The organism is Asticcacaulis sp. DW145 (assembly GCF_037101385.1).
Lineage (GTDB): Bacteria > Pseudomonadota > Alphaproteobacteria > Caulobacterales > Caulobacteraceae > Asticcacaulis > Asticcacaulis currens.
This window is the reverse complement of the sequence record NZ_AP029024.1, coordinates 875,209-932,879: the sequence shown is the minus strand read 5'-3', so window position 1 is coordinate 932,879 and position 57,671 is coordinate 875,209. Positions and strand designations below refer to the sequence as shown.

The 57,671-nt window shown below is 59.3% G+C and carries 47 protein-coding genes, 1 tRNA gene and 1 riboswitch (2 of these 49 only partly in view); of the genes, 22 read left to right on the top strand and 26 right to left on the bottom strand.

Annotated elements, in window-relative coordinates; genetic code table 11:
- Nucleotides 1–156, top strand: the 3' portion of a protein-coding gene (locus tag AACH73_RS04310; RefSeq protein ID WP_272740431.1) for an ROK family transcriptional regulator. 981 nt of this gene lie to the left of the window's left edge; only the last 156 of its 1,137 coding nucleotides appear in the window; its start codon lies off the left edge, out of view; the stop codon is at nucleotides 154–156.
- A 58-nt stretch (nucleotides 157–214) separates the two neighbouring features.
- Nucleotides 215–1,519, top strand: a complete 1,305-nt coding sequence (locus AACH73_RS04305; protein ID WP_303651360.1) for an MFS transporter — start codon at nucleotides 215–217, stop codon at nucleotides 1,517–1,519.
- A gap of 31 nt (nucleotides 1,520–1,550) precedes the next feature.
- Here AACH73_RS04305 and AACH73_RS04300 read toward each other — a convergent pair whose 3' ends face one another.
- Nucleotides 1,551–2,681 (bottom strand): ROK family transcriptional regulator, encoded by a 1,131-nt coding sequence (locus AACH73_RS04300; RefSeq protein WP_272740433.1) that lies wholly within the window; start codon nucleotides 2,679–2,681, stop codon nucleotides 1,551–1,553.
- A 156-nt stretch (nucleotides 2,682–2,837) separates the two neighbouring features.
- On the opposite strand from AACH73_RS04300, the gene AACH73_RS04295 reads away from it, so the two are divergent.
- Nucleotides 2,838–5,090, top strand: a complete 2,253-nt coding sequence (locus AACH73_RS04295) for a TonB-dependent receptor (RefSeq protein ID WP_338735531.1) — start codon at nucleotides 2,838–2,840, stop codon at nucleotides 5,088–5,090.
- Between the two features lie 2 nt (nucleotides 5,091–5,092).
- Nucleotides 5,093–5,899 carry a DUF1868 domain-containing protein gene (locus AACH73_RS04290; protein ID WP_272740435.1) on the top strand — a complete coding sequence of 269 codons (807 nt, stop codon included), beginning with the start codon at nucleotides 5,093–5,095 and terminating at the stop codon, nucleotides 5,897–5,899.
- A gap of 413 nt (nucleotides 5,900–6,312) precedes the next feature.
- On the opposite strand, the gene AACH73_RS04285 is transcribed toward AACH73_RS04290, so the two are convergent.
- From AACH73_RS04285 to AACH73_RS04275, 3 genes are all read right to left on the bottom strand, one after another.
- Nucleotides 6,313–7,263 (bottom strand): glycerophosphodiester phosphodiesterase family protein, encoded by a 951-nt coding sequence (locus AACH73_RS04285; protein WP_272740436.1) that lies wholly within the window; start codon nucleotides 7,261–7,263, stop codon nucleotides 6,313–6,315.
- Nucleotides 7,264–7,376: 113 nt separating this feature from the next.
- Nucleotides 7,377–10,112 (bottom strand): TonB-dependent receptor, encoded by a 2,736-nt coding sequence (locus tag AACH73_RS04280; protein WP_338735530.1) that lies wholly within the window; start codon nucleotides 10,110–10,112, stop codon nucleotides 7,377–7,379.
- 147 nt (nucleotides 10,113–10,259) lie between these two features.
- Nucleotides 10,260–11,390 (bottom strand): ROK family transcriptional regulator, encoded by a 1,131-nt coding sequence (locus AACH73_RS04275; protein WP_272740438.1) that lies wholly within the window; start codon nucleotides 11,388–11,390, stop codon nucleotides 10,260–10,262.
- 75 nt (nucleotides 11,391–11,465) lie between these two features.
- On the opposite strand from AACH73_RS04275, the gene AACH73_RS04270 reads away from it, so the two are divergent.
- Nucleotides 11,466–12,770 (top strand): MFS transporter, encoded by a 1,305-nt coding sequence (locus AACH73_RS04270; protein WP_338735529.1) that lies wholly within the window; start codon nucleotides 11,466–11,468, stop codon nucleotides 12,768–12,770.
- 1,032 nt (nucleotides 12,771–13,802) lie between these two features.
- Here AACH73_RS04270 and AACH73_RS04265 read toward each other — a convergent pair.
- The 4 genes from AACH73_RS04265 to AACH73_RS04250 all read right to left on the bottom strand — a co-directional run bounded on the left by AACH73_RS04265 (nucleotide 13,803) and on the right by AACH73_RS04250 (nucleotide 17,843).
- Nucleotides 13,803–14,114 carry a helix-turn-helix domain-containing protein gene (locus AACH73_RS04265; RefSeq protein WP_338735528.1) on the bottom strand — a complete coding sequence of 104 codons (312 nt, stop codon included), beginning with the start codon at nucleotides 14,112–14,114 and terminating at the stop codon, nucleotides 13,803–13,805.
- Nucleotide 14,115: 1 nt separating this feature from the next.
- Nucleotides 14,116–14,556, bottom strand: a complete 441-nt coding sequence (locus tag AACH73_RS04260) for a CopG family transcriptional regulator (protein WP_338735527.1) — start codon at nucleotides 14,554–14,556, stop codon at nucleotides 14,116–14,118.
- 525 nt (nucleotides 14,557–15,081) lie between these two features.
- Nucleotides 15,082–17,142, bottom strand: coding sequence for a DUF3363 domain-containing protein (locus AACH73_RS04255; RefSeq protein WP_338735526.1), 2,061 nt, complete (start codon nucleotides 17,140–17,142; stop codon nucleotides 15,082–15,084).
- Nucleotides 17,143–17,348: 206 nt separating this feature from the next.
- Complete coding sequence (locus tag AACH73_RS04250) at nucleotides 17,349–17,843, bottom strand: hypothetical protein (protein ID WP_338735525.1); 495 nt, start codon at nucleotides 17,841–17,843, stop codon at nucleotides 17,349–17,351.
- A 413-nt stretch (nucleotides 17,844–18,256) separates the two neighbouring features.
- Between AACH73_RS04250 and AACH73_RS04245 the strand changes: the two genes are divergently transcribed.
- From AACH73_RS04245 to AACH73_RS04235, 3 genes are read left to right on the top strand one after another with little or no spacing between them, the layout of a single operon-like run.
- The gene (locus tag AACH73_RS04245) at nucleotides 18,257–18,556 is read left to right on the top strand and encodes a helix-turn-helix domain-containing protein (RefSeq protein ID WP_338735524.1); all 300 of its coding nucleotides are present in this window, start codon (nucleotides 18,257–18,259) and stop codon (nucleotides 18,554–18,556) included.
- On the top strand, nucleotides 18,549–19,022 hold the full coding sequence (locus tag AACH73_RS04240; protein ID WP_338735522.1) for a hypothetical protein: 474 nt from the start codon (nucleotides 18,549–18,551) through the stop codon (nucleotides 19,020–19,022). The genes AACH73_RS04245 and AACH73_RS04240 overlap by 8 nt, the downstream gene beginning before the upstream one ends.
- A 49-nt stretch (nucleotides 19,023–19,071) precedes the next feature.
- Entirely contained in the window at nucleotides 19,072–20,322 is a 1,251-nt protein-coding gene (locus AACH73_RS04235; protein ID WP_338735521.1) for a DNA adenine methylase, read from the top strand.
- On the opposite strand, the gene AACH73_RS04230 is transcribed toward AACH73_RS04235, so the two are convergent.
- From AACH73_RS04230 to AACH73_RS04205, 6 genes are all read right to left on the bottom strand, one after another.
- Nucleotides 20,319–21,449, bottom strand: coding sequence for a hypothetical protein (locus AACH73_RS04230; protein ID WP_338735519.1), 1,131 nt, complete (start codon nucleotides 21,447–21,449; stop codon nucleotides 20,319–20,321). The genes AACH73_RS04235 and AACH73_RS04230 overlap by 4 nt on opposite strands.
- A gap of 278 nt (nucleotides 21,450–21,727) precedes the next feature.
- On the bottom strand, nucleotides 21,728–23,587 hold the full coding sequence (locus AACH73_RS04225; protein WP_338735518.1) for an ATP-dependent helicase: 1,860 nt from the start codon (nucleotides 23,585–23,587) through the stop codon (nucleotides 21,728–21,730).
- Complete coding sequence (locus AACH73_RS04220; protein WP_338735517.1) at nucleotides 23,584–25,455, bottom strand: AAA family ATPase; 1,872 nt, start codon at nucleotides 25,453–25,455, stop codon at nucleotides 23,584–23,586. Before AACH73_RS04220 ends, AACH73_RS04225 begins: the two co-directional genes overlap by 4 nt.
- 121 nt (nucleotides 25,456–25,576) lie before the next feature.
- Nucleotides 25,577–26,788: an integrase arm-type DNA-binding domain-containing protein gene (locus tag AACH73_RS04215; protein WP_338735516.1), complete on the bottom strand. Its 1,212-nt coding sequence runs from the start codon at nucleotides 26,786–26,788 to the stop codon at nucleotides 25,577–25,579.
- 163 nt (nucleotides 26,789–26,951) lie between these two features.
- Nucleotides 26,952–27,027, bottom strand: a tRNA-Lys gene (locus tag AACH73_RS04210).
- 148 nt (nucleotides 27,028–27,175) lie between these two features.
- Nucleotides 27,176–28,714: an ATP-binding protein gene (locus tag AACH73_RS04205; RefSeq protein ID WP_338735514.1), complete on the bottom strand. Its 1,539-nt coding sequence runs from the start codon at nucleotides 28,712–28,714 to the stop codon at nucleotides 27,176–27,178.
- A 230-nt stretch (nucleotides 28,715–28,944) separates the two neighbouring features.
- Here AACH73_RS04205 and AACH73_RS04200 point away from each other — a divergent pair, with 230 nt between their 5' ends.
- On the top strand, nucleotides 28,945–29,532 hold the full coding sequence (locus AACH73_RS04200; RefSeq protein WP_338735512.1) for a DUF4142 domain-containing protein: 588 nt from the start codon (nucleotides 28,945–28,947) through the stop codon (nucleotides 29,530–29,532).
- Nucleotides 29,533–29,733: 201 nt separating this feature from the next.
- On the opposite strand, the gene AACH73_RS04195 is transcribed toward AACH73_RS04200, so the two are convergent.
- From AACH73_RS04195 to AACH73_RS04175, 5 genes are all read right to left on the bottom strand, one after another.
- Nucleotides 29,734–30,189 carry a low affinity iron permease family protein gene (locus AACH73_RS04195; protein ID WP_272740472.1) on the bottom strand — a complete coding sequence of 152 codons (456 nt, stop codon included), beginning with the start codon at nucleotides 30,187–30,189 and terminating at the stop codon, nucleotides 29,734–29,736.
- A gap of 141 nt (nucleotides 30,190–30,330) precedes the next feature.
- Nucleotides 30,331–31,782, bottom strand: a complete 1,452-nt coding sequence (locus AACH73_RS04190; RefSeq protein ID WP_338735510.1) for a bifunctional 2-methylcitrate dehydratase/aconitate hydratase — start codon at nucleotides 31,780–31,782, stop codon at nucleotides 30,331–30,333.
- Between the two features lie 185 nt (nucleotides 31,783–31,967).
- Nucleotides 31,968–33,143, bottom strand: coding sequence for a 2-methylcitrate synthase (gene prpC, locus AACH73_RS04185; protein WP_338735509.1), 1,176 nt, complete (start codon nucleotides 33,141–33,143; stop codon nucleotides 31,968–31,970).
- An 18-nt stretch (nucleotides 33,144–33,161) separates the two neighbouring features.
- A complete protein-coding gene (gene prpB, locus AACH73_RS04180) occupies nucleotides 33,162–34,040 on the bottom strand; it encodes a methylisocitrate lyase (protein WP_338735508.1) in 879 nt (292 codons plus the stop codon).
- On the bottom strand, nucleotides 34,037–35,197 hold the full coding sequence (locus AACH73_RS04175) for a thiolase domain-containing protein (protein WP_272740476.1): 1,161 nt from the start codon (nucleotides 35,195–35,197) through the stop codon (nucleotides 34,037–34,039). The genes prpB and AACH73_RS04175 overlap by 4 nt, the downstream gene beginning before the upstream one ends.
- 176 nt (nucleotides 35,198–35,373) lie before the next feature.
- Between AACH73_RS04175 and AACH73_RS04170 the strand changes: the two genes are divergently transcribed.
- Nucleotides 35,374–36,141: a YafY family protein gene (locus tag AACH73_RS04170; protein ID WP_272740477.1), complete on the top strand. Its 768-nt coding sequence runs from the start codon at nucleotides 35,374–35,376 to the stop codon at nucleotides 36,139–36,141.
- 23 nt (nucleotides 36,142–36,164) lie between these two features.
- Here AACH73_RS04170 and AACH73_RS04165 read toward each other — a convergent pair whose 3' ends face one another.
- The 3 genes from AACH73_RS04165 to AACH73_RS04155 form a co-directional block, all read right to left on the bottom strand.
- Nucleotides 36,165–37,379: a glycoside hydrolase family 27 protein gene (locus tag AACH73_RS04165; RefSeq protein WP_338735506.1), complete on the bottom strand. Its 1,215-nt coding sequence runs from the start codon at nucleotides 37,377–37,379 to the stop codon at nucleotides 36,165–36,167.
- A 79-nt stretch (nucleotides 37,380–37,458) separates the two neighbouring features.
- On the bottom strand, nucleotides 37,459–38,220 hold the full coding sequence (locus AACH73_RS04160; RefSeq protein WP_272740479.1) for an RNA methyltransferase: 762 nt from the start codon (nucleotides 38,218–38,220) through the stop codon (nucleotides 37,459–37,461).
- The gene (locus AACH73_RS04155) at nucleotides 38,210–39,352 is read right to left on the bottom strand and encodes a mechanosensitive ion channel domain-containing protein (RefSeq protein ID WP_272740480.1); all 1,143 of its coding nucleotides are present in this window, start codon (nucleotides 39,350–39,352) and stop codon (nucleotides 38,210–38,212) included. Before AACH73_RS04155 ends, AACH73_RS04160 begins: the two co-directional genes overlap by 11 nt.
- Nucleotides 39,353–39,530: 178 nt before the next feature.
- Here AACH73_RS04155 and AACH73_RS04150 point away from each other — a divergent pair, with 178 nt between their 5' ends.
- The 3 genes from AACH73_RS04150 (at nucleotide 39,531) to AACH73_RS04140 (ending at nucleotide 43,414) form a co-directional block, all read left to right on the top strand.
- A complete protein-coding gene (locus AACH73_RS04150; protein WP_272740481.1) occupies nucleotides 39,531–40,931 on the top strand; it encodes a glutamine synthetase family protein in 1,401 nt (466 codons plus the stop codon).
- Nucleotides 40,931–42,214, top strand: a complete 1,284-nt coding sequence (locus AACH73_RS04145; protein WP_272740482.1) for an FAD-binding oxidoreductase — start codon at nucleotides 40,931–40,933, stop codon at nucleotides 42,212–42,214. The genes AACH73_RS04150 and AACH73_RS04145 overlap by 1 nt, the downstream gene beginning before the upstream one ends.
- Before the next feature lie 123 nt (nucleotides 42,215–42,337).
- Complete coding sequence (locus AACH73_RS04140; RefSeq protein ID WP_338735503.1) at nucleotides 42,338–43,414, top strand: methyl-accepting chemotaxis protein; 1,077 nt, start codon at nucleotides 42,338–42,340, stop codon at nucleotides 43,412–43,414.
- Nucleotides 43,415–43,421: 7 nt separating this feature from the next.
- On the opposite strand, the gene AACH73_RS04135 is transcribed toward AACH73_RS04140, so the two are convergent.
- Nucleotides 43,422–44,180, bottom strand: a complete 759-nt coding sequence (locus tag AACH73_RS04135) for a site-2 protease family protein (protein ID WP_338735502.1) — start codon at nucleotides 44,178–44,180, stop codon at nucleotides 43,422–43,424.
- A 132-nt stretch (nucleotides 44,181–44,312) separates the two neighbouring features.
- Between AACH73_RS04135 and AACH73_RS04130 the strand changes: the two genes are divergently transcribed.
- Nucleotides 44,313–45,119: a DUF3313 family protein gene (locus AACH73_RS04130; protein WP_338735501.1), complete on the top strand. Its 807-nt coding sequence runs from the start codon at nucleotides 44,313–44,315 to the stop codon at nucleotides 45,117–45,119.
- Between the two features lie 185 nt (nucleotides 45,120–45,304).
- Here AACH73_RS04130 and AACH73_RS04125 read toward each other — a convergent pair whose 3' ends face one another.
- Together AACH73_RS04125 and AACH73_RS04120 are read right to left on the bottom strand one after the other, a co-directional pair.
- Nucleotides 45,305–46,141 (bottom strand): TIGR00266 family protein, encoded by an 837-nt coding sequence (locus AACH73_RS04125; protein WP_272740486.1) that lies wholly within the window; start codon nucleotides 46,139–46,141, stop codon nucleotides 45,305–45,307.
- A gap of 116 nt (nucleotides 46,142–46,257) precedes the next feature.
- Nucleotides 46,258–46,746: a hypothetical protein gene (locus AACH73_RS04120; RefSeq protein ID WP_272740487.1), complete on the bottom strand. Its 489-nt coding sequence runs from the start codon at nucleotides 46,744–46,746 to the stop codon at nucleotides 46,258–46,260.
- Nucleotides 46,747–46,884: 138 nt separating this feature from the next.
- Nucleotides 46,885–46,997, top strand: a riboswitch (TPP riboswitch).
- Nucleotides 46,998–47,099: 102 nt separating this feature from the next.
- Between AACH73_RS04120 and thiC the strand changes: the two genes are divergently transcribed.
- From thiC to AACH73_RS04095, 5 genes are all read left to right on the top strand, one after another.
- A complete protein-coding gene (thiC, locus tag AACH73_RS04115; protein ID WP_272740488.1) occupies nucleotides 47,100–48,953 on the top strand; it encodes a phosphomethylpyrimidine synthase ThiC in 1,854 nt (617 codons plus the stop codon).
- 445 nt (nucleotides 48,954–49,398) lie between these two features.
- Entirely contained in the window at nucleotides 49,399–50,382 is a 984-nt protein-coding gene (locus AACH73_RS04110) for an SDR family oxidoreductase (RefSeq protein WP_272740489.1), read from the top strand.
- A gap of 31 nt (nucleotides 50,383–50,413) precedes the next feature.
- Nucleotides 50,414–50,938, top strand: a complete 525-nt coding sequence (locus AACH73_RS04105; protein ID WP_338735500.1) for a helix-turn-helix domain-containing protein — start codon at nucleotides 50,414–50,416, stop codon at nucleotides 50,936–50,938.
- 112 nt (nucleotides 50,939–51,050) lie between these two features.
- On the top strand, nucleotides 51,051–52,250 hold the full coding sequence (locus AACH73_RS04100; RefSeq protein ID WP_338735499.1) for an MFS transporter: 1,200 nt from the start codon (nucleotides 51,051–51,053) through the stop codon (nucleotides 52,248–52,250).
- Between the two features lie 95 nt (nucleotides 52,251–52,345).
- The gene (locus AACH73_RS04095; RefSeq protein ID WP_272740492.1) at nucleotides 52,346–53,362 is read left to right on the top strand and encodes a DUF4118 domain-containing protein; all 1,017 of its coding nucleotides are present in this window, start codon (nucleotides 52,346–52,348) and stop codon (nucleotides 53,360–53,362) included.
- Nucleotides 53,363–53,525: 163 nt separating this feature from the next.
- Here AACH73_RS04095 and AACH73_RS04090 read toward each other — a convergent pair whose 3' ends face one another.
- On the bottom strand, nucleotides 53,526–53,756 hold the full coding sequence (locus tag AACH73_RS04090; protein ID WP_272740493.1) for a CsbD family protein: 231 nt from the start codon (nucleotides 53,754–53,756) through the stop codon (nucleotides 53,526–53,528).
- Nucleotides 53,757–54,425: 669 nt separating this feature from the next.
- Here AACH73_RS04090 and AACH73_RS04085 point away from each other — a divergent pair.
- The 3 genes from AACH73_RS04085 to AACH73_RS04075 form a co-directional block, all read left to right on the top strand.
- A complete protein-coding gene (locus AACH73_RS04085) occupies nucleotides 54,426–54,929 on the top strand; it encodes a hypothetical protein (RefSeq protein ID WP_272740494.1) in 504 nt (167 codons plus the stop codon).
- 345 nt (nucleotides 54,930–55,274) lie between these two features.
- The gene (locus AACH73_RS04080) at nucleotides 55,275–57,086 is read left to right on the top strand and encodes a long-chain-acyl-CoA synthetase (protein ID WP_338735498.1); all 1,812 of its coding nucleotides are present in this window, start codon (nucleotides 55,275–55,277) and stop codon (nucleotides 57,084–57,086) included.
- A 154-nt stretch (nucleotides 57,087–57,240) separates the two neighbouring features.
- Nucleotides 57,241–57,671 carry the 5' end (the start) of a cellulase family glycosylhydrolase gene (locus AACH73_RS04075; RefSeq protein WP_338735497.1) on the top strand. 1,261 nt of this gene lie beyond the right edge of the window, so 431 of the gene's 1,692 nt are visible here — the first part of the coding sequence; the start codon lies at nucleotides 57,241–57,243; its stop codon lies off the right edge, out of view.

The following is a 57,671-nucleotide window of genomic DNA, read 5'->3' as shown; positions in this document are numbered from 1 at the left end:
ATGATCGAGCGCGTGGATTTGCGCCATGCGCCGCGGCGCGGTTTTGACCGGCCTCAGCCGCGCGTCGTTCCCTCAGAAGTCACCGGCGACGCCACCGCTTTAGGGGCCGCCGCCGTACCGCTCAAGCTGCGGGTGTTCAAAACCGAACTGTTTTAAGCCCTGTCATATCGGTGTGCGCAACGGCCTCTATGCTTAGCCTGTGAAACTTGCCAACATGCCCTCGCCGTCGCGTCTGAAGCTTGCCTATGGTCTGGCCAGCTTTGGCAAGGCCTTGTTGTGGAACGCCTCCAGCCTGTTGTTCATCTTTTTCCTGACCGAAGCCGTGGGCCTCGCTGCGGATGTCGCCGGTAGCATTATCGGCGCTTCACTTGTGCTCAATGCCATAGCGGACCTGGTGATCGGTCGTCTGATGACGCGCTTTGTCTCCCACGCCGCCGCAGCGGCGCGGGCTCAATTCTACGGCAGCCTGCTGGCCGGGCTGTGCTTCGTCCTCTTCACCTATGCTGGTCGCATGCCGCAGGAGGCGCGCCTTATCTACACCATCGCCGCCCTGATGGCGTTTCGCATCGCCTATGCCCTCTACGACGTGCCGCATAACACCTATTTCGCCCTAGCTTCGTCTTCGGACTCGGACCGTTTCGGTCTGGCCTCCATCCGCTATATCGCCAGCGGCGCGGCGACCCTGTTTCTGACCGGCGTCACAGCCTCGTGGGTGCGGCACACAGGCCTTCACCATATGGGGAAGATCAGCGTGGTGTCAGGCCCGGACTTCTTTCTGATCTCTCTGGCCCTCGTGACCCTGTCTTGCGGTTTTGCCTTCCTGCTGTCGCGGCACCACGCCGGCGAAGTCATGGTCTCACCACACACACCGGTCCCGCCCGCCCGCTTGGCTCTCACGGCAGGTGCAGGGCCCAGCCCGGCCTATCTTTATCTTATCGCGGCCATGGTGTGCGTTTCGGCCACCGGCCCTTTTTTCGACAAGCTGGAACCCTATTTCACCGCCTATGCAGCGCCGGACGCCGTGTCAGCGTTGGGCTTCATGACCTTTGTGGCGCTGGGCAAGCTGCTCAGTCAGCCGCTGTGGGCGTGGCTGACCCGTCGTCAGACACCGGAAACCCTATATACCCTTACCGCCCTGTTTCTGGCCGCCGCCTGCGTGGCCTTTTTTACCCTGAGCCGTCTGACCCCGCCCCTCACCCTGAGCATTGGCCTCCTCTATGGGGCCGCTGGCGGGGGTGTCTCCATGTACACCTGGGGGCTGTTCGCCAAGGCCGTGGCGTCCGACGCGGCTCAGGCCACCAAATGGTTTGGCCTGTTCACCTTTGGGGCCAAGCTGGCACAGGCCGCCGCCGTCTACGCGGTGGGGATGGGACTGGAACGCATTCCTTATCGCGCCGCTGGTCAGGGCGGCGACGCTATCGTCGCCCTGATGGTGCTGCCCTCGCTCGCCGGGGCTTTGGCCGTTGCGCTCATTTCCTTACGTCTGCGCAGGCTGTCGCTGCAAACCCCATCTACGTAGGGGCCCCGAGCAGGCTGCCGACACGCTGATTTCATTCCGCTCCAAAAAACAATCGCTTCAGCGGCAGAAGGCTGGCGCCGATAGCCGCGACCTCCCCGGAGGCTTCGGCCGGAACGATGCGCGCCACCGGTCGCGGCACGCTGCGGCGTTTCTGATCGAACAGCTCGATGTGCGGAATGACGCGATGCGCCAGCTCTGTAGGCATCTGCCCGCCCAGAACGATAGCGTCCACATCCAGTATGGCCGTGGCGTTCGAAGCGATAATGGACAGAGAATCCTTCACGCGCGCGATCCATTCTTCAATTGCGGGCCAGTCGGCGTTAAATCCCTGCACCATCGCATCGACCGTGTCGAAGGCCTCTCCCTCACGCACCACCAGTTGCCGCAACAGCTCCAGATTAGGAAATGGAAAGATGTGTGGCGGCAGGCCGCCGGCAAATTCACCGGCATTGCCGTGCCGCCCCCGCCACGGCTCGCCGTCAAGGATGACCCCGCCCCCGACGCCTGCTGAAATATACAGATAGGCAAAGCTGTCGGCCCAGCGCCCGACGCCAAACTGGCTTTCGGCCACGGCAGCGGCATTGCCGTCATTATCAGCAAGGGCGATCACACCAAAGCGGTCAGCGAACAGCCGCTCGACATCTATCCCGGCCCATTCCTCGAGATAGGTGGGCGTGTTGAACCCGCCGCCCGCGATGAAGGAGCCCGAAACGGCGATTCCTATACCGGTTAGCTGCGAACGCGCGTAGCCGACCGAACCGCAGAGTTCATCGAGCGCTTCATCCACCGCGTCCAGCGTGCGCGACACCCCCACCGGATTGAGCGACAGCCCTTTCTGGGCACGGGTCGCGCCTGAAAAATCACTAATGACCAAGGATACACGACCGGCCAGAACGGCAATACCGAGGCTGAAACCGTGTTCAGGCCGCAGCGACAATGCCGTGCTGGGATAGCCCCGACGGCCCTCGGCACTGACCCGCCCGCCCGTGCCCACCAACCCTGTCTCACCTAAGCGCGCCAGAATGCGCGAAACGGACTGCTGCGTCAGTTGGGTCTGTTCGACAAGCCCGGACTGGGTCAGGGCGCGATGGCGAAACAACAGGCCCAGAACGCGCCGATCATTGCGGCCAAGCTCGGGAATCAAAGGGATATCGATCTGCATGAGGGCCTCATACCCCATTTTATATAAAGACACACTTTATTTGTGCCTTGTCACATTAAATACACTTAAAGTGTGTTAATTGGCGCCTGACACGAAAATTTCCCGCTTCACTCTACACATTGTGTGTATTTTGAGCGTGGCTCCAAGGGGACCGTTATGACCAACCACCGCTCTCACTGGCGTAACCGCCTTTTCCTCAGCGCCGCCCTGGCCGGCCTCAGTGCCGCATCGGCCATGGCGCAAACCGCGCCGGATAAGACGGACCCGGCTGACGCTACCGAGGTGATCGTCACGGCGACGCGCCGGGCCGAGTCGATGCAAAAAGTACCTGTCGCGGTCTCGGTGCTGAAAGGCGACGATCTCGCTCGCGCCAATCTGAACGGGCTGCGCGAAATCTCGTCTCAGGTGCCGTCATTCAACTTCCGTCAGGCGGCTTCCTATAAGGATCAGGCGCTGTTTCTGCGCGGGCTGGGCACCTCTTCGACCTCGCCGGGCGTTGAACCCACCGTCTCCACCGTCATCGACGGCGTAGTGCTGGGCCGTCAGGGGCAGGCGTCGCTGGACCTGCTGGATGTCGAACGCATCGAAGTGCTGCGCGGCCCGCAAGGGACGCTGTTCGGTAAGAACGCCTCGGCTGGCGTTCTGAATATCGTCACGCGCACGCCGGGCGAAGCGTTCCGCGCCTACACAGATCTCGGCCTCTATGAAGGGAATGAATGGCGCGTGCGCGGCGGCGTTTCTGGCGCGATCATGCCCGGCAAGTGGGCGGCCAGCCTGAATGTCACGGCCTCACACTTCGATGGTAATGCGCGCAATGTGTTTAATGGCCAAAAGGTCAACGGCTACGATAATTACGGCGCGCGTACCAAATGGCTGTTCACCGTCTCAGACAGCCTGACCACCACCCTGACGGCGGATTTCTCGCACAACAAGACGACCGCCCCCAATGGTCTTGTCGCGCGCACCGTGAAGCTGGCTTATCCGACCAATGCGGTAACCTCGTCGCCCGCCTTTGCCACAGCCGTGGCCCCTGCCGAGGTCAGCGACACGACGCGCAACGTCAATATCAATTACCCAACCTATGCGCTGGACGATACCTGGGGCGTCGCGCTTCAGGCCGACAAGCGTCTGGGTGATTTTACACTGACTTCGATCACCGCCTACCGTTTCTGGAAAAACACGCAGTTTCAGGATCAGGACAAGCTGCCCGGCGCGGTGATCGGCCTGCCTCAGCAGCACGACCGCGGCGATCTGCATTACGACCAAATGTCGCAGGAACTGCGGCTGGCCTCGCCCAAGGGGGGACGCTTTGACTATGTGGCCGGTGTCTATCTGTTCCGTGGCACAGACAGCGAAGTCTATACGCGCACTGTGACTATACTCAGCGCCACCTCGACGACCACCCATTCGGGCACCTCGCGCTTTGGCGTCACCAATGACAGTGCCGCCCTCTTCGCCGAGGGCAACTACCATTTTTCGCCTGCCCTGAGGGCGGTTCTGGGGCTGCGCCTGACTCATGATGAGGTCAGCTACCGCTTCAACCGCATCTCCACCTCACCGGTGGCGGTGACCGGTATTCAGGCCCCCTACGCCAGCGAAGGCCAGACCGACGCCACCGAAATGTCCAGTCGCGCCGGGCTTCAGTACGACCTGTCCGCCTCGGCTATGTTCTATGTCACCTATTCGCGCGGCTATAAGGGACCGGCCTACAGCCTCGCCTTCAGCACCCTGCCGCAGGACACCATCGCTCTGAAACCGGAACTGTCCGATGCGGTGGAACTGGGGCTGAAGTCGCGCCTGTTTGACCGCCGCGTAATGGCCAATTTCGCCGTCTTTGAACAGAAGGTGGACAATTATCAGGTGCCCTTCTTCGACACCTATAATGGCTCATCGGTTACCCGCCTGATCAATGCGGGCAAGGTGTCCACGCGCGGCGTCGAAGGCGATGTCAGCGCCCGCGCCAGCGACGCACTCAGCCTGTCGGGGTCTTTTGCCTATACGGATGCCAAGATCGAGCACTTCCTCTGCCCGCCCGGCGCGGCTTCATCGTGCTTCGTCGATGGCGGCGTGCTGACTTTTGCCCCGAAATGGAAGGGCGTCGCCCGTGCCAGTTACCGTCTGCTGTCTCTTGGCACGACTGATGTCCTGATCAATGCCGACGTTACCTACCGCAGCCGCACCCAGTACAGCATCAACCAGACCCCGGATACGGTCTCGCCTGCCTACACCCTGTGGAATGCCAGCCTCAGCTACCGCACCGCTGGCGGGTTTGAAATCAATCTGATCGGCAAAAATCTCGGCGATACGTCCTACTCCCCCTATCTGCAACAGTTCGGTCAGGGGGTGACGCGATTTGTACCGCGCGACGACCAGCGTTATATCGGCATCAACCTGCACAAGGATTTCTGATCATGACCAATGGATACAGCCCCACCACCGGCTTATCAGGTCAGTCGCGCCGCGGTGTCCTCTTCGGTGTCACGGCGGCCGCTTCCGCCTCATTTCTGAAAGCGGCTGCCGCGGTTGCGCCGGCTGTGGACGGGGGGCGCAAATTCATGGCAGATGGCCGCGTCCGCGGCTTTGCCGGCAATACCCTCATCTGCCATTTGCCGCAGCAGGGCGCCGACAGTGCGGCGTTTAACGCCCTGCTCGACATCTATCGCAATGCGTCGGATTACCCCTTCCTGGCAAACGCCACCCTGTTGCCGCCGTCCAGCTATCATATGACGATCTTTGGCGGGGCGAATGATCAGGGCCGGGGCAAGCCCGGCCAATGGCCGCAGGGCGTGCCCAGCGACCTGCCGCTTGAGGCCTGTCATCGCCTGATGGCCGAACGCCTCAAAGGTTTTCGCTCTGGTCTGAACCTGCCTATCCGTATGAAGGTCGATCTGGAAGCACCGGCCCCCGAAGGCGGGGCCATAACCCTGCCCTTGCTGCCGGTCGATGCCGCCCAGTCGCAACAGCTGCGCGACCTGCGCCGCCGCCTGTCCGAGGCCACCGGCATCCGTATCAGTGATCCGGACACCTATGGCTTTCACATCTCGCTGGCCTACTGGATCAAGCCCCTTACGCCTGAACAGGCTAAGGCATTTGACCGCGCCCACCGGCAATGGCGCACCACCTTGTCAAAAGCCGCCCCCGTCATCGCGCTGGGCGCGCCGGAATTCTGCGTTTTCAAGGACATGTTCGCCTTTGAACGGCAGTTTTATCTTGAATAACAAGGCCGCAGTATGGATGGTGGCCTTATAATACCGAGACTGTCTCATATGCATCAGAGAGATGAGACAGTCTAGAAGGGCATACCAACCGTCATTTTTAATAACCCTTGGTATAAACTCAGTCTGCACATAGAAGGAAACGTCCTTCGATTGCATAGCCCCTCAAACCTATTTGGCTCAAGCGTGGCGGGCCGAAATGTGCCCGAAGAAGACGTTGCGGGCTCTAAAACCCTACCAATTAGAGCGAAATGACTTTAAGCTGAATCGCCATTTTGCTCTAAATTTTTGTTTTGTCGCGATGTTTTTGCGGAAAACCGCTCACACTTTTCCGCACATCGCTCTAGCGGACGGTAGAAACTTCGGGCAGCAGAAGTGGTCCCTCCAATCTATTCGACAAATGATTTATGATCGACTCATTGACCGCCAAGCATCTCAATAAGAGGGCCAGGTTCGTCGGTCTGGATCGTATTAACACCTTTTGTGATCATAGCTTTCCAGGTGCGACCGCCGTCGCGCAGGGCGTCAAGGTCGCCGCCGTGACCGATTACGCTGATCACGCCGACCGAGGTCAGCGTGTTGGCCCAAAGCCTGACCTTGTGCGCTTTGGTTTCGGCCGCAATGGCCTCGAACTCGGCCTGAGTGGTGAAGACCAGCTCGATGCCGACCGGCTTTTTGGGACCGCTCAGCTGCTGACGCGCCACCGCTTCGATGGCATCGCCACCGGGATCGGAGCGCCAGTGCCCGACGATGGGCATGAAGGGCGTCTTCGCATACAACGGATCTTCGACCAGCGGCGTCCCCAAAGTCTTGGCCAGCTTCTTGACGAGCACCTGATCCGACATACCTGCGGCTTCGACCTCGGCGATGACCTGCGGGTAGATGTCTTCCTTGATGTCGAGATTGAGCATGATGCGCCCCCGGGCCGCCGCCAGTACCTCGGCCAGTGTCAGGACACGCTCATCGGTCAGGGTCGGCGATATCTCGCCGCCAAAGTTCTGGCGCAAGCGCAGGCTGAGCACCTCCGACAGGGTCTTGTCGGCCAGCTTGCCCGAGCCATTGGTGGTACGGTCCAGAGTCGCATCGTGCAGGATGACCAGTTGGCCGTCCTTTGTCCGCCGGACATCGACCTCGGCCATATCAACCCCCAACCTTACGCAGTGTTCCAGCGCCAGTCGCGAATTTTCCGGCGCTTCGTCGAGACCGGCAGAAGGGACCGCGTTGTGACAGGCGCGATGGGCGACCACAAAAACCCCGGCATCCGGATTGTCCAGCTTCTGACGGATCAGCTCGACCGGGGTCGCGGCCAAGGCCGGAAAGGCCAAAGCCGCACTAAGAGCATAGACAAGGGTCTGGGTACGATACATAAGGATAGCTTCCGGATAACAACGCAATAAATGAAAATGTCAGAGCGGAATGACGCGAAACTTCCGGTCATTCCGCTTTGATGACGACCCTTTTGGGGATACAGGTTCGAACTTTAGAAGGATGGGGTGAAGCGGAGACCGATCCAGTAGATGGTCGGCACGGAATAGGTGTCTTTCAGCAGGTTCTTTCCCGGCCCTGTCAGGCTGGTCATGCGCTCATGGCCGACATTGGAGGCTTGAGCGAAGACGGTGACGCCATTGCGGACCTTGTAGCTGGCCTGCAGATCGACCTGTTCACGCGGGGCCCAGTACATGTCCTGCCAGAAAATGTCCGGCACGATGGAGCGCAAGGCCTTGCCCTGTTTGTTATAGGCCGCGCGCAGTTCCAGACCGTCGTGGCTGTAGAAAACCGAGGCATTGACGATCGAGTTGGACTGACCGACCAGCCCCTTCAGGCGGCGCTGGGTGCCACTCGCCTGCAGGACGTCCATCGACCCTTCCATCACCGACCAGTTGGCGCTGAAGCCCACCGGGCGCAGGACCGGGTGCAATTGTTCCAGCGAGTTCATGGTCGCCGCCAACTCGACGCCGCGCACCGAAGCCGAGGTGGCATTGATCGGACGGCTAACCGCCGCATTGACGTAGGTCACGCCTTCATAGGTATAGCCGAAGGTCGTAGCGCTGAAAATTTCGTCCTGGATATCCTTGTTGAACAGAGCCAGAGAGACGAGACCGCCGTCGCGGTTATTGAGCTTCCAGTTAAAGGCCAGATCCACATTGTTCGACAGGCGCGGCTTGATATCCGGATTGCCGATAGTAACCGTGACTCCCAGCGCATTGGGATTGCCCTGATCCGTGGAGGCCACGAAGTTGATGGCACTGCGGGCGGCATAGGCGTCGTAGCTGGGGCGGCCAATCGTCTGGCTGGCACCGAAGCGCACGTCGATGCGATCGGTGAGATCATAGCTGATCAAGGCCGACGGCAGCACGAAGTCGTAGCTGGAATTGGCCTTGCGGTCCTTCCACACGCCGTTGATACGCTGACGCCCGGCACTGTCCAGATCGACGCTGTCGTAACGCAGGCCGAACTGCGTGCGCAGACGGTCGGCATTGTAAGCAACGAGGCCATAAAGGCCCGCATTCTTTTCGGTCAGATCGAAATTATCCTGATTGCTGAAGGCGTCCTGATTGGTGCGGGTGAATTCGCTGGCGGCATGGCTGTAGAAGGCGGCCCAGGCGCGTTGCGGATCAATGGTCAGCAGGTTCAGCTTGCCATTGCTATACATCAGCGGCGCGCCATTGTGCCCGGTGACGCTCGCCAGGGTAAGCGGGCTGGTCAGCGTATTATTGGGCGTATATTCGTCGCGATAGACGTTATACTCGACCTGGCTCTCGGTATAGGTCACCCCTGCGCCAAAGCCGAAACCCTGATCGTCACGTCCCAGATGGCGGGTGTAGTCCAGCTTCACGCTGTTGACGTTATTGCTGGCCGAGCGCTTGTAGTTCGGACGGTAATAGAAACCCTGATAGTTGTTCAGGTTATAAAAAACCGTCGGATCGACGTCGAAACTGGCATTTAGGCCGGAGGTATCATAGTTGAAGCCAAGGGACGGCATGGGCGTGATGGTCGTCCCCGCGCCCGGCGCATTATAGGTCAGGCCGGTGATGAACTTCACCATGCTGATCGGCTCGCGATAGGTGGCGCGCGAAAGGGACACACGCCCGCTCAGAAGCTGATCGTCGGGCAGCGTCCAGTCAAAGCCACCCTGCGCCAGCGCCGTGGCATTGGTCATTTTCTGGACCGAATAGCCGACTTCGATGGTGGCCGCGGGATAGCGGCCGGAGGTCGGCGTCAGATTCTGGACCGTGCCGCGGTTGCGCGGGTCGATAAGCAGTTCGTTGCGCGCCATGGTGTCGCGGAAGCGGTAATAGCCCAGGGTCGCGAAAGCATAGAAGGTGTCGCTGAAGCGCCCTTCCAGCTTGGTGGTCAGACCCGCGCGTTCGCGGCTGTTTTGAACGTACCAGTATTTGTCCTGCTGCGGCACAGCGATGCCGCTACCCAGATTAATGCCTGATTGTAAAACGCCCGCTGAATTATAAAATCCATAATGCACCGTATCGGTGGTCATGTGGGTGTTGGTGAAGGTTTCAAGCTTTTGATAGTTGGCGGAAACCACCACACCAAACTGTTTGGCCGAACCGAAGGTCAGGCTGCCGGTCGAAACCAGACGCGCGCCAATACGCTCCTGATCATTGGGCTTGCCCACATCATTGGCGCCGCCCAGCGAGGCTTCGGTAGTCAGGAAGGGCTTGCCGCCGCGCTCAAAGGCCGACCGCGTACGCAGATCGACGGCTCCGCCGATGGCATTGGGGTCGAGATCGGCGCCAAAGGTCTTGATGACGCGCATTTCGCTGATCATCGAAGAGGGCAGGAGATCGAGACGAACGCCGCGGCCGTTCGAGCCGAGATTGGCGTTCGGCGTACCGGGCGACGCGAGCGGCATACCATCGACGGTCACATTGTTGTAAGCGGCCCCCAGACCGCGGATCACCGGCGTGGCCGCTTCGTCGCGCGGATGCTCGTTGTCCGTGGTCGGCAGGGCGGCCAGACCCGGCACGCGGCGCAGCGCTTCGACGATGGTCAGGTCCGGCAGGGCCTGTACCTCATTGGCGCTGACCACGTCGGAGACTCCGCGATAGCCGAGCTTGGAATTGATGGCCTTCAGGTTCGAGCGCTTGATACCGGTAACGACGACTTCAGCCACATCGTCCTTGGCCTTGTCCGCTCCGGTTTCGGCCGACGTCTGCGCCTGGGCCGCGAAAGCGCTGGTGGCCCATACGAGCGCCATGAGCCCCGGCCGTGTCAATAGACTGGTCTTCATCTTGATAACCCCTCAGATGGTTGCTTTTCCCGGCAATCCGGGAACCTGAGAGCGCTTATGAAGAGGGTGCGCGACACATTTATTTATTTTTTTGAAAATAAATCGACTAGGGATTCACAGCCATTTATGGCTACTCACCGCGTGGATGGGGACCAGCCCCGCCCCGATACAGACAGCCAGACTGCCGATTGAGGAGGCAAATATCCGAGGCATTTGACCGGGATAATGATTATCCTCCCAATTAACCAGTCGCTTAGCCAAGCCTGAAAGGATGGCCTCAGGCAGGGCCCCGGAAATGACGATCGCCCCGGGGTCCATCCAGGCCGTGCCGCAGGCCACAGCAAGTTTCAACTGCTCGGCCACACGGTCCATCCACGTCTCGAACAGGGGGCGATGGGCGTCCATAAGGCTGTCTATGGCGCGCAGGTCATTGATGGGGATGCCCTTACGGTTGAGAAAGCGGATCAGGTCGATACCGGATGGACGCTCTTCCAACATACCGGGAAACAGGCGTCCCACCTCCCCGGCATTACCGTATTCGCCCCGATAAAGCTCGCGCTCAGCGATGATCCCTCCCCCAATCCCATGTCCCAGAAAGAAAACCAGTGCGGAACTGAAGCGCTGAACGATATTTTCCTGATAATATTCGGCCAAGGCGGCCGCCGTCGCATCGTTTTCGATCCACACCGGCACACTGAGACTATAATTAAACACCTCTTCCAAAGAAATATCGCGCCAGCCCTCCAGCCACTGCACGACCGCGCGACGTTCCATCGGTCCGACAATAGGACCCGGCACGGCAATACCCAGACCGAGGAAGCGCCTTTGGGTCAGGCCGATCTTTGCTGCGAGTTTCGAAAGACAGGTTTCGACCACACGGGCAAACTCGACCGGATCCTTGCTGTCAAACGGCTGATCTAGTCGGGCCAGGAGCTGACCGGCGAAATCGACCAGAACCACCTCGACCCATCCTGGGTGGCAGGTCGCTCCCGCCGCATAGGCCCCCTGCCCGGAAATGCGCAGGGGCACCATCGGACGCCCTCTCGACGCCAGCGGTTCGCTACTGGCCTCCTCGATTAGACCCAGAGAAATCAATTCTTTTGACAGACGCGTGGTCGCCGCGTGGCTTTGCCCCAGTGCAGCCGACAGCTGCGAGCGCGATGTGGGGCCGTAGATGCGAATATGCCAGATGATGCGCTTTTGCAGCTCAGACAGAATTATCGGTCGGATGCGTGGCGCTTGCATGGGTGTGACTTAATTCCTAAACCGAAAATAATTATCTGTGTATGTCCTGTTTCGTCTGCTGACAAGGCTGCGTCTATGCCGACTTTCTCGCCCGCTTCTTCGCCACCCTTTCGCGAGCGGTTCATCTATGCGTCCGGCAATATGGGCAAGAGCTGGGTGTGGGCCACCTTCGACAGCGTACTGCTCTACTATCTCAGCACGGTTCTGGGGCTGCCGCTCTCGGTCGCGGGTCATATCCTCATGCTGTCCCTGCTCTGGGACGGGGCGTCCAACCTTCTCCTTAGCTACGGGGCAGACCGGGTGAACAACCGGCACGTCTTCCGTTACTTTCTTCTGTCTGGCGCCCCCCTCTGTGCGGCGTCGTTTTTTTTGATCTTTTACGGCAGCAACCCGCAGGTCCCGCCTCAGGCCTTGTGGGTCGGGATGCTGTGCCTCCTCTGCCGCACCGGCTATACGCTGTGCGATGTGGCGCACAATTCCATGCTGGCCAACATGTCCACCACCTCACAGGGCGCATCATCCGTTTCGGCTCTGCGGCTGATCTTCAGCGCCACCGGCAGTATCGGTGTCGGGTTGGGATTCAAATACGCCCTCGCCAGCCCGCCCGAACAGCAACTTGCGGCCTTTGTGAACGTCGCGGCCTTAGGGGCAACCCTTTATCTGGTTATGGTAAGCCAATCCGCGCTGCTGCCCCAAAGCCGGATCAGGTTGAGCGACACCGGGGTGAAGATCGGCCTTCTCTCGACCATTCGCCGGCTCTTTCGCGATAAGACCTTTCAGACACTCTGTGTGCTTGCCTCGCTGCACGCCGGCATCATCACCCTGTTTTACAAAGGCTTGCCCTTTCTAGGCAAGACCGTGCTCCTCAATGCCTCATGGTCGGGGGACGCTCTGATCTATATAACGATCGGCAAGGTCGCCGTGCTGGTCGGCGTGCAGTTCGCAGTCTCCCGACTGCCCTCGCTGCACGCAGTGTTCCGACTTTCATATGCGGCTCTTGGCCTGGCTTTCGTGCTTACCGCGGTCACGATGAGCGGATTGTCACCTGCCCTGCCGCCGCTCCTGTTGCTGATCGGCGGAGCCGAAGCGGGGATCGGCATGTGCCTGTGGGCCATGCTTTCGACCTTCGTCCATGCCGCTGCGGCCCGCGACGGCCTGTCGCTGGCCCTGCCCTTCGGCGTCTTCCTCGCCCTCCTCAAAGCGGCCAATGGCGTCGGAAGTGAGATATTCACCAGCGGGATAAATCTGGGTATGGCGATGGGCTGCACGCAAACGTCAGCTCTAATTATCACCACGATCATAATGCCGATTTCGGCCTGCCTGTTATCTTTTATTTTGATCAAGCGACTGAGACAAAAGGATGAATCCCCCGCCCAATGAACAAACTTTCTGGAAGCACCTATGGTGGATTTGGCAAATATCGAAATAATCCTGTAAACGGTCACTGGAAAACGTGTAGCAACAGCGGCAATATGACGATAGACAAAACGCTAGACCTTCATTGACGGATGAAAGTGAGCTGGCTGAAAACTTAATTTCAGAAGCATAGATGGTCGCGCCGCGCAACAACTGGCCCCTGATCTTGCGCGCATCAGCCGCTTTTTTGGCCCGGAGGCCATAGTGCTTTGGGGGGGCCGCCTGCCGCCCTTCATCACGCGCAGACTGGTCGAACGGCTGGATCTGGCCGCCGTGTTGCAACCCCTCGATGACCTACCCGTAACGCCCGTCTTTGTGTCCAATCCGGGCTCGCGCCGGGGCGGTCGGGCCGCTACCCGCCCACATATCAGGCCTTGCTGCCTGTGGAATAGCCCCTATCGAGGGGCGACGAAAAGGCCGCCGGTGTGGACGGCGGCCTCACACGGTCAGTATTTGTAGTTTATGCCGAACCAGACGGCGCGACCATATCTTTGCCCTAGGGCACGCCCTTCACCGCATTGGCATTGGTGAAGCGCTGTTCGTCCTCGAACAGGTTCGCCGTATCTGTCATGGCCATTGGGGTCACCATTTTGCAGTGTTTGAGCGTGACCCCCAGCGTGACCCCCAAATTACCCGGATGCGGGCGGGCAGGGCTGTACGCTCATGGATGTCACGAGCGCTAAAGTACCACAAAATAAGGATTTTTTCAACTTCGCCGGACGCTGGCGGAAGGAGGAATGGTGGTGAGCACGGACTCGAATAGTGAATATAAGTATTTGAATTCAATTTCTTAAAAAGAGACCTATCTTCCGCATACCCCCATTCATACCCCCAGAATATTTTTTGCTCTCGGTACGAGTCCTTGTACGGTAAGGGCTTGCGGGTTTCATCTTGAGTCCTGAATTTGCAGTGTACCCCACTTTGCGGACTTTTTGATGAATAAACCGCCTCCCCCCCCCACCTTCAGATTACGAATTAGGATGCCAATTTCGGAGATTATTCGAGTGGCAAGATCATTTGGCTAGGGGGCAGCTTTACGGGGCCAGCAAGCGCGTGCCGCCGTGAAGTACCTGTCTCCTCTGCTCCGAAAGAGCCTACGGCGGAAATCAGCGAAACGGGTGTCTCGCATTTCAAAAACGCCACCAAATCTTCCCTCAGTATCAACCTACGCCCGCCGATCTTTACAGACTTGAGCGATCCGTCGGCCATGCGCTCGTACAGGAATGACCGACCCAGTCCGGAGGCCTTGACGGCTTCGTCAATGCGGTAGGCGAGTTTCTGCGGTTCATTTTGCGCAGTGCTGGTCATCTCAGTGATCCTCGCCATCTGACGTGGCATTATCGCTCTGGTGGGTCTCCACGACCTCTTCCACCTGCAATCCGAAAGACGTGCCTACGGCCAGAACCTTGCCGACATGTTTGGTATAATACTCGAAACGATTCTTGCCGCGTTTGACAGAGGCCTCGTCAGGGTTCGGCACGCTGCCGGTGAAGGCAAAATAGAAGTTCGCAAACTGCGCAATGGCTTCCAGCACAACCTCGATGTCGCGCGCGTGGCTGTTCTGCTTCTGCGCTATCCGATCAAGCCGCTGGCTCAGGGCCTTAGCCTCTGCGTTACCGGCGCGATGGCGGAAATAGGAACGCAGTGCATCGGCCACAATGGACGACTTCGACGCACCGGGCTTACTGGCCAGTGCCTCAAGTTCGTTTGTCAGTTCGTCGTCAAGATATAGGTGGTGCCGGGGTTTCATGGGCCTGTCCGTCCGCTGATGTTCAGGAGGATCGGCGTGGACGACCAGCGGGCTTAGGGTGCCGGGCATCAGGGCGCGTCTCCTCCACAGAGTAAGCGCCATGATGCCATCGCTGAGGTTCAGGCCTCATAGCTCCAATGCCGTCCGCAGATGCCGTTTTGCCGCATCCTGCGCACGGGCGGACGGTTGGTAGTGCTCTCCAGCGTGATCCGGGGCTGGCCATGACTGTGGTGGAGAGCCCGGGGGGGCTCGCGCTAGCGAAAGGCCAAGGCCACCTGTGCCCGGAGACCGGGACTCCGGCACGGGATGAATGCCGACTATGATAAGAATGCGTGAGCGCCTCGGCGGTAAGCGCTGATAGGGCTCATGGTGGAAAAAGAGCGGATGTTTCCGGCACCCGCCCTTTCCAGCAAAAACAACCAAATGGTTATTGTCACGATGTGACAGCTATAGGTATATCACGACCTAAGTGGCCTGAAAATGTTACCGTTGAAATAGTCTCGAAAAAGCGGACCGGCGGGCGGGTTAGAAGCCAATTCCTATCCCCCTGTCCCTGCCAAAAGACCATTCGATGCTGCGGTTCTCGTGCATCATGCCGGTGATCTCTTTGCCGCGTTGCCGCTCCAGCACGTCACGCCACGGTACAAGGGCGAAGTCCTTCGCGCGTTCGACTACGGCGTACTGGCCGCCGTTCAGCGTGACCTTGTCTTTCAGGGTGCCGCTGTATTCCACCCACGGGCGCATCTGCACATAGGTCTTGCCCAATGCCTGCGATAGTCGCTGGCCCTCGGCCTTCAGCTCGCGTGCGGCCATCTGCTGTTCGAGATTGCGCGGATAATAGGCCTTGCCCTCTTCGTACCTGATCAGCCCCTGTTCGCTCATCCACAGTACCCTGCGGTAGATTGCGCCCTTGACCTGTTTCCCGAACCCGGTGTCCGCAAGCGGCGTCGGTTCCGGTACGGTGAGTTCCTTATCCAGCCATGTCCATGCGTCCCGCCGCTCAAGGCTGCGCAGGGGTTCGGGGGACAGGACCTCTATATTGACCGGGTTCTGGCTGACCTTCTGCTGCTCATAGGCCAATGCCGTGTCGCGGTAGGTCTGACCGACCCTGAAACTGTAGTCGTCTTCCCATGTGATGCCGCCCATAGCGCGGCGCACGGCTTCGATACGGCGCACATGGGTTTCGGCAAAGCGCATCGTGGCCTTGCGGTCGTGCTCCATATGAAGCCCTACGGAATAGTAGCCGCCTTTGGCGGCGGCAACCTCGGCTATGGTGTGATCCACGCTACGCAACTGCGCGACCTTGGGTGTCAGGCGCACAATGGCGTCGGTTGGCACCTGCGGGGCCGTCACGCCCTTGCCGATCTCGACCACATGCGTGTGACCGTCCACGCCGTCGATAACCAGCAGGTGGCGGTCCTCCAGTTCATCGTACAGGCCACGGTGTGCCACGCGCCCGATGATCGGCGGCATGGGCTCGGTATGGGAAAGAGACGCCGCGCGATGGGCCTCGGCATCCTGCCCCATGCCGTAGCCGGCGTCGTGGATGCGCAGCGTCTCGACCATCCGACCGTCCGCACCAAGGGCCAGGTTGTGACGCAGGCTGTTGATGATGTCACCGCGCCGCCCGAGCTGGCGCAACTCGGCCTCAAAGTCCTCGCTGACCTGCCACAGGCCACCCTTATCGGGTGTGGCCAGTTCCAGGGTTTCCAGATGCCTCAGACGCCCAGTAATCAGGGACTGGCGTTCAGGGCTTGGGTCAATAGCCCGCACCCGGCCCTCGGCGTCCCGGCCTTCCTCAATCCATCTGTCTATGGTGGTGTAGCGGTTGGCAGTCATCTCGTGCTGGAGGGACAAAGACACCTCCAGCGCGGTTCTCGGTCCCAGGTCAAAGCCCACGATCTCAGCGGCGCGTTCCCTGACACCTTCGGTGATGTAGTTCCGCGCGATGATCAGGTCCTTGCCGTGATCGTCCTTCCCCCGGATCAGGATGTGGGTGTGCGGGTGGCCGGTGTTGAAGTGATCTACGGCGACCCAATCCAGTTGCGTGCCCAGATCGTTTTCCATCTGGGTCATCAGACGGCGGGTTACAGTGCGCAGGTCTTCGTACTGCTGACCATCTTCCGGGGAGACGATAAAGCGGAACTGATGCCGGTCGCCCTCTGAGCGCTCCAGAAAGGCCTTGCCATCGGCGACATCGGAACGGCCATCATAAAGCTCGCCACGCTCCCCCGAACGGGTCACGCCGTCGCGCTGGACATAGCGCATATGGGCTATGGCCGCGCCCCGCCCCTTACCGGCCAGCTTGACGATCCGCGCCTTGACCATGACGCGACGGCGGCCAAAGCCGCCATCCCTCGCACCCGCCACCGCACCGGCACGCGAGGCCAGAACCGCCCCGGCACCGCTGCCGCGCCCGATGCGCTCGCCAGTAAAGCCGGAGGCCTTCCCAGACACCGCACGACCGCCCCGCGCGAGGTTAGCGGCCTTGATCACCCGGTTTCGAAAGTCACGGCCCAGAGACATGGCCTTGCCATCACGGCCTATGCGGCCCGGTCTCAATTCAAACCTGTCTTCGCGGTCCATAATCCGCCTCCGGTAAAGCCCTTTTGCCTCTCAAAGGATTGGATTTGTCCCGGCGGATTCAAGAGCGCCACAATGGCGCTACGAAATACCAAATGGCGCTACCTGTGCCTCACAAAAAACGACGTGCAGACAGAGACTTATGCCCTCCATGAGGCGCATAAGGCTCTACTTCTTTGATCTTGCTCTCAAACCTAACAAGCCGAATTTCACCGCAATTCTACCAGATAATTGAAATTTTGCGGATTGATCAATGCTCGGCGGCAGGCGTCGATGCCCTGTGTGAAATGCTCAAGGTCCGAGTACTTATATTCGATGGTGCGGGGCGTGATTTCGTCATTTATCGAGCATGAGATATATGGTTCGCCATCGACATACGTGACGACTCCCCTCAGCCCGTGAACTATGTGATTTCGAATTTCGCGGAGAGACAGCGCTTGACGCTCGACCTGAACCGCTAGCTTAGCATATGCCCTCAACTCCGGACTTTCGCGGACGAACTCTCGCCAAATCTCCATGCGTGCCTTCATGCCAAGGGGTAAGGGTCCATCGGCCACGAGGCGTTTTGAGCGCAGAGTGGTGAGCGTCTGAAATAACTCTTGTTCCAATCCCGCCCAGTTAAGCAGGAAGTAGCCAACGCTTGCCATCAAATCCCTAAACAGCAGCCGTTCCCCCTCCTGACCATCATTGTCTGGTCGCGTCATGCAAGCACTCTCCGGTCAAATCGAGCAATTCAACATCCCCCAGTTGAACGTCGGGCGTCATACAAAATGATAGCCGGAAGGGCGAGGAAGTTCCATTTATGCGCGCATTCATCGTGGCTAATTTTTTTGAGTGCATTCCTTTTCTGTTTATGTCAGAATCTGCAATGCAGTCGCCACATGCGGCTGCCGGGTCGTAGAAAGCCCGAACGTTGGTGGTTTGTTGCTGGCTATTCCAGCACACTCTCCTTTTGACCTTATGTGGTCGGGGAGCCTATGGCGCATGCAATAGGCCCCGGCTAAAGGCCATAGGGACCGGCCAACGTCGGTTTTCTAACTCCCCGATCTCCAAAGGTTCTGAAGCTGACCAAGCGGCTTTGCTGCTTGGCCTCTTCACCAGCAAGAAGGGGTTAGACATGCGTAAAACGGTTTGCCAGCACGCTGGCCATTCTCCCAGTGACCCGCGTAACCCTGCCGATGTTCTGCTCGGCCAGCTCATGCGCGAACGACGCCGGTTTGTGGGCTTTTCGCGCAAGGGCCTCGCCGCCCAACTTGGGCTGAGCAAGAAAGACGTCAAGGCCTACGAAAGCGGACAACGCCATTTCGGCGCGGACATCGTCGCACTTCTGCGGATAATCCTGAAAGTGAAGATCGGATTTTTCATTGATCCGCTGACCCCGGTCGTCCGCAAGCAGGGGGTCAAGCGCCATGACTGAGACAATGCGAGAGGTGCTGCGGCGGCTGGAGTGCACATTCCGGCCGGAGATCAGTGATGAAATGTTGCTGGCCATATATCTGGAAGTCAGCAACTACGACGAGCCAGACGTGGACAATGTATTCAGCGATATCCACGAAGAGGTCCGACGAACGATTATGGAGCGCATGGGTGCCGACGACCCTAACGCAGTTTGCGGCGGGATACCGTATGACTACCCCGCCCAAGGGGCCGAGGCATTAAGTTCGCTGGGAGCATTGGATTTGCCTCCAGAAATGCTGATCTTTATCTTCAAGCTCACCGCCGAAGCTTCAGACCGACACCACGAATGGCAAACGCTCCACGACATTTGTCGAGAGCGGATCTTGAGGCAAACGAGGTTGCTTAAATCAACAGACGAACTCCCAAAACCTAAATTGCAGAATGCCCCGAATGCCGTTAAGCGATTTAAAGACCAATCCTACTGACCGATTCGAAGCAGCCTTCGACGTCGGCAGTTGTGGAAAGACCCTCCTAATGAACGCCCTTTCGCCGTTGAAATTGGTCCCTGAAACAGACGCACTTGTCGCGCGCGAATACCCTCAGGTCATCAAGTACATGGGTTCGAAGGCGAAAATTATTGATTTCGTCGTCGAGGGCATCAATCGAGCGCGCACAAACGGTCCAATTTGTGATTTATTTGCGGGTGCCTGCAGCCTGTCAGGAGCGGTTGGCCATCTGGCACCCATTGTAACCAACGATATCCAAGCCTACTCACGCGTTATCGCTCACACGTACCTGCACCCGCTTTCAAAACGAGCATTGGCTATCTCTCCTGATGAAATTGTCGCGAGGGCTAGCGCTGAGGTGCTGAAGCGTTCCGGTTACACAAAAGACAGTTCGAAGTACGAAAGCTCCTTATCTCTGACGGAGTTCAATCAACTTGAAATCGCGAGTCGTCAGCTACTGGCTGAGAATTTCAACGACTCCTATCATTTGTTTTTGAAAAACTATTCAGGGACGTGGTGGTCTTCGCTGCAATGTGCTTGGATAGATGCACTTCGCCAGACAATAGACGCGATGCTTCAGCAAGGAGAAATTGATAAAGGCGATCACGCGATATACTTGACCGCTGTGATGCACGCCATGGCATATTGCGGACAGGGCACGGGGCATTACGCTCAATACCGCGATGCAAAGACATTGTCTTCAATGAACGATATTCGCATCTATCGGCAAAAGAGCATTGCTTCATACTTCGAGAGGAAACTTCGCTCCCTCGTGAAATGGAACTTGGGAAATGTTAGTCCAAACCATACGCACACCTACTCATCTGAAGATTACACGAACTGTCTCAAGCAAATTCCCCCTTCGACCGTCTATGCCGATCCTCCATATGCCTTTGTTCACTATAGTCGATTTTACCATGCCATAGAGACTTTCACGCTCTATGACTACCCGAACCTGCAAATTAAGGGCGGGGAAGTTGTCAAAGGGCGTTACCGGGAAGACCGTCATCAATCACCGTTTAGCATCAGAAGCCAAGTGGAACATGCGTTTTCAGCGTTATTCGATGGTGTAGCTGACAGCGAGTCGAATTTGGTTCTGAGTTACAGCAATACAGCTCTACTCGATTTAAACTCTTTGGTCGATTTAGCTTTTGAAAGCTTTGATAGCAGATACAAAATCGAAGCGTTGACGATGGACCATCAACACATGACCATGGGGAGGCGTGCAGATAGGACTAGGAATGTCGAAGAAGCCATTCTTCTTGTCCGCCGTCACTAAATCTTTTCAGACAGCCGACCCGTTTCCAGATCAACGGTTTCATGGAAAACTGGAATTTTAAACTCCTCACGAAGACGCTTCAAATAAGAAGCAGCGTCTTCCGTCGGCTTGTTAGGAGATACGATTATTAACTCAACGGCTCTTTGTGTATTTGGCCAATACGAATATTCCATAAGCTGAGGCAAAGCCTCTCGAATACACGCCTTTATAGACCGTGCTGTTTTTATTTCGTAAAAAATAAATCCCTCACCCGCGTCCCGTACAATATCAATTGCGGTATCGCCAGCGCCAGTACTATTTTCAGAAGCGGTGCTGCCTACGCCATAAACGTTTTCAAGCCAGATATACAGTTTATTCTGAATCTCATTATGTAACAAACTCGCAAAATTTGCCGCAATCCTTTCCTTCCTCTTGATGTTCCCCGATTTTTTCGGATTATGTCCCGGCCTGAACAAAAATGGGCTGCTCTTTTCCTTATCTGGATCGGCAACGCCAACTTCAATTTTTTCCTCAAGACTTAAACCTGTACCACTAAGCCACTTCTTAAATTCAATTTCAGTTAGACCTAGAGCACCGGCGAAGCCCGCTTCCAACGAAGCGGAAAGAACGTCCCCTCCAACCCATCCAGCGTCTCTCAACTTCAGGCCAAGCAACTGCGCTGACAGTCGTCCAGTAGACTCATGCAGAAAAATCGGCCGCAGATCGAAACCGAAACCCGTATAGTTGGCGAAAGTCATGAACCCGAGAGATTCAAAATCGTTTTTTAAATTCGTGAAGCTTTTCGGATTGGGAAACTGCGCCCTGAGAATCTGGCCCTGGCCAGCCCCTCCAGAACCCGCAGCCATCTGCTCAATGATCTCATGATGGCTAAAAATGATTGCCATCAAGACCATCGCCCGGATCACGAATGGATCAGACCTTTGAATCGAATGCCATACGCTTGGAATATCACCGGCTTTGTTTGCCGAGAGTAGTTTCCTTACCTGACCTGCATCAATGTTGACACCATCGACCACACCAGACGTAGAAGTGAGCATCTGGTCTAACGGAACCGCCTGCAAAAGAATGGCGAGTTTGTGAGCACCATGCTTCGTCAATGAGACCGCGAGCTTTTTGATGTTTAGCATTTATCTGCCGCGTTAAATAAACTCCCGCGCCTTAATGCAGCGGTCAAGACAGTCAGTAACAACGATTCGGGCAGCACGACCAGAACGTGTGAATATCCGATCACTTCAATACGGGGCACTCAAATACGCCTCGCTTGCGGTTGATTGTCTTTGAAAATGATAACTTGGTGCGATAACTTTCCCCGAACATGCCACAGTCGATTGGCTAAAAACAGTATTACGGTATGAAATGCATCCGGCAACTCATAGTAACTCTGCACGTTCCATAGGGCTAACAGTTAACCCACCTGTGAAATCTTCTTGAAATATCGAGACGGTTCTGACGCACGCAGATCTCCCCAAGGCATTTTCCTTACCTTGGGATAGGTTCCATAAAGCAACCTTTTCGAACGAGTAACCGCGACAAATGCATTCCGATCTTCTTCTTGAAGTGCCGAAGGCCGATTTAAAGCTCGATAATCCGGAAAGACTCCCTCGGCTAACCCAATCAAAAAGACAACATCAAACTCCAAACCTTTCGATGCATGGACAGTCATCAATGATAAACTATCTCGATCGAATGGCTGTGTGGTACCCAACGCCATATTGCTCAAAAAAGATGCGGGCGAACCATTGCCGACTTTTTTCCTGAGAAATTGATCCCACTCCGACATTAAAATCTCTGCATCATGGTACACAAAGCTGCGAAGCTCTTCCTCCATTGAGTCCGCATGCCTCAAAAGAGAGTCTAAGGCAGGACCGAATCGTAAAGAACCATTTCCCCCCAATACTATTTCTAGCGCTTGGGCAACTACGGTGTGCTCCGGACTTCTACTTGATCGAGAAAGTGTTAGCAAACTTTTTGCCACATCAGTAGGCCCGGTCAGTGGCAGACTATCCGGCATGGATACCTCCCAATAATTACAAAGATCACTTAGATGAAACCTGTCAACCGGATTCACAACTAATCTTAGACCCAATAAAAACTGCTTAACTAAGTCAGACTCGAACTCGTGGGCAGCTGACAATCTCCTCGAAAATTTGACTCCTTTGTTCGCGAGTGCCTTTTCGACTTCAGTTAGGCAATAGCGATTTCTAGCCAAAACGACGCAATTTCCAAGCTCAACGTCCCCTTCGATGTCAGGATGACCATCTCGGGTCAATCGCAACAGCTCTTCAACCACAACGTTTGCTTCATCTGCTTCTGTTTGCGGCGAGGCTGTTCTTACCGCACCTTGGACGGGCAACGTCCCCTCAACTTCATATTCAGGAAGTAACGACTGGGCCGCACGCACGATAAGAGCAGAAGAACGAAAATTTTCGTTTAGTGTAATTCGTGTAGCTTGAAAATCATTGGCAAATATTTCCATATATTTTGGGCTGGATGTATTGAAACCATAAATACATTGTTTGGGATCTCCAACCATCATTACATTTTTATAATCCGCTCCACATAATGCCGTTATCACGGCGTACTGAGCTTCATTTAAATCTTGAGCTTCGTCTATGCATATATACTTGTAAATTCTTCTATACAAATCTGATATGCTCGGATTTTCCGATAGAAGCTTGTAGCTAAGAACCAACAAATCATCAAAATCATATCCGCCGGACGCCCGGAGGCCCGCGTCATAAGACTGAATAAGGTACGCGGCAAACTCATCTATATTTTTAGATGCAGTTATGGGATGGGACTTAATACTTGATATGACTTTTAGCCATTCATCAACCCTCAAGTTTTGGCTCTTAAGATCACCGGCAGATAACAGTTGCGTGCGTAGCCATGGATCTTCTGAGATCACTTGCTGCAAAACTTGTCGCCGATCCTGATAATTTTCAAAAATCTGTGGCTGAGCCGTTATTCCGAGACTCCGGCCCCTATCTGCCAACAGGTCCAAGCAAAAACCATGGACCGTATTAACGTCTGCTCGAAATTTTTGCTCGCCGAGCCCATTAAGTCGTTCGGCCATCTCAGCCGCAGCTTTATTGCTGAACGTCAGTGCAAGGACCTTAAATCGCTCTCGGGGTTTCTGAAGCAACGCCCTGACACGCTCAGTCAAGACCCGGGTTTTCCCAGACCCGGGACCAGCGATAACTAACAAGGCCCCCTCATCGTGAGCGACGACTCGCTGCTGAGTCTCCGACAAGAAAATATTCATCTAACCCAGCCCAAAGTCTCAGACACCTTCGAAAAAACTTCCTTAATTTTAGGTGGAGTCCGCCTGCTCACGTCGGCAGAGTCGCAAATCTCCCTAGCGATCGATGAGGCCATCGCAGTTTTATTCATTCTCATGGCGTCTAGGAGAGCGAGATGACGACCATCTTCGCCGTTAAAGTCCTTTATGACACCCTTTTTACCTTTTTGCCCATGATGCGTTTCAATATGCACCGCAACATAATCATCCACCTCATGAAATTTGTTAAAAGCCCTTTCAACCTCAACGGCATACCCCTCCCGAAGTAACTGTGCTTCGAAGTCCAACCCTTCTTCCATGGTAAACACGTTCGGGCATTGACTGCGCTCGGGCGCACCAACTTTCTTAAGACAAGCGTCAAGCGTCTTCAGGGGGTCTTTTTCGGCATCAGATAACACAAACCACGGAATGTCCAAGTTAGTCGCAAGCCAAATAAACGGGAAGTAGTTCCCCCCGCCCACTGGAACGAAACTCAACCCTAACTCATGTATGCTTCGATTCCAGTATCTTTCTGCCATGATAGGGAGAGCAACCTCTTCCGTTTCTCCCTCAAACAAAACAATCCCACTTGAAAACAGCAAATCACCACGAGTTAGCAATATTTGCTCTTCTACCCTTCTAACCACGTCAGAATCCACAGAAGAAACATCCAGTTGCTTAACAATTGTTTCCAACCCGGATTTTCGAAAAACTCTGAGCTGGCTTATTTTTGCTTGACTAACAAAATAAGGGGAGTGAGTGCTAACAATAGTTTGTGCTCGTATAGAACTTATTTGCTTATACAATGAACGCTGGGCGTGCGGGTGTAGATGCGCCTCTGGCTCCTCCAGCGCTAAAAACGAATGAACTGAGGCATGCTCTTTGCTCGCATTAGATGCGCGCCACCCGGCATAGGCTTGAAACACCAGAAGTGAAGCAAGACTTCTAGTTCCCATGCCGTGGCGCGCAAGGGGGAACGATTGAGCATCGCTCCCCAAAATACTGACATCTAACCCTCTCGATAAATCTCGCAGTTTTCGTGCAACCGGCGAGATTTCCACGGTAGACGAGTTACCAGCCAGGACGTCGCTTATGGAGTTTAAGTGTTGTCCCACATGCTTTAATACATCACTACCATTCACTAGCTTATCGTTTAACTCGCTAAGCATCTGCTCCGCCTCTCTGATAACGTCAGGCTCAAGCCCAATATCGTCAGTAAGCCGACGCCAGAAGGACGATCTCGATCGCAAGTCCTCGTCTAAATCTCGCTTTGCATCAATATAGTTAAGTCCGAAAGGTTCAAGTTGGGCACTTGATAACCTTCCTCCCTCGTCTTCACTTGGATTTTCCGATTGCTCCCATCTTTTTAAAAATTTCCGCTCTATCCGATATTCACCCGACGCGATATTCCACCCCAATTTAGCCCTAAGCCCAACGAACTCGTGACCGTTTTCATCGATGGCAATATCCGAACCGAAAAGTTCGGTCCAATACGATCCAGCGGGAAATTTTGGTGTGGGCGCTCCGGTCTCCGGGTCGACAGCAACTAGCTTTAAGTCAATTTTTGCGACCCGACTTCTAGGAACTTCACTTTCCCCTGCGGCTAAGTGTATGTCCTCTTTCCCGTAAGCTCGACGAGTTGCCCCAATCGCTGCGCATACAGCTTCCAGAAAGCTGCTCTTCCCCGCGTTATTTGCACCCAAAATTACCGTGAGCTGAAGTAAGCCAACTTCAATGGCTTTCAGACCTCTGAAATTCTCGATCCTGATTAGGGCGATAGTGATGCCCGAATTCTTGGCTTCGGTCTCCATTCTTTCCGGCGGTTCCTCGCCGATCATTTCTAAAACGTCCATTTAGTGTCCCACCCTTACGCGTTATCGCGTACGTTGAGTAGGCCTCCACTTTTGTTACCGCAAGAGATAATGACAGCAAATTTTCATCGGGAACCGATTGAATGGCCGCTTTTGAGTTAAGTCATGCCCTAATGGGCACCACCGCAGCGCCATCTCTCAACCGGTCAATGTAGTCTGACCACCACTGCGCCATCCGAACGCGCTCGTCCCAGTGTGCGCCTCGGTGGTAGATGGCCCGCACTCTGTCACTCCCTTTATGAGCTAATGCACGCTCAATAGCGTCTGGCGACCATAACCCCGACTCGTTCAACAACGTACTGGCGGTGCTTCTGAATCCGTGGGCCGTCATCTCATCTCCGCTATACCCTAGACGGCGAAGCGCCACATTTATCGTATTTTCGCTCATCGGGCGCAGCCCGGTCCGAATGGAAGGAAAGACGTACTTGCTGCCATAGGCCAGCGCCTTAGCATCGGTGAGAATTTCGAGCGCTTGGCGAGAGAGCGGTACGACATGCTCATGCCGCATCTTCATCTTCTCAGCGGGTATACGCCATACCTTGGCATTGAAATCGACCTCCGTCCATTCCATGTGACGCAACTCGCCGGGTCTGACGAAAAGATGCGGCGTGAGCTTCAGCGCAAGCGTCGTCGTCATGTATTTGTCGAAAGTCTCCACTGCCCTGAGTAATTCACCGAGGGCCTGAGGGTCCACAATTGCAGCCATATGTTTGGTTTTAGGCTTTACCAACGCCTCGCTAATGTCGGCTGCGGGGTTTACCTTCGCGCGCCCTGTTACGATGGCATACCGGAAGACCCGCGCCGCAAACGCCCTGAGCCGGTTGGCGGTCTCGTAAATACCCCTGCGCTCGAACTTCTTCAGGGCATTGAGGATTTCATAGGGTTCAATCTCCGAAACCGGGCGGTGTCCCAGATCAGGCTCGAGCTGCTTTATGCAACGGTCGTTTCGGACCTTCGTTGCCTTGGCAACACCCTCCCGCTCAAGCTTCTCACAAAGCTCGTGCGCGACAACTTTAAACGTGTTGCTGGCCTGTATAGCGGCAGCAACAGCCTTGCGCTTTTTGTCCAGGGAAGGGTCAACGCCTTCAGAAAGAAGTTCCCTCGCCTCGTCACGTCGTTTCCGTGCGTCTTTAAGACCGACGACAGGGTACTGGCCTATCGCGAGCAATCGCTCTTGCCCAGAAAAGCGGTATTTCAATCGCCAGAGCTTTCCGCCGGAGGTCGTCACTAGCAGAAACATGCCCTCGCCGTCGGAGAGCTTGTAGGGTTTGGCCTTTGGCCTCGCCGAACGGATCGCGGAGTCTGTGAGCGCCATTTGGGGGTATCGCAAAATTGGAGTTCGCCGCGTACCCCCAGAAATACCCCCAATTTGCCCGGATAACGACGGACAGGAGCGGATGATCTCGGATGAGCACACCGATAACATACCATATTTTAAGGATTTTTTCAACTTCGCCGGACGCTGGCGGAAGGAGGAATGGTGGGTGAGCACGGACTCGAACCGTGGACCCGCTGATTAAGAGTCAGCTGCTCTACCAACTGAGCTACACACCCACTTCACACCGCTTTCAAGGTGAGGCTGTTGGTGAGCCCCGGCGGTGAGGGGCGGAACATACGAATTTTTTCCGCCCATGCAAGCGCTAATTTTGCTTTTTGCGCAGAAAGCCTGTGGACGGTCGAAACCGCCTCCTCACAGCATAGGTCAGGCGGCGGCAATGGCGTCGCCCACCACCTGCATAAAGGTCTGCGGTTCGAAGGGTTTGGGGATGAAGCCCGTCATGCCCGCTTCGAAGCAGCGGCGGCGGTCGGAATCGAGCACATGCGCGGTCATGGCCACCACCGGCGTGGCGGGCAGGTCGCGCTGCGTTTCCATGTGCCGGATGCGACGCGTGCTTTCAAAGCCGTCCATGCCGGGCATCTGAATGTCCATCAGGATCAGGTCATAGGCGCTCATTTCGGCGCGGCGCAGGGCTTCGGTGCCGGTGCGCGCCACGTCGTAGTTCAACCCCATCTGCTCCAGCAGCGTGGACACCACCACGATATTGGGTTCGTAGTCTTCGACGATCAGCACCTGACGCCGTTCAGCGGCGCGCTGTTCGGCAACCGCCAGACCCTGCGGACGCGCGGGATCGTACCTTAGCGGCAATTCGGCCGTAAAGATCGCCCCCTGCCCCGGCGTGCTGGTGGCGGTGAGTGTGCCCCCCATGCGTTCGGCCAGCGCGCGCCCGATCGACAGGCCTAACCCTGTACCGCCATAGCGCCGCGTCATGGAGGCATCTCCTTGGGTAAACTTCTCGAAGATCGTCTCCAGCTTGTCCGGCGCAACCCCGATACCGGTATCCATCACTTCGAAGCGCAGGCGCGCCTCGGCCTCATCCACCTCAGCAGCCGATACCCTCAGGTCTATGCGTCCCGTATCGGTAAATTTGACGGCATTGGCCAGCAGATTGGTCAGTATCTGCTGCACCCGCAGGGCATCTCCGCAATAATATTCGCGCAGGTCCGGCCCGAAAATGACCCCGAACGCCACCCCCTTGTCTTCGGCACGGGCGCGCGGCGCAGCTATCGTCTGTTCGATCAGTTCGGGCAGGCTGAAGTCGCGCATCTCCAGCTCTATGGCCCCGGCTTCAATCTTGGAGACATCCAGCAGATTATTGATCAGATGCAGCAGGTTTTCCCCACTTTGTCTCAGGACGCCGACATAGTGTTGCTCGCGCGCCGACAGGTTGGGGGACAGGCTAAGAATATGGGCCAGCCCGATGACCGCGTTCATCGGGGTGCGCAGTTCGTGGCTCATATTGGCCATGAATTCGTCGCGGCGGCGGTTGGCTTCGGCCAGTTGGGCTTCGATGACCTTCTGGCGTGTAATGTCGCGGGCGATCTTCGACGCGCCGATGATGCGCCCGGTTTCGTCGCGCACCGGCGACACGGTTAGAGAAATGTTGATCATCTCTCCGGACTTGGTGCGGCGCACGGTTTCAAAATGTTCGACGCGCTGACCGCTGCGCACCTTGCCGATGATGACGTATTCCTCGTCGTGCATGTCCGGCGGGATGATGAGGGTGATGTGCTGCCCCACCGCCTCGGCCGCTGTGTAGCCAAATATCCGCTCGGCCCCGGCATTCCACGTGGTGATAATGCCGTCCAGCGTCTTGGAGACAATGGCGTCGTCCGACGAGGCGACAATGGCCGCCAGAAGCGCGCTTTTGTGCTGCGCCTCGGAAAGGGAGTTGTCCGGCAAAACCGGACCTCCGGGGGTTAGGCCGCCAGTGTCCATTGAGCGCCTGTGCTGCGGGAATCTGCTGTCGCGGCGATGCTAACCATAAAGCCGATAACCGGACAATACGATCTTGGGACCATGCGCGCTTTATGGCTTTTTCATGTGTTGCCGTAAAAGCGGCGCATCCTTCTTACATCCGCGCTGATACCGTCCTGACCTATCACGGTTCCGTTATCACATTGGAGAGACTGATGTTTTCTAAGAAAGCCTTTGCCGCCGCCACGCTTGCCGGCGTGCTTGTCCTGCCGCTGGCCGCCTGTGGGTCGCCGCAGGAAAACGCCGCCGAAGAGCGCGCCGAAAACGCTTCGGAAAGCTCGTCGAGTGTCTTTGACAGCGCCTCGTCCAGCGCCTCGGAAAATATCGACTTTGCCGGTCGCGCCACCGTCGCCGGTGTGTTTGAGATCGAGTCGAGCAAGCTGGCGATCGAGCGTACCAAGAAGGCCGATCTGAAGGCCTTTGCACAGAAGATGGTGACCGACCACACTAAGGCCGCCACCGAACTGAAGGCCGCCATCACCGCCGCCGGTCTGACGCCGCCGGCCGAAGGGCTCGATTCCGAGCACCAGGACATGCTGAACGACCTGAAGAACGCCTCGGCTGAGGATTTTGACGCCAAATATATCGACGCCCAGCAAAAGGCGCACGACAAGACGATCGACCTGTTCGAAAAGGAAGCGAAGGACGGTCAGGCCGGCCCGGTCAAGGACTTTGCCGCCAAGACCCTGCCGACGCTCAAGATGCATAAGGCGGATATCGAAAAGCTCGACGAAAAGTATTGATCGGACTTTCACCGGCAATGAAGAACGCCGCCCCTCACGGGGCGGCGTTTTATACCAAGGGTCATTGAAAATGACCCTTGGTATTCCATTCGAGAATGTCTCGTGTCACTGACACATATGAGATAGCCTCGTTTCTTCAACGGCCGGATGCGGTCAGCATCTTCGGCCGTTGGTATTATTTAAACCGCAAAGGGCAGCCCCTCAGCCCAGCACCTGCGCGGCCTTGGCGCCCGCTTCCGAGTGAGCTTCGGCGGCTTTGTGATCGCCCTTATCGCGCGCCTTTTTGGCCAGAGCTTCATAATGCTTCTGAAGCTCGGCCAGTTCCTTTTCGCTCATGTTTTCCATGTCGATGTAGGCGGTATTGGCCTTCGACGCCGCGCGGATCAGTTCGTCCAGCTTGAGTTGCATGATGCGGGCGTCGCGGTTCTGCGTGTTCTGGATCAGAAACACCATCAGAAAAGTGATGATGGTCGTGCCCGTATTGATGACCAGTTGCCAGGTGTCGGAGAATTTGAACAGCGGGCCGGTGACGATCCACAGCCCCACCACCGCAACCGCCAGTCCGAAAGCCCAGGGGCTGCCCGTCGCCACCGCTGCGTTTTGCGCGAAGCAGACGAACCAGCCCTTTTTATGGGCGTTTTCAGCGTCTTGTGACATAGCCTTACCAGCTCTTTGAAAGCGCATTCCGAAAAGTGTGCAGCGGTTTTGGCTTCGCCGAACTCCGTTTCGGGAACAAATGCGCGATAAAAACAAAGACGGACAGGCTGGGCCCAGAGGCATAAAGATACAATTCCCGCGTCAGATCACATACATATCGACGTACTCATGCACCGGCGTGGCTTCCAGCGCCTGCTGATCGAGGCTGAGGTCGAAAATGGCCTTCTGCTGCTTTTTGGGGAAGCGGCGGTTGAGATTGGTGCGGAACTTGGCCTCCAGCAACGGGATGCCTTCCTTGCGACGGCGTTTGTGACCGATCGGGTATTCGACCACGATCTCTTCCCACACCGTGCCGTCGTTAAGCGTGACGGTCACCGCATTGGCGATCGAGCGCTTCTCCGGGTCGTGATAGTCTTTGGTGAACTGCGGGTCTTCGGTGCAGATAATCTTGTCGCGCAGGGCGTCGATGCGCGCATCCTGCGCCACCTCGTCCTCATAATCCGCCGCCGTCAGACGCCCGAACAGGATGGGCACGGCCATCATGTACTGGATGCAGTGGTCGCGGTCAGCCGGGTTATGCAGCGGCCCCTTCTTGTCGATGATGCGCACGCAGGCCTCATGGGTGCGCACGTCGATGCGCGCGATGTCGTCTGGCGACACGCCCTTGGCCCGCAGTTCCTGATGCACGCGCATGGCGGCTTCGACCGCGGTCTGCGAATGGAACTCCGCCGGGTAGCTGATCTTGAACAGCACGTGCTCCATCACATAGCTGCCGTAGGGGCGCTGGAAGCTGAACGGCTTGCCCTTGAAGGAGACGTCGTAGAAGCCCCACACCGGCGCGGTCAGGGCCGAGGGGTAGCCCATCTCACCCTTCTGCACCATCAAAGCCAGCCGCACGGCGCGGCTGGTGGCGTCGCCCGCCGCCCACGATTTGCGCGAGCCGGTATTGGGGGCGTGGCGATAGGTGCGCAAGCTCTGCCCATCGACAAAGGCCAGCGACACGGCGTCGATGATCTCATCGCGCGTCAGGCCGAGCATCCCGGCCACCACCGCCGTCGAGGCGACCTTGACGAGGATGACGTGGTCGAGGCCGACGCTATTGAAGCTGTTGTCCAGCGCCAGCACGCCCTGAATCTCGTGCGCCTTGATCATGGCGGTCAGGACGTCGTGCATGGTCAGCGGTGCCTTGCCCGCCGCCACGCGATTGCGCGATATCCAGTCGGCAACGGCAAGGATGCCGCCCAGATTGTCGGACGGGTGCCCCCATTCCGCTGCCAGCCAGGTGTCGTTGAAATCGAGCCAGCGGATCATCGCGCCGATACTGAAGGCCGCCTGTACGGGATCGAGCTGAAACTGTGTGCCCGGCACCCTGGCGCCATTAGGCACGGTGGTGCCCGGCACGATGGGCCCCAAAAGCTTGGTGCAGGCGGGATAGTCCAGCGCCTCCAGCCCGCAGCCCAGCGTGTCGATCAGGCAGTTGCGCGCCGTCTCATAGGCGAGGTCGGAGTGGATTTTGTAGTTCAGCACGTAGTCGGCGATATCGACAAACACGCTGTCGGGTTCAGGGCGGATATTGGGGATATGTGTGGACATGGTTTCTTCTTTCTTCTCCCTTGTCGCGCCGCGATGGGGAGGGCCGGGTGGCCAGTGCCAGACTACGAAGCGGTGACGGGGGCTGACTGTGAAGATCGAGTGCGCTGGATTTTGGGGTGTTATCCCCCTCCGTCTGCTCACTTCGTTCGCAGTCACCTCCCCATCGCTACGCGACAGGGAGGAGGTTATTGCCGGTCTTCGATCTTCGCGAAGGCGCGGTCTTCGGGGCCGGTGTAGTTGGCGCTGGGGCGGATGATCTTGCCGTCAATGCGCTGCTCAATCACGTGCGCCGACCAGCCGGCGGTGCGCGCAATGGCAAACAGCGGCGTGAACATGGCCGTCGGCACCCCCATGCGGTGGTAGGAGACGGCGGAGAACCAGTCGAGATTGGGGAACATCTTTTTGACCTCCCACATCACGCGCTCCAGCCGCTCGGCGATGGCGTACATTTTCAACGAACCCTGCTCGACGCTGACGTCGTGGGCGACCTGTTTGATCACCACATTGCGCGGGTCGGAGACCGTATAGACCGGGTGGCCAAAGCCGATCACAACCTCCTTGCGTTCGACGCGGGCGCGGATGTCGGCCTCGGCCTCGTCCGGGGTGGCGTAGCGCTTCTGGATTTCAAAGGCCACCTCATTGGCCCCGCCGTGCTTGGGCCCGCGCAGCGCGCCAATGGCCCCGGCAATGCACGAATACATGTCCGAACCCGTCCCGGCGATCACGCGCCCGGCAAAGGTCGAAGCGTTAAATTCGTGCTCGGCATAGAGGATCAGCGAAATATGCATCGCCTTCACCCAGCTCTCGCGCGGCTTTTCACCGTGTAGCAGGTGTAGGAAGTGCCCGCCGATGGAGTCGTCGTCCGTCTCGACCTCAATCCGCTTGCCATTGTGGCTGTAGTGATACCAGTAGAGCAGCATCGACCCCAGAGACGCCATCAGCTTATCGGCAATGTCGCGGGCCGAAGGCGCATTGTGGTCGTCCTTTTCCGGCGCCAGACAGCCCAGCAGCGACACGCCGGTGCGCATCACATCCATCGGGTGCGCAGAAGGCGGTATCTGCTCCAGCACCGACTTCAGGCTGACCGGCAGACCGCGTAAGGCGCGCAGCTTGCTCTTATAGGCCGTCAGCTCCGAAACGGTCGGCAGGCTGCCGTGCACCAGCAGGTACGCCACCTCCTCGAACTCGCACGTCTGGGCCAAGTCGAGAATATCGTAGCCGCGATAGGCCAGATCATTCCCCGTCCGCCCTACCGTGCACAGGGCCGTATTGCCGGCCGCCATACCCGATAGGGCGACCGACTTTTTGGGTTTGAAGGCGGTCGTCGCCTCACCCCTGGGCAGGTCCGTTACGGCATTCATGGGTGTTCCCTCCGCTTGTTATTTGTTTTTATTGAACATCGCATCGAGGCGCTGTTCGTAGTCGTAATAGTCGATGCGCTGATACAGCTCGTCGCGCGTCTGCATCAGGTCGAGCACAGTCTTCTGATGGCCATCGCGGCGGATGGCCTCATAGACGGTCTCGGCGGCCTTGTTCATGGCGCGAAAGGCCGACAGCGGATAGAGCTGAATGGCCACCCCGGCAGAGGCCAGTTCCTCGCGCGTAAACAGCGGAGTCTTGCCAAACTCGGTGATATTGGCCAGCACCGGCACCTTTACGGCGGCGGTAAAGCGGCGATAGGTGTCGAGGTCATAGGCGGCTTCGGCAAAAATCCCGTCCGCCCCGGCTTCGACGCAGGCCAGCGCCCGCTCAATCGCCGCATCGACCCCGTCCACGGCAATGGCATCGGTGCGGGCAATCAGGAAGAAGTCCGGATCGGTTTTGGCACTGGCGGCGGCCCTGACGCGATCAACCATTTCCGCGACCGACACGATCTCCTTGCCCGGCCGGTGGCCGCAACGCTTCGCCCCTACCTGATCCTCGATATGGCAGGCGGCGGCCCCCGCCTTGATCAGGGCCTTGACCGTGCGCTCAATATTGAAGGCCGAGGGGCCAAAGCCCGTGTCGATATCGACCATCAGCGGCAGGTCGCACACATCGGTGATGCGCCGCACGTCGATCAGCACATCCTCAAGGCCGCTGATCCCCAGATCGGGCACCCCCAGAGACCCCGCTGCCACGCCCCCGCCGCTCAGATAGAGGGCGCGGTAACCGGCGCGTCTGGCCAAAAGCGCGTGGTTGGCATTGATCGCGCCGATGACCTGCAACGGGCTTTCGGCCTTGAGCGCCGCACGAAATCGGGCACCGGGTGAGGTCATGTCAGTCTCTCCAGAATACTCACATAGTTGGCGACCGCACCGCCGCCCATATTGAAGGCCAGACCCAGCTTTGGGTCAGGCAGTTGCATCTCACCCGCCTCACCACACAGTTGCCGCGCGGCCATGACGTGCATGGAAACGCCCGTCGCCCCGACCGGATGGCCCTTGGCCTTCAGACCGCCGGACATGTTGGTGGGGCACCGCCCCTGACGACCGGTGCCTCCGGCGATGATAAAGTCTGCCCCCTGCCCTTTGGGGGCCAGCCCCATGGCCTCGGCGACCAGAAGCTCGGCGATGGTGAAACAGTCGTGGACCTCGGCAAAGCTGAGGTCAGACACCGAGACGCCGGCCTGCGCATAGGCGCGCTCAAAGGCCAGACGCGGGCCGGTAAAGTCGGTCATGTCCTTGGCCGACAAGGGCAGCAGGTCATTGACCTGAACCGACGCGCGGAACCCGACGGCGCGGCGGAAATCACTGGCCCGGTCGGCGCGGGTCAGGACGATGGCCGCCGCCCCGTCCGACACCAGCGAACAATCGGTCATTTTCAGCGGGTCGGAAATCAGCGGGTTCTTTTCGGACACCGTGGCGCAGAACTCGACCGACAGCGGCTTTTTGAGCTGCGCCAGCGGGTTATTCATCGCGGCGGCGTGGTTCTTGGCGGCGATATGCGCCATGGCCAGGGTCGGATCGCCGTAGCGTTCGCCATAGGCGCGGGCAAAGCGGGCAAAGATGTCGGGAAAGGACAGGCCGGCCTCTTCGGCCTGATAGCTGGCGGCCCCTAGAGCGCGGGTGACGCCCGCCCCGTCGAGCGCCGTCATTTTTTCGGCCCCGACGACCAGCGCCGTGTTTATACGCCCCGAGGCAATGGCGTCCATCGCCGCATAGAGCGCTGCCGATCCCGACGCGCAGGCATTTTCCAGCCGCGTGGCGGGTGTATAGCGCAGGCCCTCATCGGCCCCCAGCACCATGGAGGCGCAAAAACCGTCGGGCGTCAGACCGGCATTGTAGAGGCCCAGAAACACCGCATCGACGTCGGCCCCGCTGATCCCGGCGTCACTGAGCGCCTCACGCGCCGCCGTCTGAATGAGCGCTTCGAGCGACAGGTCCAGCCGTCCGAACGGCGTATGACCCCAGCCGACAATGGCCGCTGCGTGCATGGTGAGGGCTCCCTTTTTAGGTCGCAACCGCTTCTGCGTCGGATGCTGATGCAACAAGGCGTAAACCCTTGCCGCAACGGGAGTCAATGCAGGCGCCGGACACGTTTTCGGGACTGAAATATCACCCGTTCACCGATACATGCTGCAATTTTTTGGCAGTATGTTACACTCGCCGCATGAAGACCGCCGATCGTCACGCCGCCCTGCTCGAAGCCTTGCGCGAACACAGCGCCCCCATCAGCGGACGCGCCCTGTCCGCTCGGCTGGGGACGTCGCTACGCACGCTGTACCGCGACATCACCGCCTTGCAGGCACAAGGGGCTCCTATCGAAGGCGCGCCGGGCATCGGCTATGTACTGAAACCGGCCTATCGCCTGCCGCCGCTGATGCTGTCGCCGGAAGAGATCGAAGCCCTGATCACCGGGGCCTTGTGGGTCGCCGATCGCGCCGAACCGCGTCTCGGCGAAGCGGCGCAAAGCCTGATTCAGGCCTTAAGCTCGCACCTGCCCGCCGCCATGCGTGACGACCTTACGCAGCGCGGCCTGCTGGTCGGGCGCGGTCTGGCCGTGCCCGAAGCCCATATCGACCCGGCCCTGATCCGAACGGCCATCCGTTCGGAACGCTGTGTGTATATGAGCTATATTGACCTGAAGGGCACGGTCAGCGAACGCACCGTCTGGCCCATAGCGCTCGGCTTCTTCGACCACCTGCGCATACTGGTGGTGTGGTGCGAACTGAAGCAGGCCTTTCGGCACTTCCGCACCGAACGCATACTGAGCTGGAAGCCGCTCGACATCCCCTTCCCGCGCCGCCGCGCCGCGTTGCTTAAGGCGTGGCGCGACACGCTGCGCGAGGGCGAGGTGATGATGCCGGAACAGTCCAATCGCAACATGGTGACAGGTTTTGGCAGCATGTCCGATGAAACCGAGGGCGAAACCGCCTGAACCCGTTATTCACAAACGCGTGATCAAACCATCGGTGTCAGCCGCACCATGATCACGCCGTGCGACGCCACGGTGCCGCCAAAGCGTGCCTTGACGTTCTTCGTGACCTTTTTGGACCACAGGTCCTTGACCTGAACCTTCAGACCGGCCGGCAGGTTGAGCTGTTCCCAGGTGACGCTCATCTCCGCTGGCGCGGCCCCGCGGTTAAACAGCACCACCGCCTGATCGCCGCCTTTCAGCGGACGCGCCCAGATTTCGAGGTCGCCCTCTTTACAGATGCGCTTGGCCTGCTGCCCCAGCGGGTCCTGATCGATAGCGATGACGTCTTTATTGGTCAGGATGCGCAGCGTGTCGGCGTCCATAGCGGACAGGTCGTTACCGGCGATCAGCGGCGCGGCCAGCATGGCCCACAGCGAGAAATGCGACTCGTATTCGGTACTCGTCATGCCGCCATTGCCGACTTCGAGCATGTCGGGATCGTTCCAGCGGTTCGGGCCGGAATAGCGCCACAGGTCCACCTGCTTGTCGAGGATGTTGACCATGCCGATCGAATAGCCCTTCTTCCCCTCCCAGGCGTCATAGATGTCGCCGGTGGTGCGCCACAGATGGCCGATGGGCGCGGCCCAGCGCTGCGGATAGTTGTCGCCCCACTCGCAGATCGACAGGACGATATCGCGCCCGGATTCACGCAGCGCCTTGGCCATGATCGTATAGGCCGCTTCGGCATCGCGCGTGCCCGTGTAGCACCAGTCGTATTTCAGATAATCGACGCCCCATCGGGCGTATTGGCGGGCGTCCTGAAACTCATGCCCGGCACTACCCGGACGACCGCCGCAGGTCAGCGAACCCGCGTCGGAATAGAGGCCGAACTTCAGCCCCTTGCTATGGACATAGTCGATCAGGGCCTTCATGCCAGACGGAAAGCGCTCCAGATCGACCTGAATATTGCCGTCGGCATCGCGGCTTTTCTGCCAGCAATCGTCGATGACGATATACTGATAGCCCGCGTCCTTGAGGCCCGACGCCGCCATGGCATCGGCCTGCTTGCGCACGACGTCCTCAGTGATATTGCAGGCGTATTTGTTCCAGGAATTCCACCCCATCGGCGGGGCGGGCAGCAGATTGGGCTTGGGGGCCTCCAGCTTCAGAGTCTCGTGCGCCTGTGCGGTGACCACACCGCCCCCCATACACAGCCCCACACTCAGGCCAGCGGCCAGCAACCAGGCGGTCGTTTTCATTTTCAGCTCCCTCTATTGTTTTTGACCATTAAATATATCAATTTTATTTAATCAAGCGCTTTTGTGTGACAATACCACATCACAGGCGAAAACGATACAGGACGATGCCGCTGGTGGTGGCCACATTGAGGCTGTCGAAGCCGCCGTGCATGTCGATGCGCACGGTCTGACACGCCGCCATAAGCGCCGCCGGCAGGCCCGGCCCTTCGGCCCCGAACAGCACGGCGGTACGCGGCGCGGGCGTAACCTCTTCCAAAGTCACGGCCCCGGACGGGCTTAGGGCATAGGCCGTCAGGCCCAGCCCCGTCAGCGTGCCCACCATATCGTCCGTGCGATAATGCGGCACCTCCAGCGCGCCGCCGACGCTGACGCGGATCGCCTTGCGGTACAGGGGATCGCAGCAGGTGGTATCGAGCAGCACCCCATCGACGCCAAAGGCCGCCGCGTTGCGCATCAGCCCGCCCATATTGTCGGTATTGGCGATGCCGTGCAGGGCCAGAACGCGCGCCGTAGTGCCACTGACCCGCTCGGCGAGCGATTGTTTCGGGGCATAGCGCCCCAGCGCCAGATAGCCGCGATGGATGGGAAAGCCCGCCACCTGATCCATTACCCCTTGCGGCACCATATAGACCGGCGCGTCGGGCAAGGACGCCAGACCACCCAGTCGCTCCGGCGTCGTCAGGACACTGACCGTTTCGGCCACCGGCGAGGTGAACAGACGCTCCAACACCACCTTGCCCTCGGCCATAAACAGGCCCTGCCGACCCGTCAGATCACGGTCCTTCACATCACGATACAGCTCAAGGCGGGGGTCGTCGGGGTCGGTTATCTCAAACAGCATGGGTCACAGGCGCGGCAGAGTCGGCGGGATGGCGGATATCGGGCTTTAAGACCTTATCCGGCGTCGCGCCACCCTCTTCGATCCGCGCCCGCGTTTTGGGCAGGGCTTCGGGGTAGTGGGTGTTGAGGAAGGCGATCATGTTTTCGCGCACATAGCAGCGCAGGTCGAAGGCGGTCGGAGAATCGGCCGCGCTGACCAGAATGCGGATCTTGACCACCTGCGGATGGGCCTCGGTCAGTTGCACCACCTGCACCTGCCCGTCCCACAGGTCGGTGCGCGCCAGAAGGTCCGTAAGGTGTGCGCGCAAGGCCTCCACCGGCACGCTGTAGTCGGTATAAAGCTCCACCGTGCCGATCAGGCTGGCCGAGGTGCGCGTCCAGTTCTGAAACGGTTTTTCGATGAAATAGCTGATGGGCAGGACCAGCCGCCGCAGGTCCCACAGGCGCACCACCACATAGGTCAGGGTGATTTCCTCGATCCAGCCCCACTCGTTTTCGACCACCACAGCGTCTTCCAGCCGGATGGGCTGGGTCAGGGCGATCTGGATGCCAGCCAGCAGATTGCCCAGTGTCTTCTGCGCCGCAAAGCCGATGACGATACCCGCCACCCCGGCCGAGGCGAGAAGACTGACACCCAGACCACGCAACTCATCGAACAGCAGGAAGATGGCCGCCAGCGTCAGCAGGACCAGCAGAAAGGTCGCCAGCCGCCGCGCCAGAGTGATCTGCGTATGGACGCGCCGCGCCTTGAGATTGTCCTTCACCGTGATGTCGTAGCGCCGCGACACGCTGGCCGTGACGATGTCGATGCCGCACAGGGCCAGCCAGTAGATGAGCAGGATGGTCAGGAATTTGGTGAGCGTTACAAAGGCTTCAACGTGCACCACGTCCGGCCAGACCACGCGCACGGAAATCGCCGCCGCCAGCAAAGGCCACACCGTGTAGAGCGGCTTTTTCAGCCGGTTGACGTCAAAGCGATAGAGCGCCTTCAGATGCCGTCTGGCCCGCCAGCGCGCCACCCCCATGATCACGAAGGCAACGGCCAGCGCCGCGACACAGGCGGCAAGCGCCACACTGACCACCCCGACCCATATGGGCAGGCCCGTGAAGGCTTCCCGGATATCAAAGCGCATAGGGTCATCCTCTGAGGCTCGACAAACGCCCGAAATTGTGATCACAATTTGGGCACGACCGGATGGAGGGTTGCCAAAACCGCGCGACCCGCGCCATCATGATCGCACCCAACCGGGGCCCGGATCAAAAATCCATTCGCCAGTCTCTGCCGTCAGGGCCTCATTCCACAGGTGACCCATGAAATCGAAGTCCAAACGTCCGCAAACCGGCTTTTCCAAGCGCGGGGCCGCCGACGTCTCCGAAGCCGCCGGCTGGCTGGCCGAGCAGAATATCGAAGAGATCGAGTGCATGGTCCCCGACCTGGCCGGGGTGGCGCGCGGCAAGATCATGCCGGTGCGCAAATTCCTGACCACGGCGGCGATGAACCTGCCCCTGTCGATCTTCTATCAGACCATTACCGGTGACTTCCCCGATCTGGAGGGCATTGTCGGCACGGTGCAGTCGGATACCGACATCTTCCTGCGCCCGGATTTTCGCACCTTGGCCGCGGTGCCGTGGGCGACCGATCCGACGGCGCAGATCATCCACGACGCCTTCCATCCTGATGGCCGACCGGTCGAGGAAAGCCCGCGTCAGGTGCTGCGTCGCGTCATTAGCCTCTATCACGAAAAGGGCTGGAAGCCGGTCATCGCGCCGGAACTGGAATTCTACCTCGTCGAAAAGAATATCGACCCGGACTATGCGCTGAAACCGCCGGTGGGCCGCTCAGGCCGCCCGGAAACCGGGCGTCAGGGCTATTCCATCTCGGCGGTCAATGAATTCGACGGCCTGTTCGAGGACATGTACGAATATTCCGAGGCGCAAGGGTTAGAGATCGACACCCTGATCCACGAATCGGGCGTGGCGCAAATGGAGATCAACCTGCGCCACGGCGATCCGCTGGAGCTGGCCGATCAGGTCTTTATGTTCAAGCGCACCATCAAGGAAACAGCGCTGGAGCACGACATCTACGCCACCTTCATGGCCAAGCCGATGGCCATGGAGCCGGGCTCGGCCATGCACATCCACCAGTCGATCGTGGACGGCAGCGGGCGCAACCTGTTTTCTGACCCCAAAACCGGTGAGCCGACCGACCTTTTCTTCAGCTTCATCGCCGGTCAGCAGACCTATATGCCCGCCGCCGTGTCGCTGCTGGCGCCCTATGTCAACTCCTACCGCCGCCTGTCCAAGGGCTCCGGCGCCCCGGTCAATACGCACTGGGGCTTCGATAACCGCACGGCCGGCCTGCGCGTGCCGCCGTCGGACGCCGACAATCGCCGTCTGGAAAACCGCCTGCCCTCGTCGGATGCCAACCCTTATCTGGCCATAGCGGCGGTGCTGGCCTGCGGCTATCTGGGCATGGTCGAAGGCCTGAAACCCTCCGCGCCGGTCGATACAGACGTGTCGAACGACCCGTCGGCCGAACTGCCCTATTCGCTGATTCAGTCGGTGATCAAGCTGGAGCGCTCGGAGGCGCTGAACGCCATTTTGGGCCCGGCCTTTGTGACCGCCTATGCCCGCGTCAAGCACCATGAATATGAGACCTTCATGCGCACCATCAGCCCGTGGGAGCGTGAGTTCCTGCTGCTGAATGTGTGATGGCAACCGCTCGCAACACCGGACACCCCGAAGGCTGCTGGTACGCCGATACGGCGGGCCGGCTGAACCGGCCTGCCTTTGCCGGTGAGGCCGATACGGATGTGGCGATTATCGGCGGCGGCTATACGGGCTCAGGCGCGGCGCTGGAACTGGCCCGCAAAGGCGTCTCCGTGACCCTGCTGGAAGCCGCGGAGATCGGCTCAGGCGCGTCCGGACGCAATGGCGGGCAACTGCACACCGGTCAGCGCGTCGATCCGCAAACGCTCGAAAGCCAACTGGGGGCCGATGCGGCGCGCGAACTGTGGGACATGGCCGAAACCGCCAAGGCGCACCTGAAAGAGTTGATTGCCACGCACGCGATCGACTGCGACCTGCGCCCCGGCCTGATACACGCCTGGCACCGCCCGCGCTTTGCCGACGAAGACCGCGCCTATGCCGACTTCGTGTCGCGCCGCTACGGCTATGATCAGGTACGGTTCATGGATAAGGTTGAGGTCGCCGCCGAACTGGGCACCGAGGTCTATCATGGCGGCACGTTTGACGCGGGCGGCGGGCATCTGCACCCGCTGAAACTGGCGCAGGGGCTGGCGAAAGCTGCCATGTCGGCGGGGGCCCGCCTTTATGAGCACAGCCGCGTCAAACGCTATGAGACGACGGCGGACGGCGTGACGCTGACCCTCAACAACGGACGGCTGCGGGCGCGCAAGCTGCTTATCTGCGGCAATGGCTATATGCCGGGGCTCGATGCCGATATCGACGCGCACGTGCTGCCCATCAATAATTTCATCCTGACCACCGCCCCCCTGCCCGACGATCTGATCCTGCGCAGCAACTACGCCGCGGCGGATTCGCGTTTCGTAGTCAATTACTGGCGCAAGACGCCGGACAACCGCCTGCTGTTTGGTGGCGGCGAAAACTATACGCCGTGGTTCCCCAAGGATATCCGCGCCTTTGTCCGCCGCAACATGCTGAAGGTCTATCCGCAACTGGCGGACATCGAGATCACCCACGGCTGGGGCGGCACTCTCGCTATCACGCTGAGCCGCTCCCCCTATGTGCGCCAGTTGTCACCCCACGTCTGGGTCAGCGCGGGTTACAGCGGTCAGGGGGTGGTTCTGGCCCCCTACTTCGGGACGCTGCTGGCGCGCGCCGTGACGGGTGACGCGCGTGAGGCGGAGCTTTTGATGCAGTTGCGCACGCCGCCCTTTCCCGGCGGAAAGTGCCTGCGCACGCCCGCCATGATTGCAGGCTTAAGCTGGTACGCCTTAAGGGACAGGCTGTAAGGACGTACCCCTGCCCAAAACATCATTTTTGGCCGTAGATTATATACAATTTGCGATGGTTGACCTTGAAACCATTCCCAAACCCTTGTTTTCTTTTGTCCGCACTGAAGACAAGGGTGATTCGTGGACGCATTTTCAACCGCCAGCACGTCCGCCCCTGCGCACGACGCGGGCGAAGCGGTTTCGGTCAATGACATTATCGAACGCACGGCGCGGGCGCGCGACCTGACCCAGCATAAGGTGCGCGACATTCGTCAGGTGACCAGCACCCTGCGGATTCTGGCGCTCAATGCCCTCATCGAGGCGCGCCGTGCCGGTGAGATGGGCGCGGGTTTCGGCGTCGTCGCCGATGAGGTACGCAACATCTCCACCCAGGTCGAGGGCCTGTCTTCGTCACTGGCCTCCGAACTGGGCGGTGAGATCGAGGCGCTGGAAAAGCTGACACGTGATATGGCGCGGCAGGCGCAGGGGGCGCGCCTGACCGATCTGGCGCTCAATGCCATCGAGCTGATCGACCGCAACCTCTATGAGCGCACCTGCGATGTGCGCTGGTGGGCCACCGACTCCGCCGTGTGGGAGGCGGCCTCCAACCCGACAAAGGATAGCTGTCATTACGCTTCGTCGCGTCTGGGGGTCATTCTTGACGCCTACACCGTCTATATCGACCTGTGGCTGTGCGATCTGAAGGGTAACATTCTGGCCAATGGTCGCCCGGACCGTTTCCATGCGGCGGGTCAGAACGTTGCCTCGCGCGACTGGTTCCAGAAAGCGCTGAGCCTGCACAGCGGTGATGATTTCGCCGTCGCCGACATCACCACCGAACCCTTGCTGAAGGGGGCGCAGGTCGCGTCTTACGCCACCGGCGTGCGCGTGGGTGGTCAGGCAGACGGCGAACTGATCGGCATTCTAGGCGTGCATTTCGACTGGCAGCCACAGGCGGAAACCATCGTCAAGGGCGTGCGCCTGAGCGAGGCGGAGAAACGCCGCACACGCGTCCTGCTGACGGATGCGCAGGGTCTGATCATCGCCGCTTCGGATGGCCGGGGCACACTCAGCGAACGGGTCAGGCTCGATACACAAGGCCGCGCCTCCGGCCACGCCCTGGACTCTAGCGAGCGACTGGTGGCCTTTCACCGCACGCCCGGCTACGAAACCTATGCCGGGCTGGGCTGGTACGGAGTGATTATTCAGGAGGCTTAGGTCGCGCTCAGCTCCAGAAGCGGAAACGCGCAAAGGCGGGCGACACTGCGCTCAGATCGAGCCCCAGCGTCCCGGCCACTACGGCCATGAGGGCGTGGATCAACGGAAAGCCGAAGAAGAAGATCGCCAGCACGGCCAGCAGGCTGATCCACGGCAGGCGCTCCAGTCGCTCGGCCATGTCACGCAGCGGCTGGGGCAGCAGCGGCGTGATCACACCAAAACCGTCAAAGCCCGGAACGGGCAGCAGGTTGAGCACGAAGGCCATCAGGTTGAAAAAGGTCAGCAGGATCAGGGCCTGTGCGAAGACCTCCGGTGCCGCCTGCGCGAAGGCCACCTGCGCCGCGCCGTAGCTGATGAGGGCGCAGATCAGGCTCATCACCGGACCGGCCAGCGAGATCAGAGACGACTGCCAGCGGTGCCGGATCAGGTCGGGCCGGGTCAGCACCGCCGCCCCCGGCAGGGCAATACCGCCCAGCACCAGGATCAGTACCGGCAGGACGATACTGTTGGGGCCGTTGATATAGACCAGCGGATCAAGCGTCAGATAGCCGCGTGCCTTAACCGAATAGTCGCCAAAGGCCGCAGCCGTCGCGGCGTGGCCGAACTCATGCAGGCACAGACCGATGATCCAGCCCAGCAGCACAAAGCCGAAGGTGGCCAGTCCCGCGACCTCCGGCCGCATCCACAGGACCAGCCCGCTGGCGGCAAAAAGGGCCAGTAAGACGATAAAGTTGAGCGGTGTGGCCGTGCGATTTTCAAGTTCCATGGTGGCTTAATGGCAGACACATCGTTTCAGCGCAATTGGCTGCGGACGACGGGCACACGTCAGCGGATTCCCATTGCAATCCGGGGGCGATCCGTGCGCGTATAAACCAAATTGAAAACACAGGAAAAAGACATGCGGCTCGCCCTCACCTTTACGGCCCTCGCCCTCAGCCTGACCGCCTGCGCCAGCGCGCCGGATGGCCATGTCTCCAGCCTGTCTTCGACCGAACAACTGACGCCGGGCAAGAGCGGGCGGACCACAACGCGCGAATACCGCGATACGGCGGCGCTCAATCAGGTGAAGCGCGTCTATCTGCACCCCACCCGCTTGGCGACCGGCAAAACCACGCGCTACACGCTGGAAGACAATGAAAAGACGCTGGTGCTGACCGAGGTCGAAGCGCAGCTCTGTTTCGAACTGGCCGAGCGTTATGTGATGGTCAGTGACCGCGCACAAAGCGATGCCGAGGTCCATTCGGCGGTGACGTGGTTTGAGCCGACCGGCACGGCCGGCTCAGGTGCGGCCGCTGTCGCCAACTTCTTCATTCCGGGCCCCTTGGGCGTTCGCCTGCCGGGGACACTGGGTGGTCTGGGGGCCGAGGCGGAAATGACGGTCAAGGACCGTCAGGTCGCCGCTATCGTCTGGGCGCGTCAGGCGCAGGCTCTGGGCACCGACTCCCCGTCCCTGTCGCGGCTGGGTGACGCGCTGCAATTTGCCGAACCGTTCGGTGACGATGCGGCGCGCGTCATGTCGCCGGAGCCCTTGCCGCCCAGCCGCAGCTATACGTCGGCAACCGACCCTTGCGCGGCCTATGGCGGGCGGATCAACGAAACGGGCTTTATTATCGACCGTGTGACCGGCCTGTATGTTCCGGCCACGCGCCCGCAGAAGACGCCTGAAAAAGCCCCCGGCACGACGCCGGAGGCTCAGAAGGATTAGGCTGTGATGAGGAATTAACCTGAGCGTTCTTCCTCCTCCCCATTTTATGGCGAGGTGCCGAGTTTACGAGGCGGAGGGGTATCTTTACACGGGTTTATCCCCCTCCGTCAGCTTCGCTTCGCTCGCTGCCACCTCCCCACTTCGTAGGGAGGAGAAGCCGCGTTAAATCTTAAATCATCACCAGGCTAGTTATTGCCACCGATCAGGTCGCCAAGGCCGCCCAGTACCGAGCCTTCACCGCGGTTCTGACCACCGCCCTGCGCGGCCGCCAGCACGCGACCGGCCAAACGTGAGAAGGGCAGCGACTGTATCCACACCTTGCCCGGCCCGGTCAGTTGCGCAAAGAAGACGCCTTCGCCGCCGAACAGCATCGACTTGACGCCGCCCGCCTGCACCAGGTCGAAATCGACCGTATCGGTAAAGGCCGCCACGCAGCCCGTGTCGATATGAAGCTGCTCACCGGGGGCCAGCGTGCGTTCAATGACCGCGCCGCCAAACTGCACAAAGACCCAGCCATCGCCTTCCAGCTTCTGCATGATGAAGCCTTCGCCACCAAACAGGCCGGTCATCACCTTGCGCTGAAAAGCGATGCCCAGTGACACGCCCTTGGCCGCCGCCAGAAACGAGTCCTTCTGACAGATCAGGCGACCGCCGACGTCCGACAACTTGATAGGGATGATAGAGCCAGGCACCGGGGCGGAAAACGCCACCCGCGCCTTGCCGTGGCCATTGTGGGTGAAGACGGTGGTGAACAGGCTTTCACCGGAAATCAGGCGCTTGCCCGCACCCAGCAGCGCGCCCATAAAGCCCTTCTGCTGACCCGATCCGTCGCCAAACACCGTGGTCATGCCGACGCTGGCATCCTTCCACACCATGCCGCCGGCTTCAGCGATAGCGCTTTCGCCGGGATCGAGTTCGATCTCGACGAATTGCAATTCTTCGCCCTTGATCTCGAAGTCGATGTCGTCGGCCACCCCGGCCTGACGATGGTGGGTGGTGGGAACGGACGCATTGCCAAACATGGGTATCTCCTGTGACTGACCCAGAAGATGTAGCGTGCGCGGGCGCAAAAGGAAGACCGGTTTTCGTTAAAAATCGGACAGGTAGCGCCGCATCCCCAACGCAACCGATTCCACACCTACTGCGCCAGATGTACGCGCACGTCTTTCCAGTGGGTTTTGAAGAACCACACCCGCCCGCCCTGCTTGACGACAGCCAGTTCGCCGTCCGACGTCCAGCGCAGCTTCACTTCGGTCCCGGCTTCAAAGGCCGACACGGCGGGCGCTTCGGCGCTATCGCCCGAATTATGCACCACCAGACGCAGATCGGGCTGACCGCCAAGGCAGGACACCTGCCGCACCTCGGCCACACGACCACCGCTGGGGGAGATGGTCCGGTCCACAAAGCTGGAGCTACAGACCGGGGCCGCCCCGCGCTCGTACAGCGCATAGCCCCAGAAGACGGCCCCCACCAGAGCCAGCGACGCCGCTATACCGGCGAACCAGTACCAATGATGGCGTTCTTTGGCATAAACATATCCGTGGGGGTGGCGCAATTCGTCATAGGCGCCGACCTTCATATGCAGTTCCTGCTCCGATACGGTACGCAGAGGTTCACCTGCGGGCATCGTCATTTCCTCCGGGCGTTAAGCTGCCCCTGTGGATAAGTTTGCGCCCGGAAGTTTACCAATGGGTAAAGAGGGTAAGGCTCTCAGCTATGTGACATTCCCCCTTGCTCCCCTGCGCCCGTTCCTCTAAATTCCGGGCATCGTTCACCGGGGTGTCCGCGCGCAAGCGGGCTGAGAATCGGACCAGCGTCCGTAAACCCGCCGAACCTGATCCGGGTCATGCCGGCGAAGGGAGTGAGTAAGCCTCTGGCGTCCGCGTTCCGCTGACAACCCGCCATCTGGCCAGACACCTGACGCGCATGATCCCTTTATTGACACGCCTGCACACCACAGGCTCAGAAAGGGATTATCAAATGAACAAGCCTATCAAGGACTTACAGCCGATCAAGGTCGAAGCCTCGCCCTTCCCCGGCTCGAAAAAGGTCTATGAACCCGGCGTTCTCTTCCCCGACCTGCGCGTGCCGTTCCGCGAAGTCGCCCTGCAAAAAGAGGCCAATGAGCCGCCGGTCAGCCTGTACGATTCGACAGGTCCCTACACCGAGGAAGGCTTTGTGCCTCAGATCGACAAGGGCCTGCCGCGCGTGCGCGAAAAGCTGGTACTCGATCGCGGCGACGTCGAATTTATCGAGGGCCGCAAGGTCAAGCCGGAAGACAATGGCAATGTCTCGGCCGAGCGTCTGGCGCCGGAATTCCCCAACCTGCCCAAGGTGATGCGCGGCAAGCCCGGCCATAAGGTGACGCAGCTCGAATACGCCCGCGCCGGCATCATCACCGCCGAGATGGAATATATCGCTATCCGCGAAAACATCCGCCGCAAGCAGGACGCCGAAGTCATCCGCGATGGCGAAGACTTCGGGGCCTCCATCCCCGACTTCATCACGCCGGAATTTGTCCGTGACGAAGTGGCCCGCGGCCGCGCCGTCATCCCGGCCAATATCAACCACGCCGAAGTCGAGCCGATGATCATTGGCCGCAACTTTCTGGTGAAGATCAACGCCAATATCGGCAATTCCGCCGTCACCTCCTCGATGGAGGAAGAGGTGGACAAGATGGTGTGGGCGATCCGCTGGGGCGCCGACAACGTCATGGACCTTTCGACCGGCCGCAACATCCACAATATCCGCGAATGGATCCTGCGCAATTCGCCCAACCCTATCGGCACCGTGCCCATCTATCAGGCGCTGGAAAAGGTCAACGGTGTCGCCGAAGACCTGACCTGGGAAGTCTATCGCGACACCCTGATCGAGCAGGCGCAGCAGGGCGTGGACTATTTCACCATCCATGCGGGCGTGCGCCTTGCCTATGTCCACCTGACGGCCAATCGCGTCACCGGCATCGTGTCGCGCGGCGGCTCGATCATGGCCAAGTGGTGTCTGGCCCACCATAAGGAAAACTTCCTCTACACCCACTTTGAGGAAATCTGTGACATCATGCGCGAGTACGATGTCACCTTCTCACTGGGTGACGGCTTGCGTCCCGGCTCGATCGCCGACGCCAATGACCGCGCACAGTTCGCCGAGCTGGAGACGTTGGGCGAACTGACCAAGGTGGCGTGGGCCAAGGGCTGTCAGGTGATGATCGAAGGCCCCGGCCACGTGCCGATGCACAAGATCAAGGCCAATATGGACAAGCAGCTGGCCACCTGCGGCGAAGCGCCCTTCTATACGCTTGGGCCACTAACCACCGACATCGCGCCGGGTTACGATCACATCACCTCCGGCATCGGGGCGGCCATGATCGGCTGGTTCGGCACGGCCATGCTGTGCTACGTCACACCGAAGGAGCATCTGGGCCTGCCCGACCGCAACGACGTGAAAACGGGTGTCATCACCTATAAGATCGCCGCCCACGCCGCCGACCTCGCCAAGGGCCACCCCGCCGCCCGCGCCTGGGACGATGCCCTCAGCCGCGCGCGTTTCGACTTCCGCTGGGAGGATCAGTTCAATCTGGGCCTCGACCCGGATACGGCCCGCGCCTTCCACGACGAGACCCTGCCGAAAGAGGCGCACAAGACGGCGCACTTCTGCTCGATGTGCGGGCCGAAATTCTGCTCGATGAAGATCACGCAAGAGGTCCGCGACTACGCCGCCAACATGACCGACAACGAAAAGGCGGACCTCGAAGCGGCGACGGGTATGGCGGAAATGTCTCAGAAGTTCAAGGATATGGGCTCAGAGGTCTATATCCCGGCCGAACCGGCGGAGTGATCCGAACAACGAAAAGAAAAAGGTCTTGGGGCCGGTTGGCCCCAAACCCCATAACCGGGCGCAGGTGGCAGCATCTGCGCCCTTTTCTTATACGGCCCGAGCCCCCCTCCGTCATCTTCGCTTGCGCTCAGATGCCACCTCCCCCGGCACGCCGGGGGAGTAGGTGTACCGAAGGCGTCGTAGCTGTGGGAGGGTTACCTGCATCAGACACGCCGGGGGAGTAGGTATGAGGAAGGACTTGCCTTAAACCTACTCCCCCAGTTTATTGGGGGAGGTGGACCGGCACCGACAGGTGCCGGGACGGTGGGGGGCTCGCAGCGGAAGGAGCATCAGGGACGGATTTTACGGCTTCAGACTCTTCGCTGACCGAAGCGCCATCGCTTTTTGACGCCCTGACGGGGCATAGGAAGGGCGGGCGGGGTCAGCCTTTAAGAAAGAGCACCGCATGACCCTCGATGACCGCTTTACGCACTTCGCCGCCGAAGCCGAAAAGACCGCCGAACGTCACCGCGCCCTTCAGCACGCCGTGGGTCAGGAACAGACCGCACCGGACGAAGACGCCGTGCCGCAGACCGGGGCGCGGCCCTATCCCGTGCCGCCCCTACCCGATCAGACTCTCGACAAGCCGGGTCAGGAAGCCGATCTTGAGCTGCAACCGATGTATGACGCCCCCTATTACAAGGGCTCGGACAAGCTGAAGGACAAGGTGGCGATCATCACCGGCGGCGATTCCGGTATCGGGCGCGCCGTAGCCGTGCTGTTTGCCCGCGAAGGGGCGGACGTCGCTATCGTCTATCTTAATGAGCACGAGGATGCGGAAAAAACCAAGGCGTTGATCGAGGCCGAAGGGCGCAAGGCCTTGCTGTTTTGCGGTGATGTCACCAATCGCGACTTCTGTTTCGCCGCGGTGGACGCCACCGTCGAAGCGTTTGGCCAACTGGACGTGCTGGTCAATAATGCGGCGTTTCAGATGCACGAGATGCAATTTGAAAAGCTCAGCCCCCAACACCTCGACACCACGCTGAAGACCAATCTCTACGGCTATGTCTATATGACCCAAGCGGCGCTGCGCCACATGCAGGCCGGGGCGGCCATCGTCAATTCCGGCTCGATCACTGGCATAGAGGGTTCAAAATCCATCGTCGATTATTCGATGAGCAAGGGCGGCATCCACGCCTTTACGCGCGCCTTGTCGGGGCAGTTGCTCGCCAAAAGCATCCGCGTCAATGCCGTGGCCCCCGGCCCCGTCTGGACGCCGCTCAACCCGGCGGAAAAGCCGTCGAAAGAGGTCGAACAGTTCGGCGCGCAAACCCCGATGAAGCGCCCGGCCCAGCCGGAGGAACTGGCCCCCGCCTATGTGTTTCTGGCGTCGAACCACTGCTCCAGCTACATTACGGGCGAAGTTTTGCCCGTCATCGGCGGCTATTGATCTTGACCCCCGCCCCTGCCACAGTCGGGCCATGTCCCGCCCCCATTCCCCGCTTCGCCGTCTGCGGCTGCTGAAAGGCCTCAAGCAAAGCCATCTGGCCGAGCTGATGGGCGTAACGCAGACGACGGTGTCGCGCTGGGAAAGCGGGGCTCTGGCCCTGCCGGATGATCAGTGGCAGCGGGCGCAGCGGCTTCTGGCCGACTCGGCGCAGGACGCCATCCTCAAGCGGCTGGTGGAAACGTCGCAGCTCAGCGTGCATCTGATCGACGACCGCACGCATGATCTGCTGGCGGTTTCACCGTCGCGGGAAGGCCTGTGGCGCGCTGAGCCGGGTGCGTTTCTGGGCAAGTCCCTGATCCGCTATGCCTCGGCGGAGATTCTGGCCGCCGAAGCCGCTCTGGAGGGTTTGGGCTGGCGCGACGGTCACCTCAGCCGCATCGAGGTCGCTACCGGCCCCAATCACCACCCCATCATCCCCATCGTCCAAAGCCGCCTGATCTGGGAACGGCTTTTGCTGTCGGACGGACGCGCGGCGCGGCTGGTGACGACGCTATAGCTCCAAGTCTCAAAGAGACTTGGCAAGGCCGACCGGCCGCCCGAGCTTGCGAGGAGCCCCATCTTCACTTTCTGCCGGCGTCTGAGCTGAAAAAGACCGCATAAAATATGCGTTGATCCCCCGCGCTCACGCCCGTATCGACGCAGGCATGATCCGCATCGACTCGCATTGGCGCCCCATCCTCCTCCTGTGGTTTACCGGCGTGCTGGCCGCCGCCGCTCTGGGCAAGTTTGCCTCCCTAAGCCCGGTCATCTCCGCCGACCTTAAGCTCTCGCGCGTCGAAGCCGGCTGGCTGGTGTCGCTGATCGAAACCGGCGGGGCCAGCCTCGGCATCATCGCCGGTTTGCTGATTGCGCGATTAGGCAGTCGCAAGGCGCTGTTGTACGGCATGGGGTTACTGACCGCCGGCGGCCTGATCGGCGCGCTGATCCCCGGCCTGTGGACCCTGTTTACCGCCCGCCTGATCGAAAGCGCCGGCTATCTGATGGTGGTCATTGCCGCACCGTCCTTGATCGCCACCGTCGCGCGGCCGCAGGATCAGGGCGCGGCACTCACCCTGTGGAGCACCTTTGTTCCGGCCGGTTTTGCCATCGGCATGGGCCTGAGCGGCGTTCTGCTGCTGTTTACCGGCTGGCGCCCCGTGCTGGTCGTGTGGGCGCTGCTGGCCGGGGGCGCCCTGTTCGCTGCCGTCCGCACCCCGGTGGTCGAGACGAAAAGCGAAACCCGGCTCGTATGGCCGCCCCTGCCCGTCTGGCTGATGTGCGCCGGGTTTGGCTTCTACACCACCCTCTTTGTCGGCCTGATCGCCATGTTCCCGCTGTTCCTTACCGAACAGGGGCAGTCGCCATCGGCCGCGGCCACCGTTACCGGCCTCGCCTCCGCCGCCACCTTAGGCGGGGCGTGGGGCGCCGCGCAGGCCCTGCACCGCGGGGAGCGGGCGCGCTGGATCGCCTTATGCGCAGGCCTGCTGGTGCCCGCCGCTCTGGCCTGCCTGATCTTTATCGGCGGTCATGCGCTGTGGCTGGCGGGGCTGATTATCGCACTCAACGCTGTATCTGGCATAGGTTCCAGCCTCGTCTTCGCCCGCCTGCCGCATATGAGCCCCGGCCTGAACGTTGCCGCCGCCAATGGCGTGCTGACGCAGTTCGGGGCGGGCGGTTCGCTGATCGGCCCGCCGTTACTCGCAGCTATTGCCGGGCACTGGGGCTGGGCGGCGCTCGGCCCGGCGGTGGCCATAGGTTCTGTGGCCGCGCTAGGCCTGATGACCGCCGCTGAGTTCAGCCGTCGCGGCCAGTTAAGCCATCGAGTCTGAAACGCCCCCTGACACACATAAAAATCGCATGAGGGCCTGAGCCTACCGTTCACAAGTGGCTTGACGCCTTCGACAACCGCCGGAATAACGGTCTCATGCACAGGGTCGAGGGCTTCTTCCAAAAGACAACACGCTGGTTCCGCCAACGGGAGGACCAGACGCTGTTTCGCTATGGCGTAGCTGTGGCCTTCTTTTCGGTGGCTCTGGGCCTGCGCTTTATAAGCGACCAGGCCCTGCCCCCCGGCTTTCCTTTCCTGACCTTTTTCCCGGCGGTCATGCTGACCGCGTGGCTGGTCGGCCTGTGGCCCGGCATCCTGTGCGCGCTGCTGAGCACTCTGGCCGCCTGGTTCTTTTTTATTCCTCCGGCCTTCAGCTTCGATCTCAGCCCGCCGGTACTGGTCGCACTGGCCTTCTTTATCGTCGTCTCCGGCGTCGATATTGCCGTGATCCACGGAATGCGGCGGGCTCAGGACAGGCTATCGGACGAGCGCAACACCAATGCCGCCTTGCTGGTGCATCAGAAGACGCTCTATGCCGAACTTCAGCACCGCATTGCCAATAATCTGGCCTTCGTGGCTAGTATGCTGACCCTGCAATCCAAGAAACTGGAAGCCAACCGCGAAGCCACCGACGCCCTGATCGATGCCCGGCTGCGTCTGGAAACCCTGTCGCGGATTCATCGCAAGCTGTATGATCCCGATAATGTCAATGTGCCGCTGCGCACCCTGCTGCGCGATATTGCCGAGGACGTGCTGCATACCCGCGACGGGCGCATCCGGCTGGAGGTCGAGGTCCCCGACATCACCCTGCCCGCCGAACAGGTGATGACCCTGTCGCTGTTTGTGGTGGAGGTGCTGACCAATTCGCTGAAACATGCCTTCAGCGGCGGTCACGGTGCGGTAACCATCCGGCTTGATGACACGAAACCCGACGTCTTTGTGTTGTCGATCCGCGATGACGGTCCGGGCCTGCCCAGCGGTTTCGACCTGTCGGCCTCCAAAAGTTTAGGAATGCGGATATTGCACAGCTTTGCCCGGACGCTGAAAGGCGATGTTGCCTTTACCAGCGACCGCGGCCTGAAGACCTGCCTGACCTTCGCCCGCGTGGCCTGAAAAAAACCCTCCGAAGTCGCTTCGGAGGGCTTTTCAACTAAAGCAGCGGAATGATTTATACAATCATTCCTCTCAAGCCGCCATTGAGGCGCCGGCCAAGGTGGCGCAAGCCACCGCCCGGCGAGGGGCTAAACAAAAGCTAGATCATTATGATCATAATGATCTAGCGACGCTCGGGGATGACCGAGTCCACCGTGTCGTCTTCGTCGTTCCAGCGGCGGATCTGAAGCTCCGCCTCGTCCTGAGCGACGCCATAGCGTTCCTGAATTTTACCGGCCAGAAGTTTGCGGTCGCCTTCGATCTGATCGAGATCGTCATTGGTCAGCTTGCCCCAGGCTTTCTGAACGTGACCCTTGAGCTGCTCCCAGCTACCTTCGATACGATTGCGGTTCATGTCGTAACTCCTTTCGTTGAAGTCCGGAGTTTACGAAGGCGTATCTAAGGTTTCGCCGCGCCATGCCGCCCGGCTTATCAAAAGTCCGACAGGACGCTAACCCATACCCCCGTTAAAGCGCCGCACCAGTTCCGCATCCAGCTTCGACACCGCGTATTTTTGCCCCCCCACATTCCGTTTCCAAACCTCGTGGCTAATATGGCTTTCCCATGGCAACTGCACCAATAGCCTCCGGCGGACAGGGGCACAGCCCCTGTACCCGATTTAGGGAGCGCGAAACCTCTATCCTGCCTCCCCAGCTTGCTGGGGATCACGGATGATGGGTGATGTGCGCCGAAGGGCTTTGAACCACAGATTTCACAGGTGGCACAGATTGGCACTGCGCGCCCCTGCGCGACGCAGACACGGATAATCTGTGAGATCTGTGGTTTCTAAAAAATCTCGCGTAGCACTGCGCTGCATTTGATAGGTCAGGCGCGGACCTGCCACAGGCTCCCGTTCGTGATTTTTGTGTTTTTGGTGGCAAAAACCTCCCCCGCCTCACATCCGGGTCCGGGGTCAACTGACCCCGGAATCTTAGCCTTGCCTAAAATCAGTTCCGCCCGTCTTCCCTGCGCCGCAATTCCGGGATTAAACTCAGCGGCAATATGGCTTTGTCAAAGGTATCCCATGCGCGCCCTGCTCGTCTCCGCTGCCCTGCTGCTGACCGCCGCTCCGGTATGGGCCGAAGAAGCCCAACCGGCCTGCCCGTCGGAGCCGGTACTGACCGGGCCTTTCACCCACTGGAGGCACGCCACCCCGGTCAGGGCCACGGCAGAGGCCAGCGATGCCCCGGTTTTGAGCGTAGGCAAGCCGGTCAAGGTAACCCTGCTTGAGGCGACCCGCGTCACCTACAAACGCGCCCGTGCCACGCCGCCGACCGGCCCGACTTTCAGCGGCACACTGAGCCTCAGCGTAACCGAGGCCGGCACCTATGGCATTGCCGCCGGGGCTGGCCTGTGGATCGACGTGGTAAATGACGGCAAAGCGCTGAAATCGAGCAAGCACGGGCACGGACCGGATTGTTCCGGCATCCGTAAGATTGTCGATTTTGACCTTCAGCCGGGCACCTATGAGGTGCGGCTTATCGACAACAAGACGGCCGATGTAACCGTGATGGTACTGAAACGATGACGACAGGCCGCTGAAGTTCAGAATTACCGCCGGATAGACACGGATGACCGTCTTCGTCGGTCGCACAAATGAACTTGGCTTAGGCACATGATTTTTTGAAGACCATTCGTGTCGCGGCCCGTTTTGCAGGCCGCATCCGTGTTTATCCGGGGTCAAAATCTTGGCTTATCAACGTATTGACACGCTTGAAACCTGAACTGACATAACAACGCCTTCCCTTGCGGTAAGGGAAAATACTTTCCGTTCACGTCAATTTTATGCTGGCGAAACGGATATTCCGGGATATGCTGAATTTTAAGGCGTCACCATAGACGTCATGAGGCACAGGGTATCCGGAGACGTTCCATGAACCTGATCGACAGGGCCAGGCGCGAATTCATTTTTCTGAAGCGGCTGTTGCGGCTGCTGCAAAACATCCGTGAGGTGGACTCCAAGTCGCCTGTGCTGGTTTGCGACGATCTCGAAGCCTCGGTGGATCGCCACGCCGCGCGCATCGCCCTGATGTTCGAGGACAAGACCCTCACCTATTCCGAAATGGACGTGATGGCCAACCGCGTGGCCAACTGGGGGTTATCGCGCGGTCTGAAGCCCGGCGATACAGTGGCCGTCTTCCTACCCAACCGGATGGAATACATCCCCATCTGGTACGGGCTGAGCAAGATCGGCGTCATTGCCGCGCTGATCAATAATGCCCTGACCGGACAAGGGCTGGCCCACTGCATCAATATCTCAACGGCCAGCCTGAGCATTGTCGATCCGGCCACCCTGCCCGCCTTCGCGGAGATTGAGGCCAGCCTGACCCGCCGTCAGGAGGTCTTTGTGCTCGATCTGGCGCAGAGCGACGAGACCGATCATCACCACTCGCTGACGCAGGCGCTGAAAGGCGTCAGCACGGTGCGTCCGGACCGCAAGATCCGGCAGGGCATGGTGGCCCACGACGCGGCACTGTACATCTATACCTCGGGCACGACCGGCCTGCCCAAGGCGGCCAAGATCACCCATGCCCGCGCCCAGCTCTATATGAAGGCCTTCCGCGGCGTGTCGCATATGAGCGAGGAAGACCGCCTGTATAACGCCCTGCCGCTATACCATTCGACCGGCGGCCTGTGCGGGGTGGGCGCGGCTCTGCTCAACGGCGGCTCGATGGTCATCAAGCGCAAATTTTCGGCCTCGGCCTTCTGGCCTGATGTGCGCAGCCTCAACTGCACCCACATCGTTTATATTGGGGAACTGTGCCGCTACCTCGTCAACGCGCCGGTGGCGGCCAATCCGGACGATGAGACCAAACACCGGCTGAAGGTCGCCTTCGGCAACGGCATGCGGCCGGAGGTGTGGACCGAGTTCAAGTCGCGCTTCAAGGTGCCGGTGATCATAGAGTTCTACGGTTCGACCGAAGGCAATGTGTCGCTGTTCAATTTTGACGGTCAGCCCGGCGCCATCGGCCGGGCGCCGGCCTACTTGCGCAACGCCTTCAATATCCGTCTGGTGCAGTTCGATGTCGAAAGCGAAACGCCGGTGCGCGGGGCGAACGGTCTGTGCATCGAGTGCAAGCCCGGCGAGGTCGGCGAAGCCATCGGCGCCATCGGCACCGATGCCCGCCACTTCTACACCGGCTATGCCGACAAGGCGGCGTCGGAAAAAAAGGTCATGCGCGACGTTTTCAAAACGGGCGACGCCTGGTTCCGTTCCGGCGACCTGATGAAGATGGACAAGGACGGCTATATCTACTTCGTGGACCGCATCGGCGACACCTTCCGCTTCAAAGGCGAGAACGTCTCGACCTCAGAGGTCAGCGAATGTTGCGCCCGGGCCGAAGGCGTCGATGAGGCCATCGTCTATGGCGTGCCCGTCCCGCACTATGACGGCAAGGCCGGAATGGTGTCGCTGATCACCGGCGAGGGCTTCTCGATCGAGGCCTTTGCGCAGCATGTGAACAGCCACCTGCCCGTCTATGCCCGGCCGCGCTTCGTGCGCCTGCTGCAAAATGCCGAAACCACCGGCACCTTCAAATACAAGAAGATGGACCTTGTGGTTGCCGGCTTCGATCCGGGTAAGGTAAGCGACCCGCTTTATGTGATGAAGACCGACGACAGCGGCTATAAGCCGATGACGGCAGAGTGCCTGAACCTGATTAACAGCGGCCAGTACCGGATGTAGATGTCCGTGTGGCTGACCTTGATCTCCCGCCGGATCAAGTCTAGCCTCCCGGCAAACACAAGACCGGGGCCTGAGACGCGTCCCAAACGAGACCATGCGTGCGTATCGCAGCGCAGACCGCGTCGCAGGTATACCACAGGGACAGGGACTGGCTATGAAGACGCTGATCTGGCTATGCGCGTGTCTGTGCGCGCTCGCCATGCCCGCACAGGCGGAAGGGTTCCTCAGGACCGAGGGTACACGCATCGTGGATGCGAAAGGCCAACCGGTAATTCTGCGCGGTATGGGGCTGGGCGGCTGGATGCTGCAAGAGGGCTATATGCTGGAATTGCCGCAGTTCGGCACCCAGAGCCGCATCCGGGCCGAAATAGAAGCGCTGATCGGGCCGGACAAGACGCAAGCCTTCTACACAGCCTGGCTCGATACTCACACCACCCGGGCCGATATCGACGCCATGAAGCGTTGGGGCTTCAACTCGGTTCGTTTGCCCATGCACTTCGCCCTGTTCACCCTTCCCGTGGACAAGGAGCCGGTGCCGGGTCAGGACACCTGGTTGGAGGACGGCTTTCGCCGCACGGACGCCCT

What these genes read in the sequence shown, in the direction of transcription:
- AACH73_RS04305 (WP_303651360.1), top strand. Translation starts at nt 215, where the DNA reads ATGCCCTCGCCGTCGCGTCTGAAGCTTGCCTATGGTCTGGCCAGCTTT.
- AACH73_RS04300 (WP_272740433.1), bottom strand. Translation starts at nt 2,681, where the DNA reads ATGCAGATCGATATCCCTTTGATTCCCGAGCTTGGCCGCAATGATCGG.
- AACH73_RS04295 (WP_338735531.1), top strand. Translation starts at nt 2,838, where the DNA reads ATGACCAACCACCGCTCTCACTGGCGTAACCGCCTTTTCCTCAGCGCC.
- AACH73_RS04290 (WP_272740435.1), top strand. Translation starts at nt 5,093, where the DNA reads ATGACCAATGGATACAGCCCCACCACCGGCTTATCAGGTCAGTCGCGC.
- AACH73_RS04285 (WP_272740436.1), bottom strand. Translation starts at nt 7,263, where the DNA reads ATGTATCGTACCCAGACCCTTGTCTATGCTCTTAGTGCGGCTTTGGCC.
- AACH73_RS04280 (WP_338735530.1), bottom strand. Translation starts at nt 10,112, where the DNA reads ATGGCGCTCGTATGGGCCACCAGCGCTTTCGCGGCCCAGGCGCAGACG.
- AACH73_RS04275 (WP_272740438.1), bottom strand. Translation starts at nt 11,390, where the DNA reads ATGCAAGCGCCACGCATCCGACCGATAATTCTGTCTGAGCTGCAAAAG.
- AACH73_RS04270 (WP_338735529.1), top strand. Translation starts at nt 11,466, where the DNA reads ATGCCGACTTTCTCGCCCGCTTCTTCGCCACCCTTTCGCGAGCGGTTC.
- AACH73_RS04265 (WP_338735528.1), bottom strand. Translation starts at nt 14,114, where the DNA reads ATGACCAGCACTGCGCAAAATGAACCGCAGAAACTCGCCTACCGCATT.
- AACH73_RS04260 (WP_338735527.1), bottom strand. Translation starts at nt 14,556, where the DNA reads ATGAAACCCCGGCACCACCTATATCTTGACGACGAACTGACAAACGAA.
- AACH73_RS04255 (WP_338735526.1), bottom strand. Translation starts at nt 17,142, where the DNA reads ATGGACCGCGAAGACAGGTTTGAATTGAGACCGGGCCGCATAGGCCGT.
- AACH73_RS04250 (WP_338735525.1), bottom strand. Translation starts at nt 17,843, where the DNA reads ATGACGCGACCAGACAATGATGGTCAGGAGGGGGAACGGCTGCTGTTT.
- AACH73_RS04245 (WP_338735524.1), top strand. Translation starts at nt 18,257, where the DNA reads ATGCGTAAAACGGTTTGCCAGCACGCTGGCCATTCTCCCAGTGACCCG.
- AACH73_RS04240 (WP_338735522.1), top strand. Translation starts at nt 18,549, where the DNA reads ATGACTGAGACAATGCGAGAGGTGCTGCGGCGGCTGGAGTGCACATTC.
- AACH73_RS04235 (WP_338735521.1), top strand. Translation starts at nt 19,072, where the DNA reads ATGAACGCCCTTTCGCCGTTGAAATTGGTCCCTGAAACAGACGCACTT.
- AACH73_RS04230 (WP_338735519.1), bottom strand. Translation starts at nt 21,449, where the DNA reads ATGCTAAACATCAAAAAGCTCGCGGTCTCATTGACGAAGCATGGTGCT.
- AACH73_RS04225 (WP_338735518.1), bottom strand. Translation starts at nt 23,587, where the DNA reads ATGAATATTTTCTTGTCGGAGACTCAGCAGCGAGTCGTCGCTCACGAT.
- AACH73_RS04220 (WP_338735517.1), bottom strand. Translation starts at nt 25,455, where the DNA reads ATGGACGTTTTAGAAATGATCGGCGAGGAACCGCCGGAAAGAATGGAG.
- AACH73_RS04215 (WP_338735516.1), bottom strand. Translation starts at nt 26,788, where the DNA reads ATGGCGCTCACAGACTCCGCGATCCGTTCGGCGAGGCCAAAGGCCAAA.
- AACH73_RS04200 (WP_338735512.1), top strand. Translation starts at nt 28,945, where the DNA reads ATGTTTTCTAAGAAAGCCTTTGCCGCCGCCACGCTTGCCGGCGTGCTT.
- AACH73_RS04195 (WP_272740472.1), bottom strand. Translation starts at nt 30,189, where the DNA reads ATGTCACAAGACGCTGAAAACGCCCATAAAAAGGGCTGGTTCGTCTGC.
- AACH73_RS04190 (WP_338735510.1), bottom strand. Translation starts at nt 31,782, where the DNA reads ATGTCCACACATATCCCCAATATCCGCCCTGAACCCGACAGCGTGTTT.
- prpC (WP_338735509.1), bottom strand. Translation starts at nt 33,143, where the DNA reads ATGAATGCCGTAACGGACCTGCCCAGGGGTGAGGCGACGACCGCCTTC.
- prpB (WP_338735508.1), bottom strand. Translation starts at nt 34,040, where the DNA reads ATGACCTCACCCGGTGCCCGATTTCGTGCGGCGCTCAAGGCCGAAAGC.
- AACH73_RS04175 (WP_272740476.1), bottom strand. Translation starts at nt 35,197, where the DNA reads ATGCACGCAGCGGCCATTGTCGGCTGGGGTCATACGCCGTTCGGACGG.
- AACH73_RS04170 (WP_272740477.1), top strand. Translation starts at nt 35,374, where the DNA reads ATGAAGACCGCCGATCGTCACGCCGCCCTGCTCGAAGCCTTGCGCGAA.
- AACH73_RS04165 (WP_338735506.1), bottom strand. Translation starts at nt 37,379, where the DNA reads ATGAAAACGACCGCCTGGTTGCTGGCCGCTGGCCTGAGTGTGGGGCTG.
- AACH73_RS04160 (WP_272740479.1), bottom strand. Translation starts at nt 38,220, where the DNA reads ATGCTGTTTGAGATAACCGACCCCGACGACCCCCGCCTTGAGCTGTAT.
- AACH73_RS04155 (WP_272740480.1), bottom strand. Translation starts at nt 39,352, where the DNA reads ATGCGCTTTGATATCCGGGAAGCCTTCACGGGCCTGCCCATATGGGTC.
- AACH73_RS04150 (WP_272740481.1), top strand. Translation starts at nt 39,531, where the DNA reads ATGAAATCGAAGTCCAAACGTCCGCAAACCGGCTTTTCCAAGCGCGGG.
- AACH73_RS04145 (WP_272740482.1), top strand. Translation starts at nt 40,931, where the DNA reads ATGGCAACCGCTCGCAACACCGGACACCCCGAAGGCTGCTGGTACGCC.
- AACH73_RS04135 (WP_338735502.1), bottom strand. Translation starts at nt 44,180, where the DNA reads ATGGAACTTGAAAATCGCACGGCCACACCGCTCAACTTTATCGTCTTA.
- AACH73_RS04130 (WP_338735501.1), top strand. Translation starts at nt 44,313, where the DNA reads ATGCGGCTCGCCCTCACCTTTACGGCCCTCGCCCTCAGCCTGACCGCC.
- AACH73_RS04125 (WP_272740486.1), bottom strand. Translation starts at nt 46,141, where the DNA reads ATGTTTGGCAATGCGTCCGTTCCCACCACCCACCATCGTCAGGCCGGG.
- AACH73_RS04120 (WP_272740487.1), bottom strand. Translation starts at nt 46,746, where the DNA reads ATGCCCGCAGGTGAACCTCTGCGTACCGTATCGGAGCAGGAACTGCAT.
- thiC (WP_272740488.1), top strand. Translation starts at nt 47,100, where the DNA reads ATGAACAAGCCTATCAAGGACTTACAGCCGATCAAGGTCGAAGCCTCG.
- AACH73_RS04110 (WP_272740489.1), top strand. Translation starts at nt 49,399, where the DNA reads ATGACCCTCGATGACCGCTTTACGCACTTCGCCGCCGAAGCCGAAAAG.
- AACH73_RS04105 (WP_338735500.1), top strand. Translation starts at nt 50,414, where the DNA reads ATGTCCCGCCCCCATTCCCCGCTTCGCCGTCTGCGGCTGCTGAAAGGC.
- AACH73_RS04095 (WP_272740492.1), top strand. Translation starts at nt 52,346, where the DNA reads ATGCACAGGGTCGAGGGCTTCTTCCAAAAGACAACACGCTGGTTCCGC.
- AACH73_RS04090 (WP_272740493.1), bottom strand. Translation starts at nt 53,756, where the DNA reads ATGAACCGCAATCGTATCGAAGGTAGCTGGGAGCAGCTCAAGGGTCAC.
- AACH73_RS04085 (WP_272740494.1), top strand. Translation starts at nt 54,426, where the DNA reads ATGCGCGCCCTGCTCGTCTCCGCTGCCCTGCTGCTGACCGCCGCTCCG.
- AACH73_RS04080 (WP_338735498.1), top strand. Translation starts at nt 55,275, where the DNA reads ATGAACCTGATCGACAGGGCCAGGCGCGAATTCATTTTTCTGAAGCGG.